The organism is Pseudomonas sp. CC120222-01a (assembly GCF_003097235.1).
Classification (GTDB): Bacteria; Pseudomonadota; Gammaproteobacteria; order Pseudomonadales; family Pseudomonadaceae; genus Aquipseudomonas.
This window is the reverse complement of record NZ_QEQQ01000004.1, coordinates 279,581-326,648: the sequence shown is the minus strand read 5'-3', so window position 1 is coordinate 326,648 and position 47,068 is coordinate 279,581. Positions and strand designations below refer to the sequence as shown.

Annotated in this window: 16 protein-coding genes and 1 riboswitch (1 of these 17 only partly in view); of the genes, 6 read left to right on the top strand and 10 right to left on the bottom strand. The window is 66.3% G+C overall.

Annotated features, from left to right (window positions below):
• Together N430_RS08425 and N430_RS08420 are read right to left on the bottom strand one after the other, a co-directional pair.
• Window positions 1-584, bottom strand: a 584-nt coding sequence (locus N430_RS08425) for an ABC transporter permease subunit (protein ID WP_116583638.1), incomplete at its 3' end; no start/stop codon positions are given.
• A gap of 44 nt (window positions 585-628) precedes the next feature.
• The gene (locus N430_RS08420) at window positions 629-1,789 is read right to left on the bottom strand and encodes a glycine betaine/L-proline ABC transporter ATP-binding protein (RefSeq protein WP_110639811.1); all 1,161 of its coding nucleotides are present in this window, start codon (window positions 1,787-1,789) and stop codon (window positions 629-631) included.
• 357 nt (window positions 1,790-2,146) lie between these two features.
• Here N430_RS08420 and N430_RS08415 point away from each other — a divergent pair, with 357 nt between their 5' ends.
• A complete protein-coding gene (locus N430_RS08415; RefSeq protein ID WP_110639812.1) occupies window positions 2,147-3,127 on the top strand; it encodes a LysR family transcriptional regulator in 981 nt (326 codons plus the stop codon).
• 362 nt (window positions 3,128-3,489) lie between these two features.
• Here the strand turns inward: N430_RS08415 and N430_RS08400 are convergent, their stop codons facing one another.
• Entirely contained in the window at window positions 3,490-4,221 is a 732-nt protein-coding gene (locus N430_RS08400) for a hypothetical protein (RefSeq protein ID WP_110639817.1), read from the bottom strand.
• Between the two features lie 216 nt (window positions 4,222-4,437).
• Entirely contained in the window at window positions 4,438-5,229 is a 792-nt protein-coding gene (hisN, locus tag N430_RS08395; RefSeq protein WP_110639813.1) for a histidinol-phosphatase, read from the bottom strand.
• 219 nt (window positions 5,230-5,448) lie between these two features.
• Here hisN and N430_RS08390 point away from each other — a divergent pair, with 219 nt between their 5' ends.
• A complete protein-coding gene (locus N430_RS08390) occupies window positions 5,449-6,096 on the top strand; it encodes a LuxR C-terminal-related transcriptional regulator (protein WP_110639814.1) in 648 nt (215 codons plus the stop codon).
• 125 nt (window positions 6,097-6,221) lie between these two features.
• Here N430_RS08390 and N430_RS08385 read toward each other — a convergent pair whose 3' ends face one another.
• The 5 genes from N430_RS08385 to N430_RS08355 all read right to left on the bottom strand — a co-directional run bounded on the left by N430_RS08385 (window position 6,222) and on the right by N430_RS08355 (window position 40,845).
• Window positions 6,222-8,225 (bottom strand): MacB family efflux pump subunit, encoded by a 2,004-nt coding sequence (locus N430_RS08385; RefSeq protein WP_110639815.1) that lies wholly within the window; start codon window positions 8,223-8,225, stop codon window positions 6,222-6,224.
• A 2-nt stretch (window positions 8,226-8,227) separates the two neighbouring features.
• Window positions 8,228-9,385, bottom strand: a complete 1,158-nt coding sequence (gene macA / locus N430_RS08380; RefSeq protein WP_110639818.1) for a macrolide transporter subunit MacA — start codon at window positions 9,383-9,385, stop codon at window positions 8,228-8,230.
• 141 nt (window positions 9,386-9,526) lie between these two features.
• Window positions 9,527-20,935 (bottom strand): non-ribosomal peptide synthetase, encoded by an 11,409-nt coding sequence (locus tag N430_RS08375; RefSeq protein WP_110639816.1) that lies wholly within the window; start codon window positions 20,933-20,935, stop codon window positions 9,527-9,529.
• Window positions 20,932-33,852: a non-ribosomal peptide synthetase gene (locus N430_RS08370; protein WP_116583637.1), complete on the bottom strand. Its 12,921-nt coding sequence runs from the start codon at window positions 33,850-33,852 to the stop codon at window positions 20,932-20,934. Before N430_RS08370 ends, N430_RS08375 begins: the two co-directional genes overlap by 4 nt.
• Before the next feature lie 642 nt (window positions 33,853-34,494).
• On the bottom strand, window positions 34,495-40,845 hold the full coding sequence (locus tag N430_RS08355) for a non-ribosomal peptide synthetase (protein ID WP_110639014.1): 6,351 nt from the start codon (window positions 40,843-40,845) through the stop codon (window positions 34,495-34,497).
• Between the two features lie 417 nt (window positions 40,846-41,262).
• On the opposite strand from N430_RS08355, the gene N430_RS08350 reads away from it, so the two are divergent.
• Both N430_RS08350 and N430_RS08345 read left to right on the top strand, forming a co-directional pair.
• Complete coding sequence (locus N430_RS08350; protein WP_110639013.1) at window positions 41,263-42,033, top strand: helix-turn-helix transcriptional regulator; 771 nt, start codon at window positions 41,263-41,265, stop codon at window positions 42,031-42,033.
• A gap of 17 nt (window positions 42,034-42,050) precedes the next feature.
• Window positions 42,051-43,460: an efflux transporter outer membrane subunit gene (locus N430_RS08345; RefSeq protein WP_110639012.1), complete on the top strand. Its 1,410-nt coding sequence runs from the start codon at window positions 42,051-42,053 to the stop codon at window positions 43,458-43,460.
• A 3-nt stretch (window positions 43,461-43,463) separates the two neighbouring features.
• On the opposite strand, the gene mntP is transcribed toward N430_RS08345, so the two are convergent.
• Window positions 43,464-44,030, bottom strand: a complete 567-nt coding sequence (mntP, locus tag N430_RS08340) for a manganese efflux pump MntP (protein ID WP_110639011.1) — start codon at window positions 44,028-44,030, stop codon at window positions 43,464-43,466.
• 10 nt (window positions 44,031-44,040) lie between these two features.
• A riboswitch (yybP-ykoY riboswitch) is annotated at window positions 44,041-44,211 on the bottom strand.
• Window positions 44,212-44,331: 120 nt separating this feature from the next.
• Here mntP and N430_RS08335 point away from each other — a divergent pair.
• Together N430_RS08335 and N430_RS08330 are read left to right on the top strand one after the other, a co-directional pair.
• On the top strand, window positions 44,332-45,222 hold the full coding sequence (locus N430_RS08335; protein ID WP_110639010.1) for a universal stress protein: 891 nt from the start codon (window positions 44,332-44,334) through the stop codon (window positions 45,220-45,222).
• Between the two features lie 244 nt (window positions 45,223-45,466).
• A protein-coding gene (locus tag N430_RS08330; protein ID WP_110639009.1) for a TonB-dependent siderophore receptor crosses the window boundary here: on the top strand, window positions 45,467-47,068 show its 5' portion. The gene runs 534 nt beyond the window's last position; 1,602 of the gene's 2,136 nt are visible here — the first part of the coding sequence; its start codon is at window positions 45,467-45,469; its stop codon lies off the right edge, out of view.

Below are 47,068 nucleotides of genomic sequence, written 5' to 3'. Positions count from 1 at the left end.
CGGGCGGCTTCGATCTTGTCTTCCGGGACCTGGCGAATGCCGAGGTTGGTCAGGCGCACCAGCGGTGGCAGCGCGAAAACGATGGTCACCAGTACACCCGGTACGTTACCGATACCGAACAGCATCACCACCGGCACCAGGTAGACGAACGCCGGCAGGGTCTGCATGGCGTCGAGCAACGGCCGGATGATGCTTTCCAGGCGGTTGCTGCGGGCGCAGACGATGCCCAGCGGGATGCCGATCACCGCGCAGAAGAACACCGAGGTCAGCACCAGCGCCAGGGTGGTCATCGACTCGGCCCACACGCCAATAAGGCCGAGCAGGGTCAAGGTGACGAAGCACAGTAGCGCCATGCGCTTGCCCGCCAGCTGCCAACCGAGCAGCGACGAGAGGATGATGCCGATGGTGGGCGGAATGCTCTGCAAGGTGAACTCGATGCCGTTGAGCACCTGGTCGATCGGCCAGCGGATGGCACGGAACACCTCGCGGAAGTTGTGCACGAGGAAGTTGAGGGTTGCGGTGACCCAGTCACCCAGGGGGATGGTGGCTGCCTGGAACGGGTCGAGAAGGCTGAATTCGGACATGAGGGGCTACCTTTGTTGATCGCAGCGGGCGCTTCTTCTTGTACTTAGTGGCGGCTCAGGGTCTGCAACAGCTCGTTCTTCGACACGGTGCCCTTGAAGGCCCCCTGGCGATCGAGCACCGGTACCGGATACGGCAGGTCGGCCGCAATGCCCAGTACCTCATGCAGTGGCGTATCGGTGTACACCGGCTGCTGCTCGTGAAGGCTGTAGCGTTCACTGGCGCTGGCGCCATTGGCATCGGTGTCGACCACGCCGAGCAACTGCCCGCGGTCGTCGACCAGATAGCCGAACGGCACACCGGCCTGGAAGCTCGGCGCCTTGCCATTGACCTTGCACACCACGGCCGGGTCGAACTTGGCCAGGTCTCCAGCCTTGAGCACTCGTGAGCTGTCGAAGCTCTTGAAGAAGGTGCGCACGTAGTCGTTGGCCGGCTGGTTGATCAGCTCCTGCGGGGTGCCGATCTGCACCACCCGCCCGCCTTCCATGATCGCGATGCGATGGCCGATGCGGATGGCCTCTTCGATGTCGTGGGAAATGAAGATGATGGTGCGCTGCTGTTCGGCCTGCAGGCGCATCAGCTCGCCCTGCATCTCGCTGCGGATCAGCGGGTCGAGGGCGGAAAACGCCTCGTCCATCAGCAGGATCGTCGGGTCGTTGGCCAGCGCCCGGGCCAGGCCCACGCGTTGCTGCATGCCGCCGGAGAGCTGGTGCGGGTAGCTGTGCTCGTGACCGGCCAGGCCCACCTGGCTCAGTGCTTCCCGGGCACGGCTGTGGCGCTCGGCTTCGGGCACACCTGCGATTTCAAGGCCAAAGGCGGTGTTTTCCAGCACGCTCATGTGCGGCATCAGGGCGAAGGACTGGAACACCATGCCCATTTCCTTGCGGCGCACGTCGAGCAAGGCTTTGTCGGAGAGCCCGGTGATTTCCTTGCCGTTGAGGTGGATGCTGCCGGAAGTGGGTTCGATCAGGCGGTTGAACAGCCGCACCATGGTCGACTTGCCCGAACCGGACAGGCCCATGATGACGAAGATCTCGCCACGCTTGACGGAAAAGCTTGCATCGAACACGCCGACGACGTGGCCGGTCTTGCTGAAGATTTCGTTCTTGTCGGCGCCCTTGCGGAGCATCTCCATGGCCATGTCGGGGTTGGGCCCGAAAACCTTGAAGATGTTTTTTACCGAAAGAATCTCATCGGCATGGCTCATACGACCCTCTTTATTATGCTTATTAACCAATCTTTGAACATCGCACTTTCAATAAGGCGGGTAGAGATCAGTGCGAGTACGCTTGGCAGTCCGTTCAAATTCGAACGTGAGTCAAAACCGGCACGCAGAATGTCCTGCTTCAAAATTATTAGACATCGCTGTCGCGAATGCCGCGCCGTGGTTTTACGTTAGGCCTTGATCCAGAGCAGGTCCAACGACATTTGCATGGCGCTAACCATTACCTGAAGTTATCAATCGGCCCGGCACACGGTGGCAGAGCGCCTGCGCATTTACCGCCAGGCCGTTGACAGGCTAGAGTGACCCACTTGGCTAGACGAAGGACCTCGCCCCACCACCATGGTCAGACACTCCGAACCCGATCAGACGCTGATCAAGATGCCGTCGCTGCGCGCCGTGAAAGTCTTCGTCGCCGCCGCCAAGTACCAGAACTTCACCCGTGCTGCCGAGGCCCTGTGCGTGACCCAGGCCGCCGTCAGCCGGCAGATCCGCGAGCTGGAAACGTATCTGGGCGCCGATCTGTTTACCCGGGTGGGCCGGGCGGTGGAACTGACCGTGGCCGGCTCGATCTTCTTCGATGCGGTGCAGTTGTCGTTCGTCAACATTTCCCAGGCCGCCGAGCGCATCCGCAGCAACACCAACACCCGGCATGTGGTCACCCTGTGCTGCTCGCCCGCGTTTGCCGCGTTATGGATGGGCCCGCGCATGCCCAGGTTCCTCGAAGAGCACCCGGACATCGACATCAACCTGGTGACCACACAGAACTTCCTGTCGATGGAGCCTGGGGTGCGCCCGGACATCTACATCACCAAGCTGGTGAAGGTGCAGGCGGGCTATAGCTCGCATCAGCTCAATCATGACGTGATCTACCCGGTATGCACGCCCCAGTACCTGGCTGCACACCCAGAGTTGCGTACCCTGGAGGGCTTGCGCGACGGCACGCTGCTCAACCTCAGCCCCTATGGCCGCTCGCAAGTTGCGGAGCACGTCGACTGGAATGTCTGGCTGGCGCTGCATGATGTCGACCTGAAGAGCCGCGCCAGCACGGCGCCGCATTTTTTCAATGCCAACGACTACAACCTGCTGGTGCAACTGGCGCTGAACAACCAGGGCGTGGTGCTGGGCTGGCACCACCTGATCACACCGCTGGTGGCCCAGGGCTTGCTGGTACGACCGGTGGAGCAGGAACTGGTGCTCAAGGACACCTTCCATTTCCTGGCCTTCAATGAGGAAAAGGAACACGACTCCAGTTGCCGGCGCCTGCGCGAGTGGTTGTTGCAGGAGTTTCAGCCGTTGCTGGAGCAGTTGCGTAACACCTGATGGGTTGTTCGCCTTGGGTTTTGCAGTGCCTGAAAGGTTGTTCGCCGCAAGCCTTGCAGCGCCTGTGAGATCGAGCGCCGCCCGCGCGGCGCATCGCGGGCAAGCCCGCTCCCACATCTGTTTCGGGCCAGTTACTCCTGTGCCGCCAACAGGATCCCCCTTGGCGCATGACTGGAGACAGGTGAGACTGCATCAGCGCCCACCGAGATGCATCGCCATGCCAACAAGGCGGTCCCTGTTGGCTTCACAGGAGAGATTGGCCCGAAACAGATGTGGGAGCGGGCTTGCCCGCGATGCGCCGCGCGGGCGGCGCTCGATCTCACAGGCGCTGCAAAACTCATGGCGAGCACTACGGCCCAACCTCACTGCACCGGCAAGAAGTTCATCAACAACAGGCTCTGCGCGTAATTCAGCCCGATCCGCCGATAGCGCTCATCCAGCAGTTCCGCCAGCAAGTCCAGCCGCGCCACGATCTTGCCGAACTCCACGGCAAAACTCAGGTTGCTGCCCTCTTCCGAGATCTCGTTGGAAAACAGCAACAGCACCCCGTTGGCATCCTGCCGCTGGCTGAGCATCCAGGTTGCCTTCTCGATATTGCGTGCGGCGTTGTTGACGAATAACGGGTCGATGGTATCGGTCATGTAGAACTCGGTACGCCCGCCATGCGCGGTGATCAGCATGCTGCCGATGGCGTAGATGAAGGCGCCGACCCGGTCGCCGCGAAACTCCGGGCTCAGGGCATAGCTCAGCGCGGCAAGGTCGCGGCGGTTACCCATCTGCGGCAGCGGCTGGCGCTGTTCGATGGCGACGCGGATCTGCCGCTCGGCGGTAGCGGCGTCGAGGTAGCCGGACATCTTCCACTGGTTGGGGTTGCGCAGGTACAGCTTGTTCATCAGCAGATACAGGCTCTGCAGGTTGTCGCGCATGGCCAGTGTGGCCATGCGGTCGACGCTGGTCTGGAACAGCTCGCTGGGCTTGCCGTTGCCGAACTGGCTGACGATATCGTGGCCTTGCTGCTGGCTGCAGCCGGCCAAGCCTATGAGGGTGCCCGCGAGCAGCAGGCTAGAGAGGATACGGGAATTGCTTGCAACCATCGGCACCAGGGTCATCTTCGGCGGTCGCACTGGGTATCGGTGCGGCCTGGCCAAGCATAGAGCCCGAAAAAAAGAAAAAGTGCGGTGATGGAAGAATCTGGATACCTGTACTGGCCTCTTCGCGGGCAAGCCCGCTCCCACAGGGACCTCACTGCACTTGAGAGCAGTGCAGTACTTGTGGGAGCGGGCTTGCCCGCGAAGAGGCCGGTAAAGCCATCACATGGCGTGACGCAACATCTCCACCACCTTCGCATGCAGCGCCGGGTCGCCGCAGGCCACCACACAGCCGCCATTTTGCGCGCTGCTGCCATCCCACGCCGTGATCACCCCGCCCGCCCCTTCGATGATCGGCATCAGCGCCTGCACGTCATACGGCTGCAGGCTCGCCTCGACGATCACATCGACAAAGCCCGAGGCCAACATGCAGTACGCATAGCAATCACCGCCGTAACGCATCAGCCGCGCCTTACCAGCCACAGCTTCGAACGCCGCCTTGCGCGCGGCTGTGTCGAACATGTCGGGCGTGGTGCACATCAGCGTGGCCGATGCCAGGTCGGCGCAGGCACGCGTTTTCAGCGGTGTACCGCTACGCCATGCACCTTGCGGGGTGCCGACGAAGCGTTCCCCGGTGAACGGCTGGTTCATCACGCCCACCACCGGGCGGGTGCCGTCGTTCAGGGCAATCAACGTACCCCACAGCGGCAAGCCGGTGATGAAGGCACGGGTGCCATCGATAGGGTCGAGCACCCAGGTCAGCGGGCTGCTGCCCACCGCAACGCCGGCCTCTTCACCGAGAATGCCGTGCTCCGGGTAGCGCGCCTGGATCAGCTCACGCATGGCATCTTCGGCTGCCTTGTCGGCGACGGTCACCGGGTCGTACAGGCGCCCACCCTTGTCCTCGACCTCCAGGCTGGCGCGGAAATACGGCTTGATCGCCAGCGCAGCGGCATCGGCCAGCTGCTCGGCGAAAGCTTGGAATTCGCCGATCTGTTCAGCGCTCAGGGACATGGGGCAGGCCTCGTGGAAAATGTCGGGGCTGCATCATACCCGACAACCCGCGTGGCAGTAGACGCTTGCGAACAGATGCCACTATTCTGCCATTATCGCTACTTCATTTAACGGTCACTCAATCGTTGTACTAGGATACCAACCACCTCCCGCCGCGGGCCCAGGATGCTGGCCGGCAGCCAGGCGGGACCCGCTCCACCGGACCTCATGGATGACACGATGAATTCGCACCTGCTCTACCCACAGATCGGCAAAGTCATTGCCAGCACCGGCAGCCGCCAGTTCCCGCGCATGCTGCACGACCTGATCAAGGCCCACCTGACCATCGACGCCGTGCACATTCGCCAGTTGCCTGTGGTGGCAGCCGAACGCGGCGACGACGACTCGGCGCTGATCAACGAAACCGTGTTCTCTTCGGACCGCCGCCCAGAAGGTGATTTCAGCGACCCGGCGCGGTTGCACCTGATCCGTCGCAAGGGCGAATCACGTTATGAGATCCAGGTGCTGCGTGCAGGCTCGACCTATGGTTTTTCGGCCCATGAACGCAGCCGGCTGGATGACATCTCGCCGCTGCTGCTGCCGATGCTGGAAAAGCATATCGATGCCCTGCAGCCCGCTGCCCAGCGCTGCGCGCCAGAAAGCCTCGAAGCACGTTTTCTGGAGCGTATCGCCCAGTCCGGGCTGACCCTGTCGGAGCGTGAATGCCAGGTGTGCCTGGGGCTGCTGGCAGGGCTTACGGCGCCGGAGCAGGCCGAACGGCTGGCGCTGAAGGTGAATACCGTGGAGAGCTACCTGCGCCGGGCGGCGATCAAGCTGGGGATCAGTGGCCGGCATTCGTTGATGCGCTGGATGTATGCCGAGGCCTGAATCTCTTTAACCTGTGACGGCCTCTTCGCGGGCAAGCCCGCTCCCACAGGTACCTCGCAAACCTCAAGGCAGAGGTGATCCTGTGGGAGCGGGCTTGCCCGCGAAGAAGCCGGCACAGACAAACCTCAATCCCTGGCCAACGCCTCGATCGGGTCCAGCCGCGCCGCATTCCTGGCCGGCACAAACCCGAACACCACCCCAATCAAGGTCGAACAGGCAAACGCCATCACGATCGACGCCGGCGAGAACACCATCTCCCACTGTTTCACGAACAGCTCGAACAGATAGCCGATCCCATACGACAGCCCGATCCCCACCACCCCGCCAAACAGGCAGACCATCACCGCTTCCACCAGAAACTGCTGGCGAATGTCCGACTGCCGCGCCCCCACTGCCATGCGAATGCCGATTTCGCGGGTACGCTCGGTCACCGACACCAGCATGATGTTCATCACCCCGATACCGCCCACCACCAGCGAGATCACCGCGATCAGCGACAGCAGCAAAGTCAGCGAGCGGCTGGTCTTCTGCACTGTCTGCATGATGCTGTCGAGGTTGTTGGTGAAGAAGTCCTTGGTGCCATGGCGCTGCAGCATCACCTTGGTCACCTCCTCCTCCACCCGCTTGCTCGGCACGCCGTCCTTGATGCGCACGCTGATGCTGTCCAGGTGCCGCTGGCCGAGCACGCGCCCGGCGGCGGTTTCGTAGGGCACCCAGATGTTCAGCTGGTTGCTGGCGACGAACAGGTTCTTGTTCTCGGCGGTAACACCGATCACCGTGCACGGCAGGTTGCCGACCAGGATCACTTGCCCCAGCGGGTCGACATTGCTGCCAAACAGGCGCTTGCGGGTGTTGTGGTCGATCACCACCACCTGGGCCTGGCGCCGCGCGTCGTCGGCGCTGAACACGATGCCGGCGGCCAACGGAATGTTGCGCACCTGGAAGTAGTGTTCGCTGACGCCGTTGAGCTGCACATCGACATCCAGGTTGCGGTAGCGTACCAAGGTGCTCTGGCCGATCACCGGGGTGGCGCTGTCGACGTAGTACAACGCGTTCAGTGCTGCCACGTCGGCGGGTAGCAACGTTTCGATGGTCTTGGCCCGGCTGTCGCCGAAGTTGCTGCCCGAGTAGATGTCGATGGTATTGCTGCCGATCGCCTGGATGTCCTTCAGCACATAGCCCTTGGCCCCTTCGCCGATGGCCGAGATCGACACCACCGAGGTGATGCCGATGACGATCCCGAGCATGGTCAGCAAGGTGCGCATACGGTGCGAGATCAGCGCGATCCAGGCCATCTTGAAGGCCTCACGGAACATCCCCAGGCTGGCGACCAGGCGCCGTGTGGCCTGCGTCTTGGGCGCAGGCTCCGCAGCCGGCGTGGGCAGGGCCTCACGGGCGTTGCTCTGGTCGCTGATGATCTGCCCGTCGCTGACTTCGATGATGCGTTCGGCATGGGCGGCCACTTTGGGGTCGTGGGTTACCAGGATCACCGTGTGCCCGGCGGCGTGCAGCTCCAGCAGGATGTTCATCACCTCCTTGCCGCTGGCGGTGTCCAGGGCGCCGGTCGGCTCGTCGGCGAGGATCACCTGGCCGCCGTTCATCAGCGCCCGGCAGATACTCACCCGCTGCTGCTGGCCGCCGGACAGCTGGCTGGGGCGGTGCTCGAGGTGGCCGTCGAGGCCCAGGCGGGTCAGCAGTTCCTGTGCCCGCTGGTGGCGCTGGCCCTGGGGCAAGCCGGCATAGACGGCCGGGATCTCGACGTTGTGCAGGGCATCCAGGTGCGGCAGCAGATGGTAGCGCTGGAAGATGAAGCCGAAGTGGTCTCGCCGTAGCGCTGCCAGGGCATCGTCGTCCAGCTCGCGGGTTTCCTGGCCGCCGACCTGGTAGCTGCCGCTGCTGGCGTTATCCAGGCAACCGAGGATGTTCATCAGGGTCGACTTGCCCGAGCCGGAAGCCCCGATGATCGCCACCAGCTCGCCGCTGCGAATCTCCAGGTCGATGCCCTTGAGCGCGTGGAACTCGCGGTCGCCGGCGAGAAAGCTGCGGGTCACGCCCTGCAGGCACAGCAAGGGCTCGCCCTGGCCGCTGGCGACGGCCAGGTGCGGGGTCAGCTCAACAGTCATGTTCATGCTCACGCCCCTGCTTCGCCGGACACCGGTTCGCCGATCACCACCCGGTCGCCTTCGGCCAGGCCATCCTTGATCTGCACCTTGACGTTGTTGTTGATGCCGGTCTGCACGTTACGCACCTGGGCAAAACCCTTGGCATCGAGCACCCGCACCGGGAAGCTGCCGTCACCATTGCGCAGGCCCAGCGCCGCCACCGGCATGGTCAGCACGCCCTCGGCGGTGTCCAGAACGATGTGTACCTGAGCGGTCATCGAGATGCGCAGACGGTGTTCGGGGTTGGGCACTTCGAACAGGGCGTTGTAGAACACCGCGCCTTTGGGCTTGGTGCTGCTGCCATCGCTCTTGTCGGTGCTTTGCGCGTAGTTCTGCGGCGCGGGCTCGGTGCCGCGCAGCTTGGCGTAGTAGCGTTTGTCCTCGCCGAGGATGGTGAAGTACACCTCTTGCCCCGGGGTGATGTGGATCACGTCGGCTTCGGAAACCTGCGCCTTGACCGTCATGGTGTCGAGGTCGGCCAGCTTGAGCAGCACTGGCGCCAGCTGGTTGGCGATCACGGTCTGCCCTTCCTGGGTGACGATGCCCACCACATGGCCGGTGATCGGTGCGTTGATGCGGGTATAGCCAAGGTTGACCTTGGCCGTGTCGATCTCGACCCGGGCGCTCTGGATCTGTGCGTCCAGCGAGCGCACCGAGGCCTGTTTCACCTCGTAATCCGATTCGGCGTTTTCGAAGTCCTGGCGCGACACCGACTCGTCGGCCTGCAGCTCGCGGTAGCGCTCGTAAACGCGCTTGGCCTGCCTGAGCTGGGCCTGGGTCGAGCGTTTTTCGGCCTGCAGCTTCTCCTCATCGACTTCGGCCTGGCGCAAGGTGTTGCGCAGTACCAGCGGGTCGATCTCGGCCAGCCACTGGCCCTGGCTGACCTTGTCGCCCAGCTTGACCTTGAGCGACTTGAGCTGCCCGGAGACCTGCGCGCCGACGTCCACCTGCTTGATGCCCTCGAGCATGCCGGTGGCCAGCACCGCGTTCTCGATGTCGCCCTTCTCCACCGTGGCGACGATGTACTGCGGCGGCTTGGCCGGGGCCTGGATGGCATACAGGCTGATGCCGGCGACCAGGGCCACGGCGGCGCCGAGGCTGAACTTGCGGAATCTGGACTTATCCATGAACATTCACTTCCATTCAATTCACATCATCAACAGCTTGCCTCTCGCCCTGTGGGAGCGGGGTCACCCGCGAATGCGTCAGTGAAGCCACTACCGCATTCGCGGGTAAACCCGCTCCTACAAGGTCCGAGGCGCCTTCAATTACGGGGTCACTTTGCCGTGCAGCAATGCCTGGCCGTCATGCCACCAGGCCGCCAGGCTGAACACATCCGGGACCTTGAGGATGCTGAAGTGGTCGCCCGGGCCCTGCCACAGTGCCAGTTGCGGCATCAGCGCCTGCCAGCCGGCGTGCATCGCTGCCTGTTCGCGAGCGTTGCCGGCCGCGTCCAGGCTCGGGTCGTCCACCAGCACCAGCCCTGCTGGCCCGCTGTAGTTGATGCGCGGCTGGTAGCGGGTGCGCAGCGCCGTGGCGAAGGTCCGCACCGTGCCGTCCAGCGCCCGTGGTGACGAACGCGCCGGCAGTAGGCCGATGCGCACCATGGCGGCGTGCAGCTGGCGCAATTGCTCGTCGTCGCTGGCCTGGGCGAAAGCCTGCGGTTCGATGCCCAAGGCCTTGCCGGTGGACAGCTGCAGCGCGTGAATCAGCTTCTCCAGCGCCTCGCCGAAGGTGTACGGCCTGCCACATGAGCCCGCCTCACCCGGCGCCTCGCTGTCGATCAGGGTCAGCGAACGCACCTGGCGCCCCTTGGCCTCGAAACGCACCGCCATGGCGTGCGCGACCCAGCCCCCGAACGAATGGCCGACCAGGTTCAGCGGCCCGTGCGGGTACAACCCCTCGATGGCCTGCACATGGCAGTCGGCGGCAGCCTCCACGGCACTGTGCGGCACCCGGTTGCCATCCAGGCCCCGCGCCTGCAGGCCATACAGTGGCCAGTCCGGGCCCAGCGCCTCGGCCAGGCCGATGAAGCTGGTGACGCTGTCGCCGGCACCGGGCACGCAGAACACCGGGGCATGCCCCGGCTGGCCGCTCTGGATCGCCACCAACGGCTGATAGGCCGGCTGCTCGGCTGGCACCTGCAGCTGATCGAGCGCCCGGACGATCGCCTCACCCAGCGTCGCAACGTGGGGTGCCTGCATCATGCTGCGGTGATCGCCGGGGACACCGACTTCGAGCAGCACCTGGGCCGGCAATGTCTCGCGCCAGCCCAGGCTCGCCAGGCTGTCGCTGCCCTGCTCGGCGCGGAACAGATGCACCGGTATCTCCAGCGGCGCCAGGCGGTAATGGGCCATGGCATGACCGTGGGCCAGTTCACGCTCGAAGTAGTCGCGCAGCTGCACGTCGCTCATGCTCGACCACAGGCCGTAGAGCAGATGGTGTTCGCGGCAGCTGGCAATCAGGCTGGCGAAATCGCTTTGCTGGGCCTCCAGGCGCTGCAGTTGCGCCAGCGGCGCGGTCCCGGCCTCGCCCTGGGTGCGCCAGAAACTGTTGCAGGTGAGCAGCAGCTGGTTTTCCAGGGCGCGAGGGCCCTGCCAGCGGGCCTTGCCCTGGTCGGCCAGGCGGGGCACGTAGGTGTCGATCAGGCCGAGGAATTCGACCCCCTCGTCCGCGCCCAGTAGCTGGTTGGCCATTTCGAAGGCCAGCACGCCACCGAACGACCAACCGGCCAGTCGGTACGGGCCATGGGGCTGGACCTTGCGCAGCTGCGCGATCTGATAGCGAGCCAGGCACTCCAGCGTGCGCGGTTGTGCTTCGCCACCGGGGATACCCGGCAGGCCGTAGATCGGGAAATCACCCGGCAGGTGCTGGCCCAGCACCGGGAAGTAGAAGTCCAGGCCGGTGAATTCGTGGACCAGGAACAGCGGCGTCTGTGAACCGCTGGCGCGCACCGTGACAACGGTCGAGGCCTGGCCGCTGAAGCTGGCATCCAGATGCCGGGCCAGTGCCGCTACGCTGGGCTGCTGGAACACGTCATTGATTGCGGCCGCCAGGCCGGCCTTGCCAAGTTTGTCGATCAGGCGAATCGCAGCCAGGGAATGGCCGCCCAGTTCGAAGAAGTTGTCGTGGCGGCTTACCTGCTCCACGCCCAGCAGTTCGCGCCAGATGCCGGCCAGCAGGGTTTCGGTGTCGCCCTCTGGTGCTTCGTAAGGGCGGTCATGAAGGGCATCGGTTGCCGGCAGTGCCTTTCGGTCGAGCTTGCCGTTGGGGCTCAGCGGCAAGGCGTCGAGGTGTGTGAACAGCGCCGGGACCATGAATTCCGGCAAGTGCGCGAGCAGTGCCGTGCGCAGGGTTTCGGTGGATTGCGGGTCGCCGGTGTAGTACGCAATCAGGCGCTGGTCGCGGGCGACTACTACCGCTTCCTTGATGCCATCGATGGCGGTGAGGCCGGCCTGGATCTCGCCCAGTTCGATGCGCAGGCCGCGGATTTTCACTTGGTCGTCGTTGCGGCCCAGGTATTCGATATTGCCGTCCGGCAGGTGGTGTGCGAGGTCGCCTGTGCGGTACAGCCGCCCGCCTGGGCGGAACGGGTCGTCGAGGAAGCGTTCGGCGGTGAGTTCGGCGCGGTTGAGGTAACCGCGGGCGACCTGCACGCCGCCGATAAACAGCTCGCCGGCCACGCCTTGGGGCACCGGTTGGCCTTGGTTGTCGAGCACGTAGAGGGCGGTGTTGGCGATCGGTTTGCCGATTGGGGTGTTGTCGGGGGCGGTTACGCAGTGCCAGGCGCTGACGTCCACGGCGGCTTCGGTGGGGCCATAGAGATTGTGCAGTTCTACTGCTGGCAACTGCGCGTGGAAGCGGCGAACCAGACTGCCCGGCAGGGCTTCACCGCTGCACAGTACGCGCCGCAAGGCGTACACGGTGCCTGTGGGAGCGGGCGTGCCCGCGAAGAAGTCGACGCGGTGTATGGCACCGGCTTCGCCGGTGTTCGCGGGCATGCCCGCTCCCACAGGGGAAGTGCTCGCTGCTGAAGACAGGTATACATCCAGCATCGAGGGGACGAAGTGCAAGGTGGTGATGCTTTCGCTCTGGATGACCTGGCGCAGGTACTCGGGATCGCGGTGGCCGCCTGGGCGGGCCATGACCAGGCGGGCGCCGGTCTGCAGCGGCCAGAGGAATTCCCACACCGAAACATCGAAGCTGAACGGGGTCTTCTGCAGCACTACGTCATCGGCGCCCAGCTGATAGGCGTCCTGCATCCACAGCAAACGGTTGACCACGCCGGCATGCTCGTTCATCACGCCCTTCGGCAAGCCAGTGGAGCCTGAGGTGTAGATCACGTAGGCCAGATGACGTGGCGTCAATCCAACGACAACAGGGTTGTCAGCCGATTGATCGCTCCAAGTCGGCTGGTCCAGATCGATGATCTGCCCGGCATCCGGCACATGGCGGGTCGCCGCATGCACCAGTACTGCCACCGGCGCGCTGTCGGTCAACATGTGGCGCACACGCTCTGCCGGGTAATCCGGATCAACCGGCACATAGGCGCCTCCGGCCTTGAGGATCGCCAGCAGCCCGACCACCATCGACAGGCCCCGTTCGACGCAAATCGCCACCCGATCATCCGGCTTGACGCCCAGGGCGATCAGATGATGCGCCAAGCGGTTGGCCTGCTCATTGAGCTGGCGATAGCTCAGTTCACCCTCTTCAGCCCGCACAGCGAGTGCATCCGGGGTGCGTACAACCTGCGCCTCGATCAGGCCATGCAAAGTCTGTTCAAGGTCGTAATCGACCGCCGTGTCATTGAATGTCAGCAACAGCCGCTTGCGCTCGTCGGCATCGGGCAACCCGGTGTGGGCCGGAACGGCGTGCTCGCCTTCGGCGAAGGTCCACAGCAGTTGCTCCAGATAACCCACGTAGCGTTCGACGGTGGCCCGCTCGAACAGCGCAGTGGCAAACACGATGCCGCCGCTGAAGCCATCGGCGCCCTCGCCCATGCTCAGGCTCAGGTCGAACTTGGCGATGCGCGCCTGCCCGCCCATGGCCGATACTTCCAGATCACCCAGCTGCAGGGCCTGGCGCTCGGGCGTGGCATCCCAATCCAGCGACACCTGGTACAGCGGCGTATGGGCCAGGCTGCGCTGCGGGCGCACGGCCTCGACCACCTGCTCGAACGGCAGGTCCTGATGGGCCTGGGCTTCGAGCACTGCGGCCTTGACCCGCGCCAGCAGCGTGGCCACCTCCGGTGAGCCCGACGTGTCCACGCGCAGGGTGATGGAATTGACGAACATGCCGATCAGGCCATCCACCTCCGCCTGTCGGCGGTTGGCCAGCGGCGAGCCGATCACCACTTCATCCTGGCCGGCCAGGCGTGTCAGCAACACCGCCCAGGCCGCCATGAACAGCATGTACGGGGTCACGCCCTGGGCCCGGCACACGGCCTTGAGCTCCAGGCTCAGGCGTGGGTCCAGGCTGAGCGCCACGCTGTCACCGGCATACTGCTGGCGCTCTGGCCGTGGTCGGTCCCACGGCAGGCTGAGCAGGGTTGGCGCACCGCTCAGCCGGTCGCGCCAATAGTCGGCCTGGCGCTGCAGGGCCTCAGCGCTCAGCCAGCGCCGCTGCCACAGTGCATAGTCCAGATACTGCACCGGCAAAGGCGGCAGCGGGTCGTCGCGATCCGCACTGAACGCCTGGTACAGCGCGCCCAGCTCCTTCACCAGCACCGCCAGCGACCAGCCATCGGCGACCAGGTGGTGCACGGTCAGCAGCAGGATGTGGTGATCGTCGGCGCGTTGCAGCAAGCAGCCGCGTATCGGCAAGTCACGGTTCAGCGCAAAGGGCTCGCTGGCGTGCAGCTCGACCCGCTGGGCCAGCGCCTGCTCGTGCAGACCGCGCGCATCGTCCAGGGCCAGCTGGAAACCGCGAGCGTCCGCTGCCAGCACCACACGCGGCTCGCCGTCCTGCTCCACAAAGTGGCTGCGCAGGCTCTCGTGACGCTCGACCAGCCGCCGCAGCGCCCGCTCCAGCGCCAGCGCATCCAGCGCGCCGCGCAGGTGCAGGCCGAGGGGGATGTGATAGGCCGCGCTGCCGCCGCTCATCTGTGCCAGGAACCACAGGCGCTGCTGGGCGAACGACAGCGGCAGGCTGCCCAGCCGTGGGGCCGGCTGGATCGCCGGCAAGGCACGCTCGGCATGGCTGCCCAGGCTGGCGGCAACCGCCGCCAGGCTGTCATCGGCGAACAGCTCGCCCAGCGCCAGCTCCAACCCCAGGCGCTGACGCACCTGGGCAAGCATGCGCATGGCCAGCAGCGAATGGCCGCCGAGCTCGAAGAAGCGGTCCTGACGCCCGACCAGCTCCAACTGCAGCAGCTCACCCCACAGCTGGGCCAACAGCGTTTCGCGCTCACCCTGCGGTGCCTCGTAGGCCGCAGTGGCAAAGTCCTGCGGGCCGGGTTGCGGTAGCGCCTTGTGGTCGAGCTTGCCATTGTTGGTCAGCGGCATCCGCGCCAGCGCCACATAGGCCCCCGGCAGCATGTAGTCGGGCAGTCGGCCGCGCAGGAAGCTGCGCAGTGCATTGGCGTCCAGCGCCGCATCGTGGCGGGTGAACCAGGCAACCAGGCGCAGTGGCCCTTGCCCGTCCGCCAGCGCCGACACCTGCACGTCGCCAATGCCCGGGCACTGCGACAGCTGTTGCCGGATTTCCCCCAGTTCGATGCGGAAGCCACGGATCTTCACCTGGTCATCATTGCGGCCCAGGCATTCCAGCTGGCCGTCAGGCTGCCAGCGCACCAGGTCGCCGGTGCGGTAGAGCCTGGCCCCGGGGCGCTGGCTGAACGGGTCGTCGATGAAGCGTTCGGCGGTGAGTTCAGGGCGATTCAGGTAACCCACAGCCACGCCGTCGCCGCCGATGTACAGCTCGCCGACCACCCCACACGGCACCAGCTGGCGATGGGCATCGAGCACATAGACCTGGGTATTGCCGATGGGGCGGCCAATCGGCACCTGAGTCGCATTGGGCGCCAGCCCCTCAACGGCACATGCCACTGCAAAGGTCGTGGTCTCGGTCGGCCCGTAGCCATTGATCAGGCGCAAGCCCGGCGCCCGCTCCAGCATGGCGCGGAAGGCAGCAGGCTCGGCACGCTCGCCGCCGCTGATGAGGATGCGCAGTCCAGCCAGCGCCTCAGGCAGCAGCTGCACGTACTGGTTGAACAGCGCCGTGGTCAGGAACAGCACGGTGATGCCGTCCTCCGCCAGTGCCCTGGCGAAACGCTGAGGGTCGATCAGCGTCTGGTGATCGACCACCCTCACCTGTCCGCCATTGAGCAGCGCGCCCCAGACGTCCATGGTGCTGGCATCGAACGCCGGGTTGGAGGCAAAGGCGATGCGGTCCTGGGCATTGAAGTCGGCATATCCATTGTTCAGCACCAGGCGGGCGATGCCACGGTGCGGCACGCACACGCCCTTCGGCTGGCCAGTGGTGCCTGAGGTGTACATCACGTAGGCGGCGCCGCCGGCATCCTGCGCGAGGCCCGGATCATGCCCGGCTTGCGGGTCGAGCGTCAGCGTGTCGAGGTCCAGGCGACGCACCGGGAAGTCTGCCTGAGTCGCGGCCAGGGTCAGCAGCAGCACAGCCTGGCAGTCTTCGACCATGAAACCCTGGCGCTCGACCGGGGCATGCACATCCAGCGGCACATACACTGCCGCACACTTGAGCACCGCCAGTTGCGACACCAGCAAGGGCAGCGAGCGCGGCAGCAGGATCGCCACGCAGGCGCCAGGTGCGACGCCTTCGGCGATCAGGTAATGGGCCAGGCGGTTGGCCTGCAGGTTGAGTTCGCCATAGCTCAGCGCCTGCTCGCCATGTACTGCCGCCAGGGCCAGTGGGTGGCAGGCTGCACGCTGCTCGAACAGCTGGGCGACGCTGAGGTCGCGCGGGTAATCCGCCGTCGTGGCATTGAACGTGTGCAGCAGCGCCTGGCGCTCGTCCTCGCCAATCAGCTCGACCTGCTCCAGCGGCGCCTGGTCGTTGCCAACCATGGCCCACAGCAAGGTTTGCAAGTAACCGAGATAGCGCTGCGCGGTGATCTCGTCGAACAACGCCGTGGCATATTCGAGGCTGCCAGCCACGACGTCGCCATGTTCCCCCAGGTTCAGGGTGAGGTCGAACTTGGCCACCTGCGCGGCCTGTGCCACGGCTTCAAGCTGCAAACCTGGCAGCTGCAAGGCAGCGCCCTGGGTCGCCTGCCAGTTCAAGGTCGCCTGGAACAACGGCGTGTGACCAAGGCTGCGGGCCGGCCGGACGATCTCGACCACCTGTTCGAACGGCAGGTCCTGATGCGCCTGGGCCGCCAGCACCCGGGCCTTGACCTGTTCGAGCAACGCCTCGGCAGTGGCGGCTGAGCCGCTGTCGAGGCGGATGGCCAGGGTATTGACGAACAACCCCGCGAGCGCCTCGAGCTCAGCGTGGCCACGGCCGGCCACCGGGCAGCCGATCACCACCTCCTGTTGCCCGGACAGCCTGGCCAGCAAGGTGGCCCAGGCGCCCAGCACGGCCATGTACAAGGTCACCCCATGGCGCTGGGCCAGGGTGCGCAGCCCCGCCGCAAGGCGCGGGTCCAGCTGCACGGGCAGGCTGGACCCGGCGAAGTCCTGGCGCTCGGGCCGTGGCCGGTCGCTTGGCAGTTTCAACAGGCTCGGCGCGCCGTCCAGCGCCTCGCGCCAGTAATCGGCCTGGCGCTGCAACTGCTCGCCGGCCAGCCAGCGCCGCTGCCACACCGCGTAGTCGCCATACTGGATGGCCAGTGCCGGCAACGGGTCTTCCAGGCCTTGGCGCAGGGCCGGATACAGGGCGCTCAGCTCGCGCGTCAGTACCCCCAGCGACCAGCCGTCGGCCACGATATGGTGCACGGTCAGTGCCAGCACATGGTGCTCGGCGTCCAGGCGCAGCAGCCGCGCCCGCAACAGCGGCCCGTGGGCCAGGTCGAAGGGCCTGCCGGCCTCTTCGCGCAGCTTGCCGGGCAAGGCATCCGGGCCAATCTCTTCGCGTTGGAACCAGCCCGCGCCCGCGCTGGTGCCAATGATCACCTCGGCGCTGTCGTCGCGCGGCACGAAATGGCTGCGCAGGGTTTCATGGCGCTCGACGATGCGCAGCAGCGCACATTCCAGGGCGTCGTCATCCAGCGGCCCGCGCAGGCCCAGGGCCAGTGGCACGTTGTAGGCCTGGTTGCCGCCGTCCATCTGCGCCAGGAACCACAGCCGTTGCTGGGCGAAGGACATGGGCAGTGGCTGCTCGCGGGGGACCGGCACGATCGCCGGCAACGCGCTGCGCCCTGCTCCCGCCAGCACCCCGGCGACTGCCGCCAGTTCGGCATTGGCGAACAGCTCGGCCAGGGTCAGTTCCACGCCCAGGCGCAGGCGCACCTGTGAAACCATGCGCATGGCCAACAGCGAATGCCCGCCCAAGGCAAAGAAGTGGTCACGCCGCCCCACCCGCTCGACTTGCAGCAGTTCGGCCCAAATCTGCGCCAGCGCCTGCTCCAGTTCGCCCTCGGGGGCCTCATAGCCCTGCTCGAACAGTGCCGAACGCTCGGGCCTGGGCAAGGCACGGCGGTCGAGCTTGCCATTGGCCGTCAGCGGCAATGCCGACAGTTCGACGAAGGCCACCGGCACCATGTATTCCGGCAGGTGCGCCTGCAGCTGTGCACGCAGGCCCTCCGGGGTTGCCGCCTCGACGTCGGGCTGGGGGGTGAAGTACGCCACCAGGCGCGGCTGCCCCGGTTGGTCCTCACGGGCCAGCACCACGGCCTCGTTGATACCCGGCAGGCTGGCCAGGCGGCTCTCGATCTCGCCCAGTTCGATGCGCACCCCGCGGATCTTCACCTGGTCATCGTTGCGCCCCAGGTACTCGAGGGTGCCATCGGCCAGCCAACGCACCAGATCGCCGCTGCGGTACAGGCGACCACCGGCGCAGAAGGGGTCATCGAGAAAGCGTTCGGCGGTCAGCTCGGGGCGGTTCAGGTAGCCCCGGGCCACACCGGCACCCCCGATGTACAGTTCGCCCGGCACGCCCAGCGCCACCGGTTGGCGCTGCTCGTCGAGCACGTACAGACGCGCGTTGTCCACCGGCCGGCCAATGTGCAGCACCCCGCCCGCCTCGACCACGCCGGAGCTGGCCACCACCGTGGTTTCGGTCGGGCCGTAGTTGTTGACCACGGCAAAGCGCTGGGTCCGGGTGAACTGGCGCAAGCGGTCGCCGCCGATCAGCAGGGTGCGCAGGGTCGGGTGTTCGAGCTGGTGGCTGAAGGCATATTCAGCCACTGGCGTGGGCAGAAAGCTCACGTCCAGTGGCTGGTTGCGCCACCAGGCGAGCATGGCATCGAGGTCTTCATGGCCTTCGGCGGCCGGCGCCAGGTGCAGCGTGGCCCCCGCACACAACGCCGGCCAGACTTCCCAGGCCATGGCATCGAAGCCGAAACCGGCCAGGCAGGAGGTGTGGCGACCGTGGCACAGGTCGAAGGCACGGCAATGCCAGTCGACCAGGTTGTTGACGGTGCGGTGCTCGACCATTACCCCTTTGGGCTGGCCGGTAGAGCCTGAGGTGTAGACCACGTAGGCCAGGTGACGACTACCCAGTGTCGCCACAGTCGGGTTGCTGGCATGGCTGGGCCAGTCTGGCTGGTCCAGCAGCAGCACCGGCACCTCGACAGCCCCCAGCCGCCCGCGCAGCGCCTGCTGGGTGAGCACCACCACGGGGGCGCTGTCACCCAGCAGGTAATGTACCCGCTCATCCGGGTGCGCCGGGTCGATGGGCACATAGCCGGCGCCGGCCTTGAGCACGGCCAGCAACCCGACCAAGGTCTCCAACCCTCGACGGGCGACCAGCGCCACACGGTCATCGGGGCCCACGCCCAGTGCGATCAGCCGGTGGGCCAGGGCATTGGCCTGGCGGTTGAGCTCGGCGTAGCTCAATGCCTGATCGGCGCAGGTGGCGGCGATCGTGTCCGGGTGCGCTTGAGCCTGGTTTTCGATGCGCTGATGCAGGGTCAGCGTCGCTTCGAAGCCGGTGGAGTAGTCATTGAACCCTTCCAGCAGTGCATGGCGCTCGCTGTGCGGCAGCATCGGCAGCGCCAGCACCTGGGCCTCGGGGCTCTGCAGCAGGCTTTCCAGCGTCTGCTGCAGATAGGCGCAGACACGCTCGGCGGGCACCTCGGCGCTGGCCAGCAGGGTCAGGCGGAAGGCTTCGCCGAGGTCATCGACACTCAAGGTCAACGGGTAGTTGCTGGCCTCGGCAGAGTCGACGATATCGATACCGGCCAGTGCCGCTCGCCGTGGTTCGGCAGCGCCCACTGCGCTGTGGCGATAGTTGAGCAGTGCATTGAACAGCGGCGCCGGGGCCGCCACGCCGCTGCAACGCTGGGCCAGGGCCAGGGGCGCATGCTCATGGCGCATCAGCGCACTCAGGCGCTGGTGCGTGGCGCGGATCGCCGTCGGCAGGTCGCTGTCGCCCAGATCGACCCGCAGCGGCAGGGTGTTGATGAAGATCCCCAGCGCCCGGTCGGTGGCCTCGGCACCGAGCAGGCGGCCCATCAGCACGGTACCGAACACTACCCGCTCGCGCCCGGTCAGCCCCCCCAGCACCCGCCCCCAGGCCAGGTGAAACACGCTGGCGACGCTCACGCCAAGGTGGCGGGCATGGGCGCGCAGGCGCTGGCACAGGGCAAGCGGCAGGTCGATGGCGTGCTCGTGGTGACTGTCGCCTTCGCCCTGCACATCCTGGATGCCATAGGCCAAGTTCGCTTCGTCGATGTCACCAAGCATGTCGCGGAAGAACGCCTCGTGCTGCGCCTCGCTGATGCCGAGTACGGCCTGGGCCACGTAGTTGCGAAACGGCACCGGCGCGCCCAGCTGTTGATCTTCGCCGGTGAGGAAGGCGATCAGTTCGTGACGCACCACCTCCAGGGCGCTGTGGTCCATGGCGATATGGTGGAACTGCAAGGTGGCACTGAGCCTGCCATCAGCCTCTGGCGCCTCGCGCAGCAGGCGGATCAGCGGTGCCTGGGTCAGGTCGAGCCAGGCGCGGCCAGGATCGTCGGCAGGCAGTTCGAGCACTGGCAGATCAGCCTGGCGCCAGACCACCTGCAGTGGCGTTTCCAGGCCCTCCCAGTGCACCGAGGTACGCAGGATATCGTGCCGTGCAACCACCCCGCGCAGGGCTTCGGCGAACGCCTGCAGGCGTGCTTCGCTGGCGAACACGAAGCGCGCCTGCATCACGTAGGGGTCGTGCCCGTGGGCGCTGGCGTGGTGGAACAGCATGCCTTGCTGCAGGGGCGCCAGCGGGTAGATGTCCTGGACATTGGCAGCGCCGCCGGGTATTTCGGCGACCAGGCGGTCGAGGGTGTCCTGGTCCAGCTCGACCAGGTTGACCAGCGCCGGGGTGATCCGCCTGCAGTCAGGCGGGATCAGGTTGTCCGGTACGCTGACCGCGCCCTGTTTCACGGCCACGTATTCTCCGCTTTCGATCAGCGCCACCAGCGCCGGCTTGTGCTCACGCAGGCGCGCCACCAGAGCGGCATCGGTCAGCGCCTGGCGGTTGCCCTGGACCACCAGCTGGCCGTCCTTGAGCGCCAGCTGCACGTTGTTGGCCGAAAGTGTGGCCAAGAGTTGGTTGATACTCACAGGACGATCTCCATTCTGTCTGTGATGGCTGCATAGCCGGCCAGGGTCGGTTGGTCGAACAGTGCGCGAACGTCAGCTTCCAGGCCTTGTTCGCGCAAGCGCGAGGTCAGGGTCACTGCCAATAGCGAATGGCCGCCCAGTTCGAAGAAGTTGTCGTGGCGGCTTACCTGCTCGACGCCCAGCAGTTCGCACCAGATGGTGGCCAGCAGGGTTTCGGTGTCGCCCTGCGGGGCTTCATAAGGGCGATCCTGAATCGCATCGGGCTGGGGCAATGCCTTGCGGTCGAGCTTGCCGTTGGGGCTTAGCGGCAAGGCGTTCAGGTGCATGAACAGCGCCGGGACCATGAATTCCGGCAGGTGCGCGAGCAGTGCCGTGCGCAGGGTTTCTGTGGATTGCGGGTCGCCGGTGTAGTACGCAATCAGGCGCTGGTCGCGGGCGATTACTACCGCTTCCTTGATGCCATCGATGGCGGTGAGGCCGGCCTGAATCTCGCCCAGTTCGATGCGCAGGCCGCGGATTTTCACCTGGTCGTCGTTGCGGCCCAGGTATTCGATATTGCCGTCCGGCAGGTGGCGTGCGAGGTCGCCTGTGCGGTACAGCCGCCCGCCTGGGCGGAACGGGTCGTCGAAGAAGCGTTCGGCGGTGAGTTCGGCGCGGTTGAGGTAGCCGCGGGCGACCTGCACGCCGCCGATGAACAGCTCGCCGGCCACGCCTTGCGGCACCGGTTGGCCCTGGCTGTCGAGCACGTAGAGGGCGGTGTTGGCGATCGGTTTGCCGATTGGGGTGTTGTCGGGTGCGGTCAGGCAGTGCCAGGCGCTGACGTCCACGGCAGCTTCGGTGGGGCCGTAGAGGTTGTGCAGCTCGACAGTGGGAAGTTGTGTGTGGAAACGGCGGACCAGGCTGCCGGGCAAGGCTTCGCCGCTGCACAACACGCGCCGCAAGGCGTACGCGGTCCCTGCGGGAGCGGGTTCACCCGCGAAGAAGCCCACGCGGTTGATGGCACCGGCTTCGCCGGTGTTCGCGGCTAAAGCCGCTCCCACAGGGGGGGCGGTGGGCGCTGCGGAGGACAGGAAGACATCCAGCATCGAGGGCACGAAGTGCAAGGTGGTGATGCCTTCGATGCGGATGACCTGGCGCAGGTACTCGGGATCGCGGTGGCCGCCTGGGCGGGCCATGACCAGGCGGGCGCCGGTCTGCAGTGGCCAGAGGAATTCCCACACCGAAACGTCGAAGCTGAACGGGGTCTTCTGCAACACCACGTCATCGGCGCCCAGCTGATAGGCGTCCTGCATCCACAGCAGGCGGTTGACCACGCCGGCATGCTCGTTCATGACGCCCTTCGGCAAGCCAGTGGAGCCCGAGGTGTAGATCACGTAGGCCAGATGGCGTGGTGTCAGGCCTGCAATCTCGGGGTTGCTTGCCGGCTGGTCATTCCAGCTTGGCTGGTCCAGATCGATGATCTGCCCGGCATCCGGCACATGGCGAGTGGCGCCGTGCACCAGCACCGCCACAGGCGCGCTGTCGGTCAACATATGGCGCACACGCTCTGCCGGGTAATCCGGATCGACCGGGACGTAAGCCCCCCCGGCCTTGAGGATCGCCAGCAACCCAACCACCATCGACAGGCCCCGTTCGACGCAGATAGCCACCCGATCATCCGGTTTGACGCCCAGGGCGATCAGGTAATGCGCAAGGCGGTTGGCCTGTTCGTTGAGCTGGCGATAGCTCAGCTCGCCCTCCTCAGCCCGCACAGCGAGTGCATCCGGGGTGCGCGCAACCTGCGCCTCGATCAGGCCATGCAAGGTCTGCTCAAGGTTGTAATCGACTGCGGTGTCGTTGAAATCAACCAGCACTCGCTGGCGCTCCTCGGCTTCCAACACCGGCAGGCGCTGCAACAGCAGCTCCGGCTCATGCTCCAGTGCCTCGACCATGGCCGCCAACACCTGGTTCATCTGCCCGCAGATCCGCGCCGCACCGACCTCGGCCGGGGTCATGGCGACCAGGCGGAAGCCTTCGCCCAGGTCGTCCACGTTGAGGCTCAATGGGTAATTGGTGCGCTCCTGCCCATCGAGCACTTCGATGCCTTGCCAGGCCTTGCGCTGCTCGGCATTGGCCTCGGCACCGTGGCGGTAGTTGAGCATGGCGCTGAACAGTGGCAACGGTGCGGCCACGCCGCTGCAGCGCTGGGCCAGTGCCAGCGAGGCGTGCTCGTGGGCCAGCAGCGCACTGAGGCGCTGGTGGGTGGCATGGGCCGCCTCGCGCAGGGTCACGCCGCCCAGGTCGATGCGCAGCGGCAAGGTGTTGATGAACATGCCCAGCGCACGCTCGGCACCCTCGCCGCCTTGCAGGCGGCCCAGCAGCACGGTGCCGAACACCACCCTGTCCTGACCGCTGGCGGCGCCCAGCAGACGTGCCCAGGCCAGGTGGAACAGGCTGGCGACGCTGATGCCCAGCACTCGGGCCTGATGGCGCAGGCGAGTGGCAAGCGTGCTCGACAGTGTCAGCTTCACTTCCTGCATGTCACGGCCGTCGCCCTGCACGTCGCTGAGGCCGAACGGCAGGGTCGGCGCGTCGATGTCGGCCAGTTGCGTGCGGAAGAACGCCTCGTACTCGGCCTGGCTGATGCCCAGGCGGGCCTGGGCCACATAGTTGCGGTAAGGCACCGGGGCGTGGGCCGGGGCTGGTGCGCCCTGAAGGAAGCCCTGGAGTTCTTCGCCGACCACTTCCAGGGCGGTGTGGTCGAGCACGATGTGGTGGAACTGCAGGGTGGCTTCGAGGGGGCCAGCAGTTTCGCTGTAGACAAGGCGGATCAGCGGGGCCCGGCCAAGGTCGAGTGCGGTGTCGCCTGCTTCGCGGGCTCGCCCGCTCCCACAGCGGGCCAGTACAGTCCCGGGAACCTGGCGCCAGACCACCTGCACCGGCTGGGGCAGCCCCTCCCACAGCACTGCGGTGCGCAGCACATCGTGGCGGGCGACGACCTGGTCGAGGGCGCTGGCGAAGGCCTGCAGGCGTTCGAGGTTGGCGAAGCGCAGGCGCGAGTAAAGCACATACGGGTCGTGCTCGGCCGCGCTCAGGTGGTGATAGAGAATGCCCTCCTGCAACGGCGCCAGCGGGTAGATGTCCTGCACATTGGCAGCGCCGCCCGGCACGCTGGCGACGATCCGGTCGATACTGGCCTGGTCGAGATCAATCAGGCTGAGCAGTGCCGGGGTGATGTGGCGGCAGCCCGCCGGGATACGGTTCTCAGGCACCTCGACCTGTTGATCGTGCCCCAGGGTTGCCGCCAGGGCGGCGATGGTCGGCTGGCCGAACAAGGTGCGCACATCCACCTGCAGGCCCTGCAGGCGCAGGCGCGCCGTCAGGCTCACGGCCAGCAGCGAGTGGCCGCCCAGTTCGAAGAAGTTGTCGTGCCGCCCTACCCGCTCCACGCCCAGCAGCTCGCTCCAGATCGCCGCCAGCAGGGTTTCGGTGCTGCCTTGCGGCGCCTCGAAGGCACGCTGCTGCAACGTGGCGTCAGGAGCAGGCAGCGCCTTGCGGTCGAGCTTGCCGTTGGGGGTCAGCGGCAGCTGGTCGAGGTGAATGTACTGCGCTGGCACCATGTAGTCCGGCAATTGCGTCAGCAGCGCCTGGCGCAGGGTATCCGCAGCGTGCGGCTCACCGGTGTGATAGGCGACCAGGCGTGCATCGAACGCCAGCACCACGGCTTCGCGCACCCCGGCAATGCGGGTCAGGCAGGCCTCGATTTCGCCCGGTTCGATGCGCAGGCCGCGGATCTTCACTTGCTGGTCGTTGCGACCGAGGAATTCAAGGCTGCCATCGACACGCTGGCGCACCAGGTCGCCACTGCGATACAGCCGGTCACCCGCCACGAACGGGCTGTCGATAAAGCGTTCGGCCTGCTGTTGCGCCAGGCCCAGGTAGCCACGGGTCACGCCGGCGCCGCCGATGTGCAGGTGGCCGGCCACGCCCCACGGCACCGGCTGGTCGTGATGGTCGAGCACATACAGCGCGGTGTTGTCGATCGGCCTGCCAATCGGCAGGCTGCCGCGTGGCAGCTCATCCTCGGGCTCCAGCGTCCAGACGCTGCAGTCGACGGTGGTTTCGGTGGGGCCGTAGACGTTGTGCAGGCGCACACCCGGCAGGCGCTGGCGAACCAGGGCAGCCAGCGCCTGGGTCAGCTCGCCACCGCCACAGACAATGTCGCTCAGGCTGCTGCAATCGGCGCTTTGTTCCTGCTCCAGGAACTGTTGCAGCAACGCGGGTACGAACTGCACCACGTTGACCCGCTGGTGCTGGATCAACTGCGCAAGGTACTGCCCATCACGCTGGCCATCCGGCCGCGCAAGCACCAGGCGCAGGCCGCTGCACAGCGGCCAGAACAGCTCCCACACCGAGGCATCGAAGCTGATCGGGGTCTTGTGCAGCACGCTGCCGGCGCTGGCGCACAGGCGCTGGCTCCAGTGCATCAGGTTGACCACGTTGCGGTGCTCGACCATCACCCCTTTCGGCACGCCAGTGGAACCAGAGGTGTAGATCACATAGGCCAGGTGCTGCGCCGTCAGGCCCGTCACGCGCGGGTTGCTGATCGGCCGGTCATTCCAGTTCGGCCGGTCAAGGTCGAGCTGCACCGCGTGCCGTGCCACGTCGCGGGTCGCGGCATGTACCAGCAACGCCTGGGGCGCGCTGTCTTCGAGCATGTGGCGGATGCGCTCGGCCGGGTAACCCGGGTCCACCGGCACATAGGCGCCTCCGGCCTTGAGAATGGCCAGCAGGCCGACCACCAGCGTCAGGCCGCGCTCGATGCAGATCGCCACACGGTCGTCGGGTTGCACCCCGAGGGCGATCAGGTGATGGGCCAGGCGGTTGGCCTGCTCGTCGAGCTGGCGGTAACTCAGCTCGCCCTCTTCAGCCACCAGCGCCAGGGCATCGGGTGTGCGCCTGACCTGCGCCTCGAACAGGCGCTGCAGCGGTTGCTGCAGATCGTGCGGGTGGCCGGTGGCGTTGGCCTCGACCAACAGTTGCTGGCGCTCCTGAGGCGCCAGCACCGGCAAGTGTTGCAGCGCCAGTTGTGGCTGGTGTTCCAGCGCATCGAGCAGGCCGAGCAGCACTTGCAGCAGCTGCTCGCAGACACGCTGCGCGCCTACCTGCGCCGTGACCTGGGCGGTCATGCGCAGGCCGTCGCCAAGGTCGTCGACGTTGACGCTCAGCGGGTAGTTGCCATGCCCGCCGCTGGGCAGCGCCTGGATACCTTCCAGCGCTTCGCGTTGCGCCTGCTGTTCACTGGCACTGGCGCCATGGCGATAGTTGAGCATCGCGCTGAACAGCGGCGTGGGCGCGGCCACGCCACTGCAGCGCTGGGCCAAGGCCAGCGAGGCGTGCTCATGCACCAGCAGCGCACTCAGGCGCTCATGGGTCAGTCGCACACCCTCCCTTACGCCCAGGCCGTCCAGGTCCAGGCGCAGCGGCAAGGTGTTGATGAACATGCCCAGGCCGTGATCGGCGCCGGCACCGCCCTGCAGGCGCCCAAGCAGCACGGTGCCGAACACCACGCTGTCGCGGCCACTGGTGGCCGCGACCAGCCGCGCCCAGGCCAGGTGCAACAGGCTGGCGGCACTGACGCCCAGTTGCTGAGCCTGTTGGCGCAGGCGTTGGTAGTGGCTGCTGGCGAGTTGCACGGTGGCCAGTTCGAAGCCGTCGGCGTGGCCCTGCAGGTCGCTCAGGCCATATGGCAGGGTGGGTTCGTCGATGTCGCCAAGCTCGGCACGGAAGAACGCTTCGTGCTCGGCTTCGCTGATGGCCAGCCGGGCCTGGGCCACGTAATTGCGGTAAGGCACCGGCGGTCGGGTCGGTTGCTGGCCGCGCAGGTGGTCGCGGATTTCGTCCAGCACCCCTTTCATGGCGGTGTGGTCCAGGGCGATATGGTGGAACTGCAAGGTAGCTTCGAGGGGGCCAGCAGTTTCGCTGTAGATAAGGCGGATCAGCGGGGCCCGGCCAAGGTCGAGTGCGGTGTCGCCTGCTTCGCGGGCTCGCCCGCTCCCACAGCGGGCCAGTACAGTCCCGGGAACCTGGCGCCAGACCACTTGCACCGGTTGCCGCAGGCCGTCCCAGAGCACCGCGGTGCGCAGCACATCGTGGCGAGCAATGACCTTGTCCAGCGCGCCGGCGAAGGCTTGCAGGCGTGCCAGGCTGTCGAAGTCGACACGCCATTGCAGCAGGTACGGGTCGGCCCCCGTGGCACTGAGGTGGTGATAGAGGATGCCTTCCTGCAGCGGGGCCAGCGGGTAGATGTCCTGCACGTTGGCGGCACCGCCTGGCACCGTGGCGACGATGCGCTCGATACTGGCCTGGTCCAGCTCGATCAACGGCAGCAAGTCCGGGGTGATCTGGCTGCAGCCCGGCGCGATGCGGTTTTCCGGCACCACGACCTGACGGCCCTTGCCCAGCGCCGCAGCCAGTGCGGCCACCGTGGGCTGGCCGAACAACACGCGCACGTCAGTGTTCAGGTCTTGCTGGCGCAGGCGCTCGATCAGGGTCACGGCCAACAGCGAGTGGCCGCCCAGCTCGAAGAAGTTGTCGTGTCGCCCTACCCGCTCGACACCCAGTACTTCGGCCCAGGTGGCGGCGATGGCGCGTTCGGTTTCGCCGAGGGGTGCGACATAGCCCTGTTCTGCCCAATCGGGCTCAGGCAGCGCGCGGCGATCCAGCTTGCCGTGGCTGGTGAGCGGCAGCTGCTCCAGGCGCATGAACGCGTGCGGCAGCATGTGCGCCGGCAGGCTGGCTTGCAGCGCTTGGCGCAGCGCATCGAGGTCGACTGCGGTGGCTTCGGTGAACCAGGCCAGCAAGCGCTCGCCACGCACCAGCACCACGGCATGCTCGATGCCGGGCTGGGCCGCCATGGCCGCTTCGATCTCGCCCAGTTCGACGCGCATGCCGCGGATCTTCACCTGGTCATCGTTGCGGCCCAGGTAATCGAGGCTGCCGTCGGCGTTCCAGCGCACCAGGTCGCCGCTGCGGTACATGCGTGCACCCGCCAGGCGGCTGAACGGGTCGGCCAGGAAGCGCTCCTCGGTCAGTTGCGGGCGGTTGAAATAACCCCGGGCGACCTGGCCGCCTCCGATGTACAGCTCGCCGGTCACCCCCACCGGTACCGGCTGACGGCGCTCGTCGAGCACGTACACGCGGGTGTTGGCGATTGGCTGGCCGATATGCAGTGCACCACCCGGCAGAACCGCGCCAGAGGTAGCGACCACGGTGGTTTCGGTCGGCCCGTAGTTGTTGACCAGCGCGAAGCCCGGGTCGCGGTCGAACTGGCGCAGGCGGTCGCCACCGATCAGCAGGGTACGCAAGGTCGGGTGCTGGCGTTGGCGACGCAATGCCTGCTCGGCGACCGGCGTCGGCAGGAAGCTGACCTTCAGCGGCTGCTCCAGCCACCAGTCAAGCAGTTCCTCGACATGCTCGTTGCCGATGTGCGCCGGCGGCAGGTGCAGCGTGGCACCGGCGCACAATGCGGGCCACACCTCCCAGGCCATGGCGTCGAAACCGAAGCCGGCCACGCTGGAGGTGCGCTCGCCGGCACCCAGGGCGAATGCCTGGCAATGCCAGTGCACCAGGTTGGCCAGGGTCTGGTGCTCGATCATCACGCCCTTGGGCTGGCCGGTGGAACCGGAGGTGTAGACCACGTAGGCCAGTTGATGGGCATCGAGCCCGGGCACTTGCGGGTTGCTGTCGACGGAGTGCCAGCTGACTGGCTGGTCGAGGTCCAGCCGTGTCAGCTCGACGGGCAAGCCATCGATGGTCGAATCCGCCAGTACCAGCGTCGGCGCGCTGTCGGCCAGCAGGTAGGCGATGCGCGCTTGCGGGTAGGTCGGGTCCACCGGCACATAGGCCGCCCCGCTCTTGAGCACGGCCAGCAAGCCGATCAACCGCTCGATGCTGCGCGGCAGACACAAGGCGACCCGATCGCCACACTGCACACCCTGCTCGATCAGGCGATGGGCCAGGCGGTTGGCGCGCAGGTTGAGGTCACCGTAGCTCAGGGCCTGATCGCCTTGGCACAGGGCGGTCGCCTCGGGCGCTCGGGCGGCCTGGGCCTCGATCAGGGCGTGCACGGTGTGCCCCTGCGGATACGCCTGCGCCATGGCATTGAAGCTGCCTAGCAACTGCTGGCGTGCCGCCTCATCGATAATCGGCAGGCTATCGACCGTGGCCTGCTGCCCGGACTCCAGCGCCTGCAGCAGTTGCGTCAGGGTGTTGGCCATCCACTGGGTGACACGGGCGGCACCGATGCCTTTGACGGCCAGCACGCTGAAGCTGAAACCTTCGCCAAGGTCGTTGACGCTCAAGGTCAGTGGGTAGTTGCTGCGTTCCTCGCCGCCGAGCAGGCGCACGCCCTCCCAGATGCCTTCGCCTTCGCGCGGCGCATCGGCGGCGCTGTGGCGATAGTTGAGCAAGGCGCTGAACAACGGCACCGAAGCGGCCACGCCACTGCAACGCTGGGCCAGGGCCAGGGGTGCATGTTCGTGGCCAAGCAGTGCTGACAGGCTGCGATGGGTAGCGCGTACCGCAGCGTGCACGCCGGCACGGGTGTCGACCCGCAGCGGCAGGGTGTTGATGAACATGCCCAGTGCACGATCAGCGCCTTCGCCACCCTGCAGGCGGCCCATCAGCACGGTGCCGAACACCACGTCAGCACGGTTGGCCAGCACGCCCAACACCCGCGCCCAGGCCAGGTGCATCAGGCTGGCGGCGCTGACGCCCAGCTGCCGCGCCTGGCTGCGCAGGCGCAGGCTGAGATCGGCCTCCAGTGCCAGGAATGCGCTGTCGATGTTGCGCCCATCGCCCTGCACATCGGCAAGGCCCAACGGCAAGGTCGGCTCGTCGACATCCGCCAGCATCTCGCGGAAGAACGCTTCCTGGCTGGCTGGGTCGGCCAGCCTGGCCTGGGCAACGTAGTTGCGATAAGGCACAGCCGCCGGCAGGGACTCGCCCTGGGCGAACAGCAAGGCGCGCATTTCCCGGGCGACCACGTCCATGGCGGTGTGATCGAGGGTCAGGTGATGGAACAGCAAGATCGCCACCACCTGATGATTGGCGGGGTCGAGGCTGTAGTACAGCCGTGTGAGCGGTGCCTGGCCCAGATCCAGCCGGTGGCGACGCGCATCGAACCGCGCGTGCAACTGCTCGATGCGTGACACGCCCGGTTCATCGGCCAGGTCGTCGACTTCGCACACGGCCAGTTCGGCAGCACGCCATACCACCTGCAGCGGCTGCGCCAGGCCCTGCCAGTGCACCGCGGTGCGCAGGATGTCGTGGCGGTCGATGACCTGCTGCAAGGCGCCGGCCCAGGCCAGCAGCCGCTCGACGCTGTCGAATGCCAGGCGCGTCTGCAGCAGGTACGGGTCGCCCTGCTCGGCGCTCAGGTGATGGTAGAGGATGCCTTCCTGCAACGGCGCCAGCGGGTAGATGTCCTGCACGTTGGCGGCACCGCACGGCACCGTGGCGACGATGGCATCGATGCTGGCCTGGTCCAGATCGATCAGGCTGAGCATGTCCGGCGTAATGCGCGCCGCACCCTGAGGCACCCGGTTGGCCGGGACCTTGGCCGTCTCGCCTGTCGCTGTTGCACTGGCCAGCGCAGCCACCGTCGGCTGCGCGAACAGCACGCGCACGTCGATCACCAGGCCGGCCTTGCGCAGGCGCTCGACCAGGGTCACGGCCAGCAGCGAGTGGCCGCCCAGTTCGAAGAAATTGTCATGCCGCCCTACCCGTTCCACGCCCAGTACCTCGGCCCAGATCACGGCCATGGCAGCTTCGGTGTCACCTTGCGGCGCTTCATAGGCCTGCCCTGCCAGCAAGGCGCCGTCCGGGTCGGGCAACGCACGGCGGTCGAGCTTGCCGTGGCTGGTCAGCGGCAGCTCATCCAGGCGGATGAACGCCCACGGCAGCATGTGCGCCGGCAGGCTGGCCTGCAGGGCCTGGCGCAGCAGCTCAGGGTCGACCGGCGCGGTTTCGGTGTACCAGGCCAGCAGGCGCCCCTCTCGCACCAGCACCACGGCGTCGTCGACCGCCGGCCATGCGGCCACCGCGGCCTCGATCTCGCCCAACTCGACGCGCACGCCGCGGATCTTCACCTGGTCATCGTTGCGGCCCAGGTAGTCAAGCGTACCGTCGGCATTCCAGCGCACCAGGTCGCCGCTGCGGTACATCCGCCCACCGGGGTTGAAGGGGTCGTCGAAGAAGCGTTCTGCGGTGAGTTCCGGGCGGTTGAAATAGCCGCGCGCGACCTGCGCACCGCCGATGAAAAGCTCACCGGTGACGCCGACCGGCAGCGGCTGCAGGCCTTCGTCGAGCACATAGACGCGGGTGTTGGCGATCGGCTGGCCGATATGCAGTGCGCCGTTGGCGATGACCTGGCCAGAGGTGGCCACCACCGTGGTTTCGGTCGGGCCGTAGTTGTTGACCAGGGCAAAGCCTGGGTCGCGTTCGAACGTGCGCAGGCGGTCGCCGCCGACCAGCAGCGTGCGCAGGGTCGGGTGCTGGCGGTCACGGCGCAGGGCCTGCTCGGCCACCGGAGTGGGCAGGAAGCTGACCTGCAGCGGTTGCGCCAGCCACCAGTCGAGCAGTTCATCGACGTGTTCGTTACCGATGTGTGCTGGCGGCAGGTGCAGCGTGGCGCCCGCGCACAGGGTTGGCCAGACTTCCCAGGCCAGGGCGTCGAAACCAAAGCCGGCGACGCTGGAGCTGTGCGACCCGGCCGCCAGTTCGAACGCCTGGCAGTGCCAGTGCACCAGGTTGGCCAGGGTCTGGTGCTCGATCATCACGCCCTTCGGCTGGCCGGTAGAGCCGGAGGTGTAGACCACGTAGGCCAAGTGTTGCGCATCCAGTTCAGGCAGGTGTGGATTGCTGGCGTTGACGGAGAACGCCTCGGCCTGGTCCAGGTCCAGGCGCGGTATCGGCGGCAAACCTGCAATTGCCGAGTTCGCCAGCACCAGCGCCGGCTGGCTGTCTTCCAGCAGATAGGCGATACGCTCAGCCGGATAAGCCGGGTCTACCGGTACATAGGCGGCTCCGGCCTTGAGCACCGCCAGCAGGCCGACCAGGCGTTCCGCGCTGCGTGGCAGGCACAGGGCAACCCGGTTGCCGGGTTTGACGCCGCGCTCGATCATGCGCTGGGCCAGTTGGTTGGCGCGCCGGTTCAGCTCGCCGTAGCTGAGTGCCAGGCCATCCTGTAGCAGCGCACACGCCTCGGGGGTGCGGGCTGCCTGGGCTTCGACCAGCGCATGCACGGTGAGCCCTTGCGGGTAGGCCTGGGCGGTGCGGTTGAACTGCTCCAGCACCTGCTCGCGCTCAGCCTGCGGCAGCACCGCCAGGTTCTGCAGCGGCGTTTCGGGGGCGTGCTCAAGGGCCTCGACCAGGCTCGCCAACACCTGCCCGAACTGCCCGGACAAGCGTGCGGCGCCCCACTGTGGCAGGCTCTGCACGGTCAGGCGCAGGTCATCGCCAAGGTCGTCGACGCTGACGGTCAGCGGGTAGTCGGTGCGTTCTTCGGCCCCGACGATATCGATACCTGGCGCCACCGGGATGATTTCGGCGGCATCACCGGCAGCGCTGTGGCGGTAGTTGAGCATACTGTTGAACAGCGGCGCCGGCGCCGCTACACCGCTGCAGCGCTGGGCCAGGGCCAGCGAGGCCTGCTCATGGCCGAGCAAGGCACTGAGCCGTTTGTGCGTGGCCAGCAGCGCGTCACGCACGCCAAGGCCGCCCAGGTCGATGCGCAGCGGCAAGGTGTTGATGAACATGCCCAGCGCCTGCTCGCCGCCTTCACCGGTGGTCATGCGCCCCAACAGTACGCTGCCGAACACCACCGCCTGGCGTGCGGACAGTTGCCCGAGCAGGCGGGCAAAGCCCAGGTGCAACACAGTGGCCGGGCTCACCCCAAGCTGTCGGGCCTGGTGGCGCAGGCGCAAGCTCAGTTCGGATGGGAGGGTCAGGCGCGCCTGTTCCAGTGGCTGCGGGCCTTTGTCAGGCACACCGAACGCCAGGGTCGGCTCGTCGATGTCGTTGAGCATTTCGCGGAAGAATCGCTCGTGGGCCTGTTCGTCCAGCGCCTGGCGTGCTGCCGCCAGCACGTTGCGAAACGGCATCGGCGCGGGCAGCTGCGTCGACTCGCCGGCCAGGTGCGCCTGGATTTCGCGGCGCACAATGTCCAGTGCGGTGTGGTCCATTACCACGTGGTGGAACATCAGCAAGGCGACCCACTGCTCGCCCACGCCACGGGCGTGCACCAGCTGCATCAGCGGCGCCTGGCGCAGATCCAGGCGGTAGTGATGCGGGTCGAACCGCGCGCACAGCTGGGCCAGGGCATCCTCGCCGTCGGCCTCGATGGCGTCACGGACCAGGGTTGCTTCACGCCAGACCACCTGCACCGGTTCATCGAGGTATTCCCAGTGCAGCGCGGTGCGCAGGATGTCGTGACGCTGGATCGCCCATTGCAGCGCTTCGGCAAAGGCCTCCAGGTGTACCTTGCTGGCAAAGCGCAGCTGCACCTGAGCCAGGTACGGGTCACCGTCAACGGCGGACAGGTGCTGGTAGAGCATGCCTTGCTGCAACGGTGCCAGCGGGTAGATGTCCTGCACGTTGGCGGCACCACCCGGCACGCTGGCGACGATGCGGTCGATGGCCTGCTGGTCGAGCTGCACCAGCGGCAGCATGTCGGGGGTGATGCGGAACGCCGGGCTGAGCCAGTCGTCATCGCGTTCGGCGAGCATCTCCAGCAAGGCCGGCTTGTGCCGTGACAGCGCCTCCCACAAGGTGTCGTCCAACGCTTCGTCGTCGCCCAGGACGATCAGGTCCTGGTCTTCACGCTGGAGTCGGATTGCATGGGTGGAGAGTGCAGCCATCAGTTCGCTGAAAAGCATCGGTAAGCATCCTGCTTTGCCTGGGAATGGGGAATCGTCGACACGCTAAAGGATCGTGACCAGGTGGTCTGACATGGGAAGCGGGGACAGGGTTGGATGTGGGGTGGAGCGCGGGGGGGGGGGGTGGTCCTGGTTGGAGATTTTCAGCGCCTAAGGTTTTCCTGGCTTGAGATTTTCAGTGCCTGTGAGATCGAGCGCCGCCCGCGCGGCGCATCGCGGGCAAGCCCGCTCCCACATCTGTTTCGGGCCAGTCACTCCTATTAAGCCAACAGGGACCGCCTTGGTGCATGGCTGGAGTGAGGTGGAGCAGCATCAGCGCCCACCGAGATGCATAGTCATGCCCTGTTGGCTTTCACCAAGACTATTAAGCCAACAGGGACCGCCTTGGTGCATGACTGGAGTGAGGTGGAGCAGCATCAGCGCCCACCGAGATGCATAGTCATGCCCTGTTGGCTTTCACCAAGATGTATCGCCATGCGAACAGGGCGGATCCTGTTGGCGGCACAGGAGTGACTGGCCCGAAACAGATGTGGGAGCGGGCTTGCCCGCGATGCGCCGCGCGGGCGGCGCTCGATCTCACAGGCGATAAGAACCTCAAGGCGAACACCTTCCACAGGCCACCAAACCCTCAAGGCGAACGCTTCAGATCCGCCGCCGCTTACTCCCCAGGCTCGGAATCGTCGTCTGCGGTATCACGACCGCCACCCGTTCCCGACGGGTACTGGCCGCCAACCCCGCCAGCGTCGGCTGGCTGAACAAGGTCCGCGCGTCGACATGCAACCCGGCCTGGCGCATGCGCGCCACCAGGCTCACCGCCAACAACGAATGCCCGCCCAGCTCGAAGAAATTATCCTCGCGCCCCACCTGCTCGATCTTCAACACTTCGGTCCAGATCGATGCCAGTGCGGTTTCCAGATCACCCTGCGGCGCCTGGTACTCGCGGCTGATCACCGCCTCGGCCCCGGGTGCCGGTAGCGCCCGGCGGTCGACCTTGCCATTGGGGCTCAACGGTAGCTCGGCCAGCGCGACGAAAGCCTGCGGCACCATGTACTCGGGCATGCGCGCCAGCAGGTGACTGCGCAGCACCTCCAGGGCCGGGGGCTGGCAGCCATCGCGGCAGGTGAAGTAAGCCACCAGGCGCTCCTCGCGCATCAGCACCACGCTTTGCCCGATCACCGGGTGCGCCGCCAGCGCCGCCTCGATCTCGCCCAGTTCCACCCGCAGCCCGCGCAGCTTGACCTGGAAGTCGTTGCGCCCGATGAAGTCCAGCTCGCCGTCCTGGCGATAGCGCACCAGGTCGCCCGTGCGGTACAACCGATCGCCCTCGACGAAGGGGCTGGCAATGAAACGTTCGCCCTGCAGCGCTGGCAAGCCCAGGTAACCCCGGGCCACGCCAACGCCGCCAATGTGCAACTGCCCCACCGCCCCCAACGGCACCGGACGGTCATGGGCGTCGAGCACATAGAGGCGGGTGTTGGCGATTGCCCGGCCAATCGGTGGCGCCAGCAGTGGCAAGGGTTCGCAGGGCTGCAGGGTCCAGGCGGTGCTGTCGACCGTTGCCTCGGTGGGCCCGTAGACGTTGTGCACGCGGACTTTCGGCAGGCACTGGCGAACACGTTGCAGCAGTGCCAGGGTCAGTTCGCCACCGCCACAGAACAGATCGGTCAGGCTGCTGCAACGCTCGACACCCGGCTCTTCAAGAAACTGATGCAACAGCGCCGGTACGAACTTCATCACCGTCACCTGCCGCGCCTGCACCAATTGCACCAGATAGCCCGGGTCACGGTGCCCGTCAGGCCGCGCCAATACCAGACGCAGCCCCGCCACCAGCGGCCAGAACAGCTCCCAGACCGAGCCGTCGAAGCTGAACGGCGCCCGCTGCAGCAATGCGCCGCCCGGCTGTGGCGGGCAGATCTGCGAGCCCCAGTGCATCAGGTTGCACAAGCCACGGTGCTCGACCATCACGCCCTTTGGCGTGCCGGTGGAGCCGGAGGTGTACATCACGTAGGCGAGTTGGGACGGGCCGAGGCTCGGCACGTGCGGGTTATCGGCACTGCACGCCTGCCAGTCATCCCGGTCAAGGTCGAGCAGCGGTATGGCCTGGGCGTCGAACAGCCCCAGCGTGGCGCCGTGCACCAGCAGCACGGTTGGTGCGCTGTCGTCGAGCATGAACCGCAGGCGTTCTGCCGGGTAGCCAGGGTCAAGCGGCACATAGGCGCCACCGGCCTTGAGCACGGCCAGCAGCGCGACCATCATCGAAACGCCACGCTCGATGCAGATCGCCACCCGCGAATCAGCCGCGACACCCAATGCGATCAGGCGATGGGCCAGGCGGTTGGCTTGGGCATTGAGGGTGTAGTAGTCGAGGGCAGCATCATCCGTTTGCACGGCCAAGGCCAGGGGTGTGCGCCGCACCTGGGCCTCGAACAGGGCGGGCAGCGTGCTGGTCAGCGGGCTGTGGCGGTCTTCACTGGCGTTGAAGGTGTGCAACAGCCGCTGCAGTTCATCGGCAGGCACGCTGCACAGCGCAGTCAAGGGGCTGGCCAGGCTCTCGCCGAACTGGCGCAGGGTCGTCAGCAGGCAGGCGAGCACCCGCGGCGCGCCGATTGCACGCGGTGCGCGCAGGCCGAGCTGCAATGTGTCGCCCAGGTCGTCGACGCTCAGCACCAGGCCGTGGCTCAGCACTTCACTGGCCTGCAGCAGGGTCACGCCGGCCAGCACTTCACCCTGTGGCAAGGCACCCTGGCGGTAGTTGATCAGGCCCTGGAACAGCGACGTACCGGCGGGCAAACCACTGCATTGCTGGGCCAGCAACAAGGCAGCATCTTCGTGGCCGAGCAGGCTGGCGAGCCGTGCGTGGGTCTCGGTCAGGGCCTGGCTCGCCGGGCCTGCGCTCAGGTCGATACGCAGTGGCAGGCTGTTGATGAACATGCCCAAGGCACGGTCGGCACCGTTGCCGGCCATGGTCCGGCCCAGCAGCACGGTGCCGAGCACCACGTCGTCACGGCCCGACAAGCTGCCCAGCACCTGGGCCCAGGCCAGGTGCAGCAGGCTGGCGAGGCTGACGCCATGGCGACGGGCCTGCTGGCGCAGCCGCTCGCCCAGCGCGGCATCGAGCGTGGCGCTGTGGCTGTGCAGGTCGCTTTCATCGACCGCTACCCCGCCCAGCCCGGGGATTGCGGCTGGCGGCTCGATGCCCGCCAGCTGTTCGCGGAAGTAGCTTACATGGCGAGCCTGGCGCTCGGCCTTGCTGCTCAGCGCCACATAGTCGCGGTATGGCACAGGCGCTGGCAGTTGCCCACTGCGCAAATGCATGAAAGCGTCCAGTTCGCCCAGCAGCACCTGCAGGGAAACCGCGTCATTGACCAGATGGTGGAAGCGCAGTAACCCGAGCCAGCGGCCCTGGGCCGGGTCCTCGGCGGTGACCATCGCCATCATCGGCGCCTGGCGCAGGTCCAGCGGCTGCTGCTGTGGGTCAAAGGCCTTGCACAACTGCACAGCCAGATCGCCTGGCTCGGCTGCAGCCCAACGTTGTACCGGTAAGCGGGCCTGGCGCCAGACCACCTGCTGGGGTTGCTGCAACCCCTCCCAGGCCAGGCTGGTACGCAGGATGTCATGGCGCTCGATCACCTGTTGCAAGGCATCGACAAACGCCTGCAGGTGCGCGTGACTGGCAAAGGCGATCAAGGCCTGCTGCTGGTAGGGATCCTGGGCTTCGGCCACATGGTGGTACAGCAGCCCCTGTTGCAGCGGCGCCAGCGGGTAGATTTCCTGCACGTTGGCGGCGCCGCCCGGCACCGCCGTGACGATCTGTTCGATGGTCGGCTGGTCGAGCACGGTGAGCCGCAGCATCTCGGGTGTGATGTGCAGGCAACCCGGCGCCACGCCATTGGCCGGCACTGCCGCGACCTCGTTGACCACCACCGTCGCCGCCAGGCTGGCCAGGGTCGACTGGCCGAACAGCACCTGCACGTCAGCCTGCAGGCCCTGCTGGCGCATACGCTCGATCAGTTGCACCGCCAACAGCGAATGGCCGCCCAGTTCGAAGAAGTGATCCTGGCGCCCTACCCGCTCAAGCTGCAGCAGCTCGGCCCAGAGCAGGGCCAGGCGCTGCTCGATGTCGCCCTGCGGCGCTTCGTGCTCGCGGCGCACCATCGCAGCTTCATCCGCGGCCGGCAAGGCGCGGCGGTCGAGCTTGCCGTTGGCCGTCAATGGCCAGCCGGCCAGGCTGACGTAGGCCACAGGCAGCAAGGCGGCGGGCAAGCGTTCGCGCAGGTGCTCGTGCAACGCCCGTGGAGCTACAGCTGACTGCGCGATGTACCAGGCCTGCAACTGCCCTTCGCGCAGCAGCACCACGCTTTCGCGCACGGCTTCATGGCTGCACAGCGCAGCTTCGATTTCCGCCAGCTCGACACGCACACCGCGGATCTTCACCTGGTCGTCGTTGCGTCCGAGGTATTCCAGGGTGCCGTCGGGCCGCCAGCGCACCAGGTCGCCGCTGCGGTAGATACGCTCCCCAGGGTGCGCACTGAACGGGTCGTCGAGGAAGCGCTCGGCGGTCAGCGCGGGGCGGTTCAGGTAACCGCGCGCCACCCCGCGCCCCCCGATGTACAACTCTCCGACGGCGCCAGGTGGCAGCAATTGCTGCTGCTCGTCCAGCACATACAGCCGGGTGTTGGCGACCGGCCCGCCGATGTGCAGCGGCTGCCCGGCCAGCATTTCGCCGGAAGTGGCCACCACCGTGGCTTCGGTGGGGCCGTAGTTGTTGATCACCCGGTAGCGGCGCTCGCGGGCCAGGCGGCGCAGGCGGTCACCGCCGACCAGCAGGGTCTGCAGGGTCGGGTGCAGTTCGCCCTGGGCGAAGGCATGCTCGGCCACTGGTGTGGGCAGGAAGCTCACGTCCAGCGGCTGGGCGCGCCACCAGTGCAGCAAGGCGTCGATGTCTTCGGCGCCGTCGCGTACCGGCGCCAGGTGCAAGGTCGCGCCGCTGCACAAGGCTGGCCAGACCTCCCAGGCCATGGCATCGAAGCCGAAACCGGCCAGGCTCGACTGGTGACGGCCAGGCCCAAGGTCGAAGGCCGCGCAGTGCCAGTCGACCAGATTGGCCAGCATGCGGTGCTCGACCATCACGCCCTTGGGCAGGCCGGTGGAGCCAGAGGTGTAGATGACGTAGACCAGATGGTTCGCCGCCAGATGTGCCACAACAGGCGCCTCGGCGCTTGCCGCTTGCCAGGTGCAGCGGTCCAGCTCGATCTGTGGCAGGCCATGGGCTGGCAGGCGTGCGCTGAGCCGGGACTGGGTCAGCACCACGCACGGCGTGCTGTCTTCGAGCAGGTAGGTCAGCCGCTCCTGCGGGTGCGCCGGGTCGATTGGCACGTAGGCGGCGCCGGCCTTGAGCACCGCCAGCAGGCCGACCAAGGTATCCAGCCCACGTTGGGCCACGACGGCGATCCGCTGGTCCGGCCCTGCACCCAGGCCGATCAGTTGCCGCGCCAACTGGTTGGCGCGCCCGTTCAGCTCGCCGTAGCTCAGGGGCTGGCCATCGTGCAGCGCCGCCAGCGCCTCGGGCCTGAGCCTGGCCTGGGCCTCGATGCGCTGGTGAATCAACGGCTCCGGCTCCTGGGCAATTGCCAGCGGGTTCCAACGCTGTAACTGCAATTGCTCGGCGGCCGTCAGCAAGTCAAAGTCCGCGACGCGCAACCCAGGCTGCTCCAGCCCTTGGTGCAGCACATGCAGCAGCCGTTCGGCCAGGGCGGCGACTTCGTCCTGGCTGAACCAGGCCAGGTCATGCACCAGGTGCAGGCGGGCCTTGCCGCTGTGCAGGTTGCTGCGCAGGTGCAGGCTCAGTGGCGTCGGTTCGTGGTGGTTGCAGGTCATCACCGTATGGCCGCAGGTGTGGCCAAAGCGCAACTCGTTGCCATCTTCTTCATAGGACACCATCAGTTCGAACAGCTGCGGCCGTTCTTCGCGCAGGGCGCCGAGTGCGCGGTTCAGCTCGCTGAGGGCAAAGCGCTGGTGGCGAAAGTCTTGTTTGAGGGCATCGCGAATGCTGCGTACCAGTTCGGCAAAAGACTGGCTGCGGCCAAAATCCATGCGCAAGGCACTGACCTGGGTGAACAGCCCGAGGGTCGACTTGAAGCGTGCGCTGGCCCGGTTGCGTACCGGCACACCGACCACCCATTGGTCCCGTTGCCAGGTGCGCGTGCAGCACACGTGCATCGCCGCCAGCAGCACGTGGAAGGCCGATGCCTGCAGTTCGCTGCCCAGTGCAGTCATGCGTGCCAGCAGCTGGCCGTCGAAAGGCAGTTCGAGGACCGCACTGGGTTCACCGACCGCCAACTGGCCGCGCTCACGTGGCGCCAGCAAGGCATCAGGCAATTGTTGGTACTTGCCCAGCCAGTAGTCGCGGTCGCGGCCATGGCGTGCGGAGGCCTGGTACTGGCTGTCATCCACGACGAACTCACGGTAACCCGGCGCGCTGTCGGGCAAGGGCTGGCCTTCGCCCAGCAGGCCATAGTAATCGGCGACCCGTTTGAACCACAGGTCCACACCCCAGCCATCGAGGATCAGGTGATGCGCCTGCAGTGCGAACAGGTAGCGGTGCTCGCCCAGCCTGATCAGTTGCGTTCCCCACAAAGCGCCAGTGCCCTGCACAAAAGGCTTCTGCATGCAGCCGTCAATCAGCGTCCGGGCGGCGGCCAGAGGGTCTGCGGCGGCGCGCAGGTCATGTTCGGCCAACGCCACCGCCACGGTATCGGCAAAGTACTGGCGCGGTACGCCATCCTGCCCCTCTGGCGCCAGCAGCACCGTACGCAAGCCTTCGTGCAGCGCTACCAGGTGCGCCACGGCACTGCGCAACCGCGGAACATCCACCGCGCCGTCCAGCTCGACATAGGCGCCGATGTTGTACAGCGGTGAATCACCGTGGCCGATCTGGTCCAGCCAGATATCACGCTGGGCTACAGTCAGGGCAAAGGTTTCGGCGGCAGGCATGAGGGGGCAGGTCCTTCTTGGCTTGAATATCCGCGGATTCAAGCACCCCCTCCCCGCACTGTATGGCCCCTTAATCCCGGACAACCAGACGGCCTATCAATAGCAGCTGAAAAGCCTGTAGGAAATCAACCATGGCGCGTCGCCCTTGATGGCTTACGCCACGCCTGTTTGAGCGGGAACGGAAGTGAATCGTCAGGGATATGGCGCCATTTCACTGACCAATCCGGGCTTGCTGCACAGCCGTCACCCTTTCATGCCCCACTCATGGGGTAGGAATTGCTGGCATTTTCTGTCCCGGTTTTCCATTACAGACGCAGCCCGGGCTGCGGGCTTGAATACCGACACCCGTCCCCACCACCCGGAGCACTCGACCGCGAGACCACCCGCCGTAACGCGTTGAATCAAGGAAGAAAGCATATGAACCTGACCGCCAGCCTCGCACACCGCCCCGACCCTCAGCTGTACCTGCAACTGGGCGAACTGATCGCCAGTACCGGCGCCGACGCCTTCGCCGCACAGATGTTGCGCCTGGTTGATGCCCAGGTACCGATCCACAGGCTCGAGCTCAGTGAATGGACCTTGGACCCGCGCCAGGCCCGTGTCAGCCACATCAGGCTGCTGGGCAGTGCCGGCCTGGAGCAGCAGCGACCCGGCAACGGGCCACTGCGCCACCCGCTACTGCAGAGCATCATGCAGATGGACGACCCGCTGCTGATCGAGTTCAAGGCCCCTCTGGACGCCCAACATCCCCACCAGTGCCACCTGGTGTCCTGCAGCGGCGACCGGCGCTGGGTCATCTGTTTCCATCGCCTGCCCGAGCAAAGGGCGTTTACCCTGACCGAGCTGTCACACCTCAAGAGCCTTTCCGACACCTTGCTGCCCCTGGTCGAACACCACGGCCAACTGCTCGGCCAGGGGCAGGCCCAGCGCGTCGGCTCGCCTTTGGTCGACCTTGAAGCCGGGTCATTGCGCCACACTTTTGGCGAGCGCCTGGCCCAGGAAGCCGTCAAGCTTTCCACCCGCGAAGAAGAAGTGTGCATTGGCCTGCTGACAGGGGGCACGGTGCCGGAAATGGCGCAGAAGCTGAACGTGAAGAACAGTTCGATCGAAACCTACCTCAAGCGCGCTACCGCCAAGCTGGGGGTCAGTGGCCGCCATGGGCTGGCGAAATGGATGGCCAACGCCTGACTGCACGAGAGCCCGTGATGCCCCGACATGCCCTTACCCTGTGCGCCGCACTGCTGTGCGGCTGCTCCCTGGTGCCGGACTATCAGCGCCCCGCCGCCCCTGTGCCCGGGCAATTCCCGCAAGGCCCGGCCTACCAGGGTGACAGCTTGGCCCGTCAGGCCGCCGAGGACTGGCGCCCGGTGTTTCAGGACCCGGTGCTGCGCCGACTGATCGACAGCGCCCTGGCCAACAACCGCGATCTGCGCGAGGCGGCGCTGAACGTCGAAGCCTACCGCGCCCAGTACCGCATCCAGCGTGCCGACCTGCTGCCGAAGGTGTCGGCCGATGCCCAGGGCAAGCGCCAGTACCTGCCGCGGGGCATGACCGGTACCGACCAGGGCATGATCAGCTCGACCTACGCCGCAACGCTGGGTATCAGCGCCTACGAACTGGACCTGTTCGGTCGCGTGCGCAGCCTCAGTGACCAGGCGTTGCTGACCTACCTGGCCAGTGAAGAGGCGCGGCGCAGCACTCAATTGAGCCTGGTGGCCAGTGTCGCCAGCGCCTACCTGACCTGGCGGGCCGATCAGGAGCTGCTGGTGTTGTCGCAGGAAACCCTGGCCGCCGACGAGCGCAGCCTGCGCCTGACCCGCGCCCAGCGCCGCGCCGGCACGGTATCGGCACTGGACCAGATACAGTCACGCACCAGCGTCGACAGCACCCGGGCCACGGTGGCGCGCTACAGACGCCAGGTGGCCCAGGACCTCAACCAGCTGACCTTGCTGGTGGGTACGCCGGTGGAGGGCGACCTGGCCGCCCTGCCCCTGGCCGACGAGCAGATCGCCGGGCTGCCAGCGGGCTTACCCTCGGACCTGCTGCGCCGCCGCCCGGACATCGTCCAGGCGGAATACCAGCTGCGCGCAGCCAACGCCAACATCGGCGCAGCGCGGGCGGCGTTCTTCCCCAGCATCAGCCTCACCGCCAACGCCGGCAGCACCAGCCCGCAGCTGAGCGGCCTGTTCGACGGTGGCAGCGGGACCTGGCTGTTCCAGCCACAGATCAGCCTGCCGATCTTCACCGCCGGCAGCCTGCGCGCCAGCCTGGACTATGCACGGCTGCAGAAGGACATTCAGGTGGCGCAGTACGAAAAGGCCATCCAGAGCGCGTTCCAGGAAGTGGCCGATGGCCTGGCGGCTCGGGCCACCTATCAGCGCCAGTTGCAGGCGCAGCGCGAGCTGGTGGCGTCGAGCCAGCGTTACTACAACCTGGCCGAGCATCGCTACCGGATCGGCGTGGACAGCAGCCTGACCTTTCTCGATGCCCAGCGCTCGCTGTTCACGGCGCAGCAGGGTTTGATCAGTGACCGCCTGGCGCAGTTGGTGGCGGAAGTGAACCTGTATGCGGCGCTGGGTGGAGGGTGGCAGGAGGCCGCTGAGCGGCCTCGCTAGCGCTTATGCCGCGCTCAGGTGCTCATAGAGAATGGTCGCACCGACCAGCATCAGCACAATGCCGCCAACGATCTCGGCACGCTTGCCCACCACCGACCCCAGCGCTCGCCCAAGCATGGTGCCAATGGTCACCATGGTCATGGTCGCCAGGCCGATCGCGGCGGCCGCCACCCAGATGTTCACGTCGACAAAAGCCAGGCCGACGCCCACTGCCAGGGCATCGATACTGGTGGCCACAGCCGTCACCGCGAGGATCCAGAACGAATGCTGGCTCTGTTTCTCTTCCTCTTCATCATCCGGCTTCAGGCCGGCATGCACCATGTGCGCGCCGAGCAGCAGCAACAAGGTAAAGGCGATCCAGTGGTCCCACTGTTCGACATACTGGCTGGCCGCCTGGCCCAGCAACCAGCCGATGACCGGGGTAATGGCTTCGATGACGCCAAAGATCAGGCCGGTGCGCAGGGCCTCGGCCAAACGTGGCTTGTGCAGGCTCGAACCCTTGCCGATGGCGGCCGCGAAGGCATCCGTGGACATGGCGAAGGCGAGAAAGACGAGGGAAATGGGATTCAACGATCGGACTCCAGCCGGGCAACGAGTCAACGACAGACGACCTGCAGGCCCGGCTTGGCTGCAGGAAGGTCGTTGGTCTCGCCAATCCGGGTGGATGCGCTGGCCATGGCAGGTTGCCAAATATGTTGACCAGAGCGCCTTCGCAGTGCGTGAAGGCAGGCTACTCCCCAATGAGTGGCGCGATGATACCAGCGTCAGGTGAAAAAAGCGTGAAGGGTTTTGCCTGGCTGAACGGGGTCTAGACTGTACAGACCAGATGACATGGCATGAACCGGGGGGCTGCCACACGTGGAGGTGTGCGATGAGCCAGTTCAAGCGTCTGTTCGTCATGCTCGGCCCGCAAATGCGCCATTCCCCGGCGCTGCAGCGCGCGGCGGCGCTGGCCGAGTCCAGTGGTGCCCTGCTGGATATCAATGTGTTCGTCGACGATGTCGACACCTTTGGCCTGATGAGCGACGGCCGCGAGCGGGAACGGCTGCTCGGTGACAACCGCCAGTGGCTGGCCGACGAAGCCGAGCAACTGGGCAACGCCGGGCTCGATGTGTCCACTGAACTGCTGCTGACCCGTGACCCGCTGGGCAGCGTGCTCGAACGCATCGAACGGCTGGGTTGCGACCTGCTGATCAAGGACGTGCAGCACGAACCGGTGCTCAAGCGTCTTTTAGTCACGCCGCTGGACTGGCAATTGCTCAAGGAAAGCCCAGTGGCGGTGCACCTGGTCAGCGACATCCGCCTGCCGCTACCCCGGCAGATCGCCGCGGCGGTGGACCTCAACTGCCACGGTGCCGGCGAGCACCTGGACGACCAGGTGATCCACGGCGCCCATGCCCTGGCCCTGCAATGCAACGCCGAACTGCACCTGCTGCATGTGTGCGATGCGGCCAAGACCCATATCGCCGACTTTGGTGCCGGCACCGTGACCATGCCGGGGTTCGATGGCAGTGTGCGCACGGCGCAGCGGGCGGCATTCAACCGGTTGGGCGACCACCACCAGATTCCGCTGGAGCGACGGCATTTTGTCGAGGGCGCGGCGATCCGGGCGATTGCCCAGTTCGTCAGCCACAGCCGGGTGGATGTGATCGTGATGGGCAGCCATCGGCATGATGCGATGCAGACGTTCCTGGGCGGGACCACAGCGCATGTGCTGGAGCATCCGTTGTGCAATGTGCTGGCGATCAAGGGTGCTCACTGAGCCCTGAGTTGCCTGGGTCGGCCTCTTCGCGGGCTTGCCCGCTCCCACAGGTATACCACCAGCCTGATGGGCTGCGGGGCCGCTGTGGGAGCGGGCGCGCCCGCGAAGAGGCCGGTCCTGCCAGGCGCACGGTATCTGGTACACCAGTTCTAATAAAAAAGAATGCATTTGATAATGATTCGTAGTAGTTTCTCGACGCTTCCCACACTCCCCCTCAGCGCCCTACTCCAGGATCGTACCGTCGATGCGTCGCACGTTCGTTTCGCTTTGTGTGCTTCAAGCTATCTCCCCGCTGGCCTTCGCCGAGCCCGAACCGCTCAATGATCCGGCCCGGATCGAACTCCAGGCCCTGAACATCACCAGCAGCGCCGACAGCGAACGCGCCGATGGCCCGGTGGATGGCTACAAGGCCACCCGTTCGGCCAGCGCCACGCGCACCGACACCGCCCTGCACGAGACCCCGCAGTCGATCAGCGTGGTGCCCAAGGATGTGCTCGAAGACACCGGCGCCACCCGCCTGCAGGACGGCCTGGACTACGCTGGTGGCGTCGGCCGCGCCAACAATTTCGGCGGCCAGGGCCTGACCACCTTCACCGTGCGCGGCTTCACCACCGGCGAGTTCTACCGCAACGGCTTCCCGATCAACCGCGGCTACCCCAACGCCCCCGATGCCAACACCGTCGAGCGCCTGGAAGTGATCCGCGGCCCGGCCACCAGCCTCTACGGCCGTGGCGACCCCGGTGGCACCTTCAACGTGGTCAGCAAGCAGCCGCTGGCCGAGCCCAAGGTGACCCTGGGTAGCCAGTTCGACGACCAGGGCATGCACCGCGCGACCCTGGATGCAACCGGACCGTTGAATGCCGATGGCTCACTGGCCTATCGCCTGAACGTGCTGGGTGAAGGTGGCGACAGCTTCCGCGACGATGTCGAGAGCGAGCGCTATGACGTTGCACCGGTGATCAGCTGGCAGGTCAACGACGCCACCAAGGTCATCTTCGAAGGTGACTTCATGCGCAACAACCACCCGCTGGATCGCGGCCTGACCCGCCTGCCCGGCCAGATCGGCACGGCCTCGCGCGACACCAACATCTGGGAAAAAGGCAGCGACAACCTGCTGCACAACGACAACAACATGGCCCAGTTGCGCTTCGAGCACCTGCTCAACGACAACTGGACCCTGGGTGGCGGCCTGCAATGGCTGGACGGCTCGCTCAAGGGCAATGCCGTGGAAGCCAATGGCCTGCAGGCCGACGGTCGCACGCTGGGGCGCAACTTCAACTACCGCAAGCTGGAGTGGACCGACCGCGACTACCAGCTCAACCTCACCGGCCACTTCGACACCGGCGGCTTCGCCCATACCCTGCTGACCGGTATCGAGTACGAAGACTACGACTACAACTCGATCATCCAGCGTTCGGCCGCCGGTACCGGCGCCTACCCGATCGACATTTTCGACCCGGTGCTGGGCCAGCCGCGCCCTGCCCTGACCCGCACCACCACCCATGACAAGGAAAACCTCAAGACCTGGGCGGCCTTCATCCAGGACCAGGTAGCCCTGACCGAGCGCCTGAAAGCCCTCGCCGGGGTACGCTTCGAGCGCTACGAGCATGATTACGACAACAAGCTCAACAATGCCGGTGACTTCAACAAGGGCGAAAACGGCGTCACCCCACGCTTCGGCCTGATCTACGACCTGACCGACACCGTTGCCGTCTACGCCAACACCGCGCGCTCGTTCAAGCCCAACAGCGGCGCGAGCCTGCAAGGCACTGGCTTCGACCCGGAAAAGGGCAAGTCATATGAGTTGGGCGTGAAATGGGAAGCGCTGGACCGTCAGCTGAGCGTG

What these genes read in the sequence shown, in the direction of transcription:
- N430_RS08420 (WP_110639811.1), bottom strand. Translation starts at nt 1,789, where the DNA reads ATGAGCCATGCCGATGAGATTCTTTCGGTAAAAAACATCTTCAAGGTT.
- N430_RS08415 (WP_110639812.1), top strand. Translation starts at nt 2,147, where the DNA reads ATGGTCAGACACTCCGAACCCGATCAGACGCTGATCAAGATGCCGTCG.
- N430_RS08400 (WP_110639817.1), bottom strand. Translation starts at nt 4,221, where the DNA reads ATGGTTGCAAGCAATTCCCGTATCCTCTCTAGCCTGCTGCTCGCGGGC.
- hisN (WP_110639813.1), bottom strand. Translation starts at nt 5,229, where the DNA reads ATGTCCCTGAGCGCTGAACAGATCGGCGAATTCCAAGCTTTCGCCGAG.
- N430_RS08390 (WP_110639814.1), top strand. Translation starts at nt 5,449, where the DNA reads ATGAATTCGCACCTGCTCTACCCACAGATCGGCAAAGTCATTGCCAGC.
- N430_RS08385 (WP_110639815.1), bottom strand. Translation starts at nt 8,225, where the DNA reads ATGAACATGACTGTTGAGCTGACCCCGCACCTGGCCGTCGCCAGCGGC.
- macA (WP_110639818.1), bottom strand. Translation starts at nt 9,385, where the DNA reads ATGGATAAGTCCAGATTCCGCAAGTTCAGCCTCGGCGCCGCCGTGGCC.
- N430_RS08370 (WP_116583637.1), bottom strand. Translation starts at nt 33,852, where the DNA reads ATGCTTTTCAGCGAACTGATGGCTGCACTCTCCACCCATGCAATCCGA.
- N430_RS08355 (WP_110639014.1), bottom strand. Translation starts at nt 40,845, where the DNA reads ATGCCTGCCGCCGAAACCTTTGCCCTGACTGTAGCCCAGCGTGATATC.
- N430_RS08350 (WP_110639013.1), top strand. Translation starts at nt 41,263, where the DNA reads ATGAACCTGACCGCCAGCCTCGCACACCGCCCCGACCCTCAGCTGTAC.
- N430_RS08345 (WP_110639012.1), top strand. Translation starts at nt 42,051, where the DNA reads ATGCCCCGACATGCCCTTACCCTGTGCGCCGCACTGCTGTGCGGCTGC.
- N430_RS08335 (WP_110639010.1), top strand. Translation starts at nt 44,332, where the DNA reads ATGAGCCAGTTCAAGCGTCTGTTCGTCATGCTCGGCCCGCAAATGCGC.